General features: G+C 71.9%; 54 protein-coding genes and 1 riboswitch (2 of these 55 cut by a window edge). Of the genes, 27 read left to right on the forward strand and 27 right to left on the reverse strand.

What is annotated here, in order from left to right; all coding sequences use genetic code 11:
- On the forward strand, positions 1-1048 hold the 3' portion of the coding sequence (locus ABZ016_RS04735; RefSeq protein WP_356915104.1) for an N-acetylmuramoyl-L-alanine amidase. 155 nt of this gene lie to the left of the window's left edge; only the last 1048 of its 1203 coding nucleotides appear in the window; its start codon lies beyond the left edge, outside the window; it ends in the stop codon at positions 1046-1048.
- A gap of 2 nt (positions 1049-1050) precedes the next feature.
- On the opposite strand, the gene ABZ016_RS04740 is transcribed toward ABZ016_RS04735, so the two are convergent.
- The 4 genes from ABZ016_RS04740 to ABZ016_RS04755 all read right to left on the reverse strand — a co-directional run bounded on the left by ABZ016_RS04740 (position 1051) and on the right by ABZ016_RS04755 (position 4515).
- Complete coding sequence (locus tag ABZ016_RS04740; protein WP_356915105.1) at positions 1051-1446, reverse strand: hypothetical protein; 396 nt, start codon at positions 1444-1446, stop codon at positions 1051-1053.
- Positions 1447-1654: 208 nt separating this feature from the next.
- Positions 1655-2209: a hypothetical protein gene (locus tag ABZ016_RS04745; protein ID WP_356915106.1), complete on the reverse strand. Its 555-nt coding sequence runs from the start codon at positions 2207-2209 to the stop codon at positions 1655-1657.
- A 110-nt stretch (positions 2210-2319) separates the two neighbouring features.
- Positions 2320-2826, reverse strand: a complete 507-nt coding sequence (locus ABZ016_RS04750) for a hypothetical protein (RefSeq protein ID WP_356915107.1) — start codon at positions 2824-2826, stop codon at positions 2320-2322.
- A gap of 96 nt (positions 2827-2922) precedes the next feature.
- A complete protein-coding gene (locus ABZ016_RS04755; RefSeq protein WP_356915498.1) occupies positions 2923-4515 on the reverse strand; it encodes a glycoside hydrolase family 20 protein in 1593 nt (530 codons plus the stop codon).
- A 301-nt stretch (positions 4516-4816) separates the two neighbouring features.
- Here ABZ016_RS04755 and ABZ016_RS04760 point away from each other — a divergent pair, with 301 nt between their 5' ends.
- The 9 genes from ABZ016_RS04760 to ABZ016_RS04800 all read left to right on the forward strand — a co-directional run bounded on the left by ABZ016_RS04760 (position 4817) and on the right by ABZ016_RS04800 (position 11613).
- Complete coding sequence (locus ABZ016_RS04760) at positions 4817-5338, forward strand: 2-oxo-4-hydroxy-4-carboxy-5-ureidoimidazoline decarboxylase (RefSeq protein WP_356915108.1); 522 nt, start codon at positions 4817-4819, stop codon at positions 5336-5338.
- Between the two features lie 191 nt (positions 5339-5529).
- Entirely contained in the window at positions 5530-5910 is a 381-nt protein-coding gene (sdhC, locus tag ABZ016_RS04765) for a succinate dehydrogenase, cytochrome b556 subunit (protein WP_356915109.1), read from the forward strand.
- A 5-nt stretch (positions 5911-5915) separates the two neighbouring features.
- Positions 5916-6398: a succinate dehydrogenase hydrophobic membrane anchor subunit gene (locus tag ABZ016_RS04770; RefSeq protein ID WP_020273764.1), complete on the forward strand. Its 483-nt coding sequence runs from the start codon at positions 5916-5918 to the stop codon at positions 6396-6398.
- 19 nt (positions 6399-6417) lie between these two features.
- On the forward strand, positions 6418-8172 hold the full coding sequence (gene sdhA, locus ABZ016_RS04775; RefSeq protein WP_356915110.1) for a succinate dehydrogenase flavoprotein subunit: 1755 nt from the start codon (positions 6418-6420) through the stop codon (positions 8170-8172).
- Positions 8172-8951: a succinate dehydrogenase iron-sulfur subunit gene (locus tag ABZ016_RS04780; protein ID WP_356915111.1), complete on the forward strand. Its 780-nt coding sequence runs from the start codon at positions 8172-8174 to the stop codon at positions 8949-8951. Before sdhA ends, ABZ016_RS04780 begins: the two co-directional genes overlap by 1 nt.
- Positions 8952-9103: 152 nt before the next feature.
- Positions 9104-9721, forward strand: coding sequence for a Uma2 family endonuclease (locus ABZ016_RS04785; RefSeq protein WP_356915112.1), 618 nt, complete (start codon positions 9104-9106; stop codon positions 9719-9721).
- A 171-nt stretch (positions 9722-9892) separates the two neighbouring features.
- On the forward strand, positions 9893-10300 hold the full coding sequence (locus tag ABZ016_RS04790; protein ID WP_356915113.1) for a hypothetical protein: 408 nt from the start codon (positions 9893-9895) through the stop codon (positions 10298-10300).
- Between the two features lie 12 nt (positions 10301-10312).
- Positions 10313-10858, forward strand: a complete 546-nt coding sequence (locus ABZ016_RS04795) for a DCC1-like thiol-disulfide oxidoreductase family protein (protein ID WP_356915114.1) — start codon at positions 10313-10315, stop codon at positions 10856-10858.
- Positions 10859-10869: 11 nt separating this feature from the next.
- Positions 10870-11613 (forward strand): TetR family transcriptional regulator, encoded by a 744-nt coding sequence (locus ABZ016_RS04800; protein ID WP_356915115.1) that lies wholly within the window; start codon positions 10870-10872, stop codon positions 11611-11613.
- Positions 11614-11623: 10 nt separating this feature from the next.
- Here ABZ016_RS04800 and ABZ016_RS04805 read toward each other — a convergent pair whose 3' ends face one another.
- The 3 genes from ABZ016_RS04805 to ABZ016_RS04815 form a co-directional block, all read right to left on the reverse strand.
- Positions 11624-13180, reverse strand: coding sequence for an ABC transporter substrate-binding protein (locus tag ABZ016_RS04805; protein WP_356915116.1), 1557 nt, complete (start codon positions 13178-13180; stop codon positions 11624-11626).
- Positions 13181-13359: 179 nt separating this feature from the next.
- Complete coding sequence (locus ABZ016_RS04810) at positions 13360-14934, reverse strand: metallophosphoesterase (RefSeq protein ID WP_356915117.1); 1575 nt, start codon at positions 14932-14934, stop codon at positions 13360-13362.
- Positions 14935-14957: 23 nt separating this feature from the next.
- Complete coding sequence (locus ABZ016_RS04815) at positions 14958-15197, reverse strand: hypothetical protein (RefSeq protein ID WP_356915118.1); 240 nt, start codon at positions 15195-15197, stop codon at positions 14958-14960.
- 91 nt (positions 15198-15288) lie between these two features.
- On the opposite strand from ABZ016_RS04815, the gene ABZ016_RS04820 reads away from it, so the two are divergent.
- Positions 15289-16599 carry a D-alanyl-D-alanine carboxypeptidase gene (locus ABZ016_RS04820; protein WP_356915119.1) on the forward strand — a complete coding sequence of 437 codons (1311 nt, stop codon included), beginning with the start codon at positions 15289-15291 and terminating at the stop codon, positions 16597-16599.
- Here the strand turns inward: ABZ016_RS04820 and ABZ016_RS04825 are convergent.
- The 4 genes from ABZ016_RS04825 to ABZ016_RS04840 are packed head-to-tail and all read right to left on the reverse strand — an operon-like array spanning position 16547 to position 19365.
- Positions 16547-17467: a YihY/virulence factor BrkB family protein gene (locus tag ABZ016_RS04825; RefSeq protein ID WP_356915120.1), complete on the reverse strand. Its 921-nt coding sequence runs from the start codon at positions 17465-17467 to the stop codon at positions 16547-16549. The genes ABZ016_RS04820 and ABZ016_RS04825 overlap by 53 nt on opposite strands.
- Complete coding sequence (locus tag ABZ016_RS04830; RefSeq protein ID WP_356915121.1) at positions 17455-17910, reverse strand: GtrA family protein; 456 nt, start codon at positions 17908-17910, stop codon at positions 17455-17457. Before ABZ016_RS04830 ends, ABZ016_RS04825 begins: the two co-directional genes overlap by 13 nt.
- The gene (locus tag ABZ016_RS04835; protein ID WP_356915122.1) at positions 17907-18851 is read right to left on the reverse strand and encodes a decaprenyl-phosphate phosphoribosyltransferase; all 945 of its coding nucleotides are present in this window, start codon (positions 18849-18851) and stop codon (positions 17907-17909) included. The genes ABZ016_RS04830 and ABZ016_RS04835 overlap by 4 nt, the downstream gene beginning before the upstream one ends.
- Positions 18844-19365 carry a phosphatase PAP2 family protein gene (locus tag ABZ016_RS04840; protein WP_356915123.1) on the reverse strand — a complete coding sequence of 174 codons (522 nt, stop codon included), beginning with the start codon at positions 19363-19365 and terminating at the stop codon, positions 18844-18846. The genes ABZ016_RS04835 and ABZ016_RS04840 overlap by 8 nt, the downstream gene beginning before the upstream one ends.
- Positions 19366-19498: 133 nt before the next feature.
- Between ABZ016_RS04840 and ABZ016_RS04845 the strand changes: the two genes are divergently transcribed.
- Both ABZ016_RS04845 and ABZ016_RS04850 read left to right on the forward strand, forming a co-directional pair.
- Positions 19499-20881 carry an FAD-binding oxidoreductase gene (locus tag ABZ016_RS04845; protein ID WP_356915124.1) on the forward strand — a complete coding sequence of 461 codons (1383 nt, stop codon included), beginning with the start codon at positions 19499-19501 and terminating at the stop codon, positions 20879-20881.
- A 19-nt stretch (positions 20882-20900) separates the two neighbouring features.
- Positions 20901-21656 carry a decaprenylphospho-beta-D-erythro-pentofuranosid-2-ulose 2-reductase gene (locus ABZ016_RS04850; RefSeq protein ID WP_356915125.1) on the forward strand — a complete coding sequence of 252 codons (756 nt, stop codon included), beginning with the start codon at positions 20901-20903 and terminating at the stop codon, positions 21654-21656.
- Positions 21657-21975: 319 nt separating this feature from the next.
- Here ABZ016_RS04850 and ABZ016_RS04855 read toward each other — a convergent pair whose 3' ends face one another.
- The gene (locus ABZ016_RS04855; protein ID WP_356915126.1) at positions 21976-22554 is read right to left on the reverse strand and encodes a 2'-5' RNA ligase family protein; all 579 of its coding nucleotides are present in this window, start codon (positions 22552-22554) and stop codon (positions 21976-21978) included.
- A 142-nt stretch (positions 22555-22696) separates the two neighbouring features.
- Positions 22697-23710, reverse strand: coding sequence for a tryptophan--tRNA ligase (gene trpS / locus ABZ016_RS04860; protein ID WP_356915127.1), 1014 nt, complete (start codon positions 23708-23710; stop codon positions 22697-22699).
- 181 nt (positions 23711-23891) lie between these two features.
- On the opposite strand from trpS, the gene ABZ016_RS04865 reads away from it, so the two are divergent.
- Positions 23892-24593: a hypothetical protein gene (locus ABZ016_RS04865; protein WP_356915499.1), complete on the forward strand. Its 702-nt coding sequence runs from the start codon at positions 23892-23894 to the stop codon at positions 24591-24593.
- Positions 24594-24624: 31 nt separating this feature from the next.
- Here the strand turns inward: ABZ016_RS04865 and ABZ016_RS04870 are convergent, their stop codons facing one another.
- From ABZ016_RS04870 to ABZ016_RS04880, 3 genes are all read right to left on the reverse strand, one after another.
- On the reverse strand, positions 24625-26073 hold the full coding sequence (locus ABZ016_RS04870; protein ID WP_356915128.1) for a glycine hydroxymethyltransferase: 1449 nt from the start codon (positions 26071-26073) through the stop codon (positions 24625-24627).
- A 33-nt stretch (positions 26074-26106) separates the two neighbouring features.
- Positions 26107-26193: riboswitch (ZMP/ZTP riboswitch) on the reverse strand.
- Positions 26194-26278: 85 nt separating this feature from the next.
- The gene (locus tag ABZ016_RS04875) at positions 26279-27454 is read right to left on the reverse strand and encodes a glutathionylspermidine synthase family protein (RefSeq protein ID WP_356915129.1); all 1176 of its coding nucleotides are present in this window, start codon (positions 27452-27454) and stop codon (positions 26279-26281) included.
- A 15-nt stretch (positions 27455-27469) separates the two neighbouring features.
- The gene (locus ABZ016_RS04880) at positions 27470-27826 is read right to left on the reverse strand and encodes a hypothetical protein (RefSeq protein ID WP_356915130.1); all 357 of its coding nucleotides are present in this window, start codon (positions 27824-27826) and stop codon (positions 27470-27472) included.
- A gap of 371 nt (positions 27827-28197) precedes the next feature.
- Here ABZ016_RS04880 and ABZ016_RS04885 point away from each other — a divergent pair, with 371 nt between their 5' ends.
- From ABZ016_RS04885 to ABZ016_RS04910, 6 genes are read left to right on the forward strand one after another with little or no spacing between them, the layout of a single operon-like run.
- Entirely contained in the window at positions 28198-28776 is a 579-nt protein-coding gene (locus ABZ016_RS04885) for an antibiotic biosynthesis monooxygenase (protein WP_356915131.1), read from the forward strand.
- A 30-nt stretch (positions 28777-28806) separates the two neighbouring features.
- Positions 28807-31368 (forward strand): aminodeoxychorismate synthase component I, encoded by a 2562-nt coding sequence (gene pabB / locus ABZ016_RS04890; protein WP_356915132.1) that lies wholly within the window; start codon positions 28807-28809, stop codon positions 31366-31368.
- Positions 31365-32888: an AMP-binding protein gene (locus ABZ016_RS04895; RefSeq protein WP_356915133.1), complete on the forward strand. Its 1524-nt coding sequence runs from the start codon at positions 31365-31367 to the stop codon at positions 32886-32888. The genes pabB and ABZ016_RS04895 overlap by 4 nt, the downstream gene beginning before the upstream one ends.
- Positions 32889-32911: 23 nt before the next feature.
- Complete coding sequence (locus tag ABZ016_RS04900; RefSeq protein WP_356915134.1) at positions 32912-34477, forward strand: AMP-binding protein; 1566 nt, start codon at positions 32912-32914, stop codon at positions 34475-34477.
- The gene (locus ABZ016_RS04905) at positions 34474-35652 is read left to right on the forward strand and encodes an FAD-dependent monooxygenase (protein WP_356915135.1); all 1179 of its coding nucleotides are present in this window, start codon (positions 34474-34476) and stop codon (positions 35650-35652) included. Before ABZ016_RS04900 ends, ABZ016_RS04905 begins: the two co-directional genes overlap by 4 nt.
- An 11-nt stretch (positions 35653-35663) precedes the next feature.
- Entirely contained in the window at positions 35664-36464 is an 801-nt protein-coding gene (locus ABZ016_RS04910) for an aminotransferase class IV (protein ID WP_356915136.1), read from the forward strand.
- 75 nt (positions 36465-36539) lie between these two features.
- On the opposite strand, the gene ABZ016_RS04915 is transcribed toward ABZ016_RS04910, so the two are convergent.
- Both ABZ016_RS04915 and ABZ016_RS04920 read right to left on the reverse strand, forming a co-directional pair.
- Positions 36540-37007 carry a carboxymuconolactone decarboxylase family protein gene (locus tag ABZ016_RS04915; RefSeq protein WP_356915137.1) on the reverse strand — a complete coding sequence of 156 codons (468 nt, stop codon included), beginning with the start codon at positions 37005-37007 and terminating at the stop codon, positions 36540-36542.
- 49 nt (positions 37008-37056) lie between these two features.
- Positions 37057-38451 carry a PLP-dependent aminotransferase family protein gene (locus ABZ016_RS04920; RefSeq protein WP_356915138.1) on the reverse strand — a complete coding sequence of 465 codons (1395 nt, stop codon included), beginning with the start codon at positions 38449-38451 and terminating at the stop codon, positions 37057-37059.
- A 47-nt stretch (positions 38452-38498) separates the two neighbouring features.
- Between ABZ016_RS04920 and ABZ016_RS04925 the strand changes: the two genes are divergently transcribed.
- The 3 genes from ABZ016_RS04925 to ABZ016_RS04935 are packed head-to-tail and all read left to right on the forward strand — an operon-like array spanning position 38499 to position 40152.
- Positions 38499-38996: a carboxymuconolactone decarboxylase family protein gene (locus ABZ016_RS04925; RefSeq protein ID WP_356915139.1), complete on the forward strand. Its 498-nt coding sequence runs from the start codon at positions 38499-38501 to the stop codon at positions 38994-38996.
- Entirely contained in the window at positions 38993-39439 is a 447-nt protein-coding gene (locus tag ABZ016_RS04930) for a carboxymuconolactone decarboxylase family protein (RefSeq protein WP_356915140.1), read from the forward strand. Before ABZ016_RS04925 ends, ABZ016_RS04930 begins: the two co-directional genes overlap by 4 nt.
- The gene (locus ABZ016_RS04935; protein WP_356915141.1) at positions 39436-40152 is read left to right on the forward strand and encodes an isocitrate lyase/phosphoenolpyruvate mutase family protein; all 717 of its coding nucleotides are present in this window, start codon (positions 39436-39438) and stop codon (positions 40150-40152) included. Before ABZ016_RS04930 ends, ABZ016_RS04935 begins: the two co-directional genes overlap by 4 nt.
- Positions 40153-40158: 6 nt before the next feature.
- Here ABZ016_RS04935 and ABZ016_RS04940 read toward each other — a convergent pair whose 3' ends face one another.
- The 9 genes from ABZ016_RS04940 to ABZ016_RS04980 form a co-directional block, all read right to left on the reverse strand.
- Positions 40159-41124: an ABC transporter substrate-binding protein gene (locus ABZ016_RS04940; protein WP_356915142.1), complete on the reverse strand. Its 966-nt coding sequence runs from the start codon at positions 41122-41124 to the stop codon at positions 40159-40161.
- Position 41125: 1 nt separating this feature from the next.
- Positions 41126-43075, reverse strand: a complete 1950-nt coding sequence (locus tag ABZ016_RS04945) for an ABC transporter permease subunit (RefSeq protein WP_356915143.1) — start codon at positions 43073-43075, stop codon at positions 41126-41128.
- Positions 43075-44145, reverse strand: a complete 1071-nt coding sequence (locus ABZ016_RS04950; protein WP_356915144.1) for a glycine betaine/L-proline ABC transporter ATP-binding protein — start codon at positions 44143-44145, stop codon at positions 43075-43077. Before ABZ016_RS04950 ends, ABZ016_RS04945 begins: the two co-directional genes overlap by 1 nt.
- 32 nt (positions 44146-44177) lie before the next feature.
- Positions 44178-45710 (reverse strand): GMC oxidoreductase, encoded by a 1533-nt coding sequence (locus tag ABZ016_RS04955; protein ID WP_356915145.1) that lies wholly within the window; start codon positions 45708-45710, stop codon positions 44178-44180.
- A gap of 91 nt (positions 45711-45801) precedes the next feature.
- Positions 45802-47322, reverse strand: coding sequence for an aldehyde dehydrogenase family protein (locus ABZ016_RS04960; RefSeq protein ID WP_356915146.1), 1521 nt, complete (start codon positions 47320-47322; stop codon positions 45802-45804).
- Between the two features lie 243 nt (positions 47323-47565).
- Positions 47566-48555, reverse strand: coding sequence for a malate dehydrogenase (locus ABZ016_RS04965; protein ID WP_356915147.1), 990 nt, complete (start codon positions 48553-48555; stop codon positions 47566-47568).
- 821 nt (positions 48556-49376) lie between these two features.
- Positions 49377-50693 (reverse strand): DUF2690 domain-containing protein, encoded by a 1317-nt coding sequence (locus tag ABZ016_RS04970; RefSeq protein ID WP_356915148.1) that lies wholly within the window; start codon positions 50691-50693, stop codon positions 49377-49379.
- Positions 50694-51059: 366 nt separating this feature from the next.
- The gene (locus tag ABZ016_RS04975; RefSeq protein WP_356915149.1) at positions 51060-51596 is read right to left on the reverse strand and encodes a DUF3017 domain-containing protein; all 537 of its coding nucleotides are present in this window, start codon (positions 51594-51596) and stop codon (positions 51060-51062) included.
- Between the two features lie 178 nt (positions 51597-51774).
- Positions 51775-52629 (reverse strand): bifunctional methylenetetrahydrofolate dehydrogenase/methenyltetrahydrofolate cyclohydrolase, encoded by an 855-nt coding sequence (locus ABZ016_RS04980; protein WP_356915150.1) that lies wholly within the window; start codon positions 52627-52629, stop codon positions 51775-51777.
- A gap of 277 nt (positions 52630-52906) precedes the next feature.
- On the opposite strand from ABZ016_RS04980, the gene ABZ016_RS04985 reads away from it, so the two are divergent.
- The 4 genes from ABZ016_RS04985 to ABZ016_RS05000 all read left to right on the forward strand — a co-directional run.
- Positions 52907-53497 carry a hypothetical protein gene (locus ABZ016_RS04985; RefSeq protein WP_356915151.1) on the forward strand — a complete coding sequence of 197 codons (591 nt, stop codon included), beginning with the start codon at positions 52907-52909 and terminating at the stop codon, positions 53495-53497.
- A 132-nt stretch (positions 53498-53629) separates the two neighbouring features.
- Positions 53630-54376, forward strand: coding sequence for an FHA domain-containing protein (locus tag ABZ016_RS04990; protein WP_356915152.1), 747 nt, complete (start codon positions 53630-53632; stop codon positions 54374-54376).
- Complete coding sequence (locus tag ABZ016_RS04995; protein ID WP_356915153.1) at positions 54373-55935, forward strand: protein kinase; 1563 nt, start codon at positions 54373-54375, stop codon at positions 55933-55935. The genes ABZ016_RS04990 and ABZ016_RS04995 overlap by 4 nt, the downstream gene beginning before the upstream one ends.
- A 130-nt stretch (positions 55936-56065) precedes the next feature.
- Positions 56066-56241, forward strand: partial view of an ALF repeat-containing protein gene (locus ABZ016_RS05000; protein ID WP_356915154.1) — the 5' end (the start) only. 418 nt of this gene lie beyond the right edge of the window; only the first 176 of its 594 coding nucleotides appear in the window; its start codon is at positions 56066-56068; the stop codon falls past the right edge of the window.

Consider the following 56241-nt stretch of genomic DNA (forward strand, 5'->3'; position numbering starts at 1 on the left):
CACCACCGAGCCGTTCAGCATGGTCGGTGTCACCTGGGACGATCCGGACACCGCCCTGGACGGCACCGCGCATGTGCGCACCCGCTCCCGAGAGAGCGGCGAGTGGAGCGCGTGGCGCGCGCTGGACACCGACGTGCGGACGCCGGAGGCGGGTCCCGACCGCGACCGTGCCGGGGTGCGCGGCGGCACCCAGCCGTTGTGGACCGGGCCCGCGGACGGCATCCAGGTGCGCGTCTCGGGCTCCGGGCTGCCCGAGGGGCTGCGCGTCGAGCTGGTCGATCCCGACGGCGGGTCGGACGCCGTGCACACCACGGTCGTCGATCCGGACGTCCCCGGACCTGCCGCCGGAGCGCCGTCCGTCGCCCGCCCCGCCGTGACCTCGCGCTCCGCCTGGGGCGCCGACGAGTCCCTGGTGAAGGACCCGCCGACCTACACCACCGCCACCAAGGCGATGTTCGTCCACCACACGGCGGGCACCAACGACTACAGCTGCTCCGAGTCGGCGTCGGTCGTGCGCGGCGTGTTCCTGTACCACGTGCGCAGCAACGGCTGGAACGACATCGGCTACCACTTCCTCGTCGACAAGTGCGGCAAGATCTTCGAGGGTCGCGCGGGCGGTATCGACCGGCCCGTCCTCGGCGCGCACACCTACGGCTTCAACACCGCGACCAGCAGTGTCTCGGTGCTCGGTGACTACACCAAGGCGACGGTGAGCTCCGCCGTGCGCGCGGCGGTCGCCAAGGTCGCGGCCTGGAAGCTGGGCCTGTACGGCATCGACCCGACGGGGACGGTGGTGCTGACGGCCGGGGCCGACAACGGCAAGTACACGGCGGGCCAGAAGGTGACGCTGCACCGCATCTCGGGGCACCGCGACGGCTACCCGACCGACTGCCCCGGACAGAACCTCTACGACGGCCTGCCCGAGATCCGCACCCTCGCCGCGGGCGCCGGTACGCTCGCCGCCGCTGTCCCGCAGTCGGCCGGGCCCGGGTTCGAGGGACTGCCGGAATCGGCCGAGTCCGCCTTCGAGGGCCTGTTCGGGCGCTGACGCTACCGCCGGGGCGCGGTGCTCATCGCGTCCCGGCACAGCAGGCGCAGCGAGCCGTGCCCGGCGTAGCAGCGGCGGGCCTCGTCGATCGGGTCCCAGAGACGTCCGTCGGGGGTGCGGATCCAGTGGTCGCCGCCCGACGCCCACCACTCGGCCCCGGCCTGACGTGCCATCACCTCACCGGCGTAGGCACCGAAGCCACGCAGCGTCTCCTGCACCGCGGGGTACGGCGCCCCTTCCCGTCGTATCCCCTCGATCATCCGGTCGATGCTCCACAGGCTCTGGGCCGAGTAGTCGAGGTGCAGCCGTGCTCCCTCGCGCATCGTCGCCACCGTGTCCGCCGCCCATCGCAGCGGCTTCGTCGCGGCCGAGGGCCTGGTTTCCGCTTGAGTCGTCACACCCCGGAAAGCGCTGGCGAGAAGCGTTTCGTCACCCGGATTCGGCGGCTTTCCCGAAGCGACGCAGGACCGCCCCACGGCGGCCCCACGACAGTCACAGGACCCTCCCAGGAACGGGGGTTTAGGCCGGTCAGACGCCCGGCGGGCCTTCAACCTCGGAGGTCCGGCCCTCAGCCCTGCCAGTGGATCCCCAGCCCTGCGTCGCGCCTCACCCCTGCTGCCGGATTCGGCGGGAGACGACCGCGCGGAGGACGCGCCGTCCCTCGACCGACACCTCCAGTGCCCGCCGCAGTCCGGCCTGGCCGTGTCCGGCCAGGACCTCCAGGACGGTGATCTGGCGGCGCAGTTCGGCGGCGACTAGCGGTGACATGCCGTCCGTACGGCCCTCGCGGCGGGCGTTCACCGTGGAGGCGTCGTCCTGGAGGGTGTCGAGGAGGCGGTGGATCTGGAGGGAGGCGACGGAGCAGGCGTCGGCCCACACCCGCACCCCGGCGGCGGACCGGTCGGCGGGAGCGGCCTCGAGCATCCGGCGGGCGAGCACGGCCGCCTCGTCCTCACCACCCGCGGTGTCGAGCTTCCCGCGCGCCTGTTCCAGGCCGTCACCCCAGTCACGGGCTCCGGCGCCGTCGGTGAGGCTCGCCCACAGCGGCCGCAGGATCTCGTCGTCGCCGCCCAGCAGGGGCACACACCGATCCAAACAAGCCAGCCCGCTCGCGGCCAGCCCGCGTTCGTCGGCCTGTGCGATCAACTCCACCAGGCTCATCCACGTCTCCCTCCGCGGGCCTTTTGTTCAGGGCCCTACCAGGCCGCTTCCAGCCCTCACCCCTCACGGAACCCGCACTTCCCCTTACTGCGTGCGACGGCCCCGGAGTGTCACAGGGGCACCACGCCGAGTCTGTCGAGGAAGCGGAACAAGAGGTTTTCGGCCAGGGGATCGGGGTCTGAAGTGAGTACGTCCACCAGCGCGTCGGCGTTCACTTCGCGTCCGGCCTCAGCGGCCCAGCGGACGGCGTGCTCGGCGGCGTCGCGGGGCTCCAGGAAGTAGTCCTCCATCCTCAGCCCCTCCCGGCCGGCCCCCAGGTACCCGGCCATCGCGGTCCGCGCGAGGCACGTCGTCCACGCCCCGCTCTCCGGCGCCGCGGCCTCCAGCGCCACGCACTCGCTGTTCATGACGTACCCGAAGAGCGCCGGTGCTCCGGTCTCCCGGGCCAGGGCGTTCATGTTCCCGACGTCGCCGTCGCCGCTCGGGTACTCCCAGACCTGCCACCCGCCGGGCGCCGAGGCGCGGCACGTCATCCCGTCCGCCGCCCCGGCCAGCGCGTCCAGCTCCACCAGCGGCCGTTCCGCCCGGCCCACGACGAAATATCCCCAGTAGCCCATGTTCCGGTTCCCCCCGGCATATTCGATTCGGCTCGCGTCAGAAGACCACCACAGCCGTACGGGAGTTCGCAGCCTTACGGGCCGATTCGAGCGGAGTCAGCCGAGCCTGTCCGCCAGTGCCCGGAACTCCGCCCAGGACTGCTGGGGCCGGCCCGGGTCCCAGAGCTTCTGGACGGTCGCCCGCAGCGGCATCCGGATTCCGGCCGCGACCTGGTCCTGCGTCTGCGCGTTCGGCTGGTCGCACCAGACGGCGAAGGTCCCGCCGAGGATCTGGTCGTCGTAGCGCGCCGGCACCTGCGCGGTGTCGCGCAGCATCCGCGGTGTCCACTGCTCGTAGATCCGCTGCCCGGTCGGATAGACGAAGGTCTGCGGCTCGCCGAGCACGTAGTACAGGAACTCGTCGTTGTAGTTGATCACCTTGCGGCCCGTGCTCAGGTACTCCACCGGCGCCCGGGCGCCGATCTCCTTGCCGGTCCAGTAGGCGACCTGGATGTCCTTGTCGGCCGCGACGGACGTGTCGCGGAAGAAGCCGTCGTTCCACGCGCGCGGGATGCGCTGATTGTCGCGGACGGTGGCGGCCCTGTCGTTCAGCCAGCCGGTGGTGAGGTCGGCGACCGTGGCGCCGGAGCCGTACCTCTGCTGCGCGGCGGCGGCCAGCTGTGGGAAGGACGCCTCCGGGTCGGAGCGGACCAGCGCCTGGTACTCGTCGCCGCCGAGGTGCCAGGGCGTGCCGGGGAAGAGGTCCGCGTACTCGTTCAGCAGGTCGTCGACGATCTCGGCGCTCTCGGCCTTGGAGATGTCGATGGCGCCCTGCACCGCCGACCCCTGCGCGGTGCGCAGCTGGAGGTCGGGGTGGGCGTCGAGGACCGCGCCGAGGTGCCCGGGCGAGTCGATCTCGGGCACGACGGTGATGTGCCGGCTCTCCGCGAGGTCGACGATCTTCCGCACCTGGGCCTTGGTCAGGTGCTCCTGGGACACGATCTCCGGATGGGAGTCGGACTCGATCCGGAAGCCCTGGTCGTCGGAGAAGTGCAGGCCCAGCTCGTTGTACTTCAGGTCGCCGAGCTCCCGGATCCGGTCCTCGATCCAGCCGGCGGTGAAGTTCTTGCGCGCGATGTCCAGCATGAACCCGCGTTGGGGCTTGGCCGGCTCGTCCTTCACCACGCCCTCGGGCGCCGTGCCGCCGTCGTGCACCTCCTGCTTGAGCGTGCGGGTGCCGTAGAAGACGCCCGCCTCGGCGGGCCCGTTGATCTCCACCCGCCCGTCGCGCACGGTCATGACGTACGACTGAGGGTTCGCCGTCTTGTCGCCGTCCAGCGCCAGCCGTACGTCCCCGGCCTGCCGGTCGTTCTTCTCGCCCTGGTACGACAGCCCCAGCTCACCGGCGATGAGCCGCCCCTCGTCGGCCAGCGCCGGGTCGTCCACGACCACCCGGTCACCGCTCTCGGGACGCCAGCCCGGGCCGCGTGCGGCGGTGTGGTCGCGTACGGCGGGGATCGTCTGCGGGGCCTTGGACAGGGCGAACGAGCGGCTCGGGCTGGGGCTCTCCTCCGGCGAGGTGCCCCGCGGGGCGGCCGCGGTCCCGCCCGACGGTCTGGCCTCCGGTTCCGTGGACCCGCCGTCGCCGCCCGAGGCCGCCCAGATCCCGAGACCCACCCCGGCCACGACCACGACCAGGGCGACTGCCATGGCCACGACCAGCACCTGCCGCTGTTTCACCTGCTTCGCCGAAGTCCGGCGCCTGCGCTGACTCACACGGCCAACGTAAAACCCCGTGCCGCCCGGCGCGCGTTCGGCGCGCGTCCACCCCACATCCCGAAACTCTCTCTCCCGGGTGAAATTCGGGCATCCGTCGGACACGTCGTGGTCGTACTCGATAGCGTGACGTCACAACTCTCACAACATGCCCTGCCGACACACGTGACGCCCACGAGGATCCACGCTGCCCGCGCACCGTCTCCCAGACCTCCCCGGCCGACGCGCCATACCGGTGGAGCACCTCAACGCAGCCTCCGCGGAGGAACTGGAACAGGCCCTCCTCATCTGCCTGCGCAGCCCCCGCTGGTCCCGGCGCGTCGCGGAACACCGCCCCTACCCGGATCTCGCCTCCCTGCTCGCCGCGGCGGACGAGGCGGCCTACGACCTGAGCTGGGCCGACCTCACGGAAGCACTGGCGGCCGAGCCGCTGCCCGCCCTCCCGCCGGACACCTACGCGGCGGCCCACACGGCCCTGCGCGCGGCCCACGCCGCCTACGAGGCCCGATTCGGGCACGTGTTCGTCATCTGCCTGGACGGTGTGGCACCGGCCGAGGTCCTGGACCACCTCCTGGAAACCATCCGGTCACGATTGACGAACGATCCGGAGGAGGAGCGGGGGGTGGTGGCCGACGAGCTGCGGCGCCTGGCGAAGGAACGGCTGGTCCGCGCGCTGAGGGGCGCGGGGCCGCAGTCGACATGCGGCTGGCGCCGCGTGGGCGCGATCGACCACAGCGAGCCCGCACCCGGCCGATAACGGGACACCCCACCACAGAAGCCGATGAGCTAGCCCGTACGCATGCCAGTTTGATCACACAGCCGGACCCCGGCTCAGCCCAGCGGCAGCGCCTCGCTACGATGCTGGGGGCCGGTGGACCGTACCCGGCCGGGCCCGACCGACACACCAAGCCGGCGCGGCCCCAATCCCCGCTCCCGGAGGAAACTTCCGTGCCGGCTGGAACGCTGTACCGCGGCCGGGAAGGAATGTGGTCCTGGGTGGCTCATCGAGTCACCGGCGTCCTCATTTTCTTCTTCCTGTTCGTTCACGTGCTGGACACCGCTCTCGTCCGCGTGTCCCCTGAGGCCTACGACAACGTCGTGGCCACGTACAAGACGCCGATCGTCGCGCTGCTGGAGTACGGCCTCGTCGCCGCCATCCTCTTCCACGCGCTCAACGGTCTGCGCGTCATCGCCGTCGACTTCTGGATCAAGGGCGCGCGCTACCAGAAGCAGATGCTCTGGACCGTCGTCGCCGTGTGGGTCGTGCTGATGCTCGGGGCGGTCTACCCCGTCCTCGGCCACGCCGCTCGTGAACTGTTCGGGAGCTGACGCCAATGTCCACGTCTGAGAAGACCGCCGCCGGTGTCGGCCCCGTCGAGGGCGGCGCCGTCTACACCGTCGACAACCCCGCGCCCTTCATCGAGGCCCCGCGCAAGCGGACCAAGAAGACCCCGAAGAGCACCCGGGGCAACTTCGAGCTGGCCGCCTGGCTGTTCATGCGCCTGTCCGGCGTCGTGCTGGTCGTCCTGGTCCTCGGCCACCTGCTGATCCAGCTCGTCCTGGACGGCGGCGTGTCGAAGATCGGTTTCGCCTTCGTGGCGGGCCGCTGGGCCTCGCCGTTCTGGCAGGTCTGGGATCTGCTGATGCTGTGGCTCGCGATGCTGCACGGCGCCAACGGCCTGCGCACGGTCATCAACGACTACGCGGAGCGCGCGAACACCCGGCTGTGGCTCAAGGGCCTGCTCTACACCGCCACGGTGTTCACCATCCTGCTGGGCACGCTGGTGATCTTCACCTTCGACCCGAACATCCGCTAGGCACGGGGCTGCGAGAATCATGAAGATCCACAAGTACGACACCGTCATCGTCGGCGCCGGTGGCGCGGGCATGCGCGCGGCCATCGAGTCCACGAAGCGCAGCCGCACCGCCGTGCTGACCAAGCTGTACCCCACCCGCTCCCACACGGGCGCCGCGCAGGGCGGCATGGCCGCCGCGCTGGCGAACGTGGAGGAGGACAACTGGGAGTGGCACACCTTCGACACGGTCAAGGGCGGTGACTACCTGGTCGACCAGGACGCCGCCGAGATCCTGGCGAAGGAGGCCATCGACTCGGTCCTCGACCTGGAGAAGATGGGCCTGCCGTTCAACCGCACCCCGAACGGCACGATCGACCAGCGCCGCTTCGGCGGTCACAGCCGCAACCACGGCGAGGCCCCGGTCCGCCGCTCCTGCTACGCGGCCGACCGCACCGGCCACATGATCCTCCAGACGCTGTACCAGAACTGCGTCAAGGAGGGCGTGGAGTTCTTCAACGAGTTCTACGTCCTGGACCAGCTGATCACCGAGGTCGACGGCGTCAAGAAGTCGGCCGGTGTCGTCGCCTACGAGCTGGCGACCGGCGAGATCCACGTCTTCCAGGCGAAGTCCGTGATCTACGCGTCCGGCGGCTGCGGCAAGTTCTTCAAGGTGACGTCCAATGCGCACACGCTGACCGGTGACGGCCAGGCTGCGGTCTACCGCCGCGGTCTTCCGCTGGAGGACATGGAGTTCTTCCAGTTCCACCCGACCGGCATCTGGCGCATGGGCATCCTGCTGACGGAGGGCGCCCGTGGTGAGGGCGGCATCCTCCGCAACAAGGACGGCGAGCGCTTCATGGAGAAGTACGCGCCGGTCATGAAGGACCTCGCCTCCCGGGACGTGGTCTCGCGCTCCATCTACACGGAGATCCGCGAAGGCCGCGGCTGCGGCCCCGAGGGCGACCACGTGTACCTGGACCTCACGCACCTCCCGCCGGAGCAGCTCGACGCCAAGCTGCCCGACATCACCGAGTTCGCCCGCACCTACCTCGGCATCGAGCCCTACACGGACCCGATCCCGATCCAGCCCACCGCGCACTACGCGATGGGCGGCATCCCGACGAACGTCGAGGGTGAGGTCCTGGCGGACAACACCACGGTCGTCCCGGGCCTGTACGCGGCCGGCGAGGTCGCCTGCGTGTCCGTGCACGGCGCGAACCGTCTCGGCACGAACTCCCTGCTGGACATCAACGTCTTCGGCAAGCGCGCCGGCATCGCGGCCGCGGAGTACGCGCAGAAGGCGGAGTTCGTGGAGCTGCCGGAGAACCCGGCGGAGCTCGTGATCGCCCAGGTCGAGCAGCTGCGCGACGCCACCGGCACCGAGCGTGTGACGGTGCTGCGGCGCGAGCTGCAGGAGACCATGGACGCCAACGTCATGGTGTTCCGCACCGAGCAGACGATCAAGACGGCGGTCGAGAAGATCGCGGAGCTGCGCGAGCGCTACAAGAACGTCTCGATCCAGGACAAGGGCAAGCGGTTCAACACGGACCTGCTGGAAGCGATCGAGCTCGGCAACCTGCTGGACCTCGCCGAGGTCATGGCGGTCTCCGCACTCGCCCGCAAGGAGTCCCGCGGCGGTCACTACCGTGAGGACTACCCGAACCGCGACGACGTCAACTTCATGCGGCACACCATGGCGTACCGCGAGGTCGGCGCCGACGGCTCCGAAACCGTCCGTCTCGACTACAAGCCGGTCGTCCAGACCCGCTACCAGCCGATGGAGCGTAAGTACTGATGGCTACACCCGTTCTGGACAAGGAAGACGCGGCCGGCCGGCCCGAGCCCGGTTTCGCCGACTCCCCCTACATCACGGTCACCTTCCGCATCCGCCGCTTCAACCCCGAGGTCGCGGCGGAAGCGATGTGGGAAGACTTCCAGCTGGAGATCGACCCGAAGGAGCGCGTCCTCGACGCCCTCCACAAGATCAAGTGGGAGCTCGACGGCACGCTGACGTTCCGCCGTTCCTGCGCCCACGGCATCTGCGGCTCGGACGCGATGCGGATCAACGGCAAGAACCGTCTTGCCTGCAAGACCCTCATCAAGGACATCAACCCCGAGAAGCCGATCACGGTGGAGGCCATCAAGGGCCTCACGGTCCTGAAGGACCTCGTGGTCGACATGGAGCCGTTCTTCCAGGCGTACCGGGACGTCATGCCCTTCCTCATCACGAAGGACACGAACGAGCCCACGCGTGAGCGTCTGCAGTCCGCCGAGGACCGTGAGCGCTTCGACGACACGACGAAGTGCATCCTCTGCGCGGCCTGCACCACGTCGTGCCCGGTCTTCTGGAACGACGGCCAGTACTTCGGCCCGGCGGCCATCGTCAACGCGCACCGCTTCATCTTCGACTCGCGTGACGAGGCGGGCGAGCAGCGCCTGGAGGTCCTCAACGACCGCGACGGCGTGTGGCGCTGCCGCACGACCTTCAACTGCACGGACGCGTGCCCGCGTGGTATCGAGGTCACGAAGGCGATCGCCGAGGTGAAGAGGGCGCTGATCACGCGCCGGTACTGAGCCTCGCCGCTTCCGTATGAGGGCCCTGTTTCCAGCGGAAACAGGGCCCTCTGGCATATGCCACACCTTCGGGTGAAGGGGTCCGGGGACGGACCCGCGGTCGCCTTCCGGCCCACGACGATGCTCTCGACACCAGCCCCGGGAGACACCGCATGTCCACAGCTTCCGTCGAGCAGCCCTTCGGCCGCGGAGAGCCGCTCACCCTCACGACCATCGCCGACGAGATCATGGAGCGCCATCCGGGCTACCGTGTCGAGATCATCGAAGGCCATCTCCTCGTGACTCCGCCCCGGGATGCTCCCCACGCCCGCGCCCTGACCAAACTCATGCGTCCGTTCATCGCAGGACTGGACGACGGCGAATCCGAGGTCCTCCAGAACGTAGGACTCTGGCTCCCCACCGGCGCCGAGGACTACGCCATCCCCGACCTCGTGGTGGTGGACGCCGACATCGACGACCACTTCGTCGAGAACAACGCCTACGATCCGGCCTGCTTCCGTCTCGTCCTGGAAGTCACTTCCGGGAACTGGAAGGACGACCTCAAGACCAAGGTCGCCGCCTACGCCGAGGCCAAGGTGCCCGTCTACGTCGTCGTCGACCGCAAGCACCAGCGCCTCCACGTCCTGACGGACCCGGTCGGAAGCACCTACGAGAACCACCGCCCGCATGCCCCTGGTGAGCTCGTCACTCTCCCGGACTCCATCGGCGCCAAGGTGAGCCTCGACGTGGCGGAGATCCTCAAGGCCGGCCAGCCCAGAACTGGCAACTGAGCCTCACCCCATTGACGTGGTCGCGTTGCCGGTGTGCCGGTTGGTCGGCGAGCCGGGCGGCCGCCGACGGCGTGACCTACGCCCCACACCCCACGAGTTGAACGTGTTCAAAAGGAGGTCTACAGTCTTTCTCGACAGCGTTTTGAACGTGTTCAAGAAGGGGTGGGGGCTATGGACCGCACGGTCATCGCCTACGTCATCTACCTGCTGGTCAGCGTCGCGCTGACCATCTGGGTGGCTCGCACGCTGAGCCGTACCGGGAGGGTCTTCCTCGCCGACGTGCTGCACGGGAACGAGAAGCTCGCCGACGCCGTGAACCACCTGCTGGTGGTCGGCTTCTACCTCGTCAACCTCGGGTTCGTCGCGCTGTACCTGAGCAGCGACGAGACCATCACCGACACGCGCGGCGTCTTCGAGGCCCTGTCCACCAAGCTCGGTGTCGTCCTGCTGGTGCTCGGGGTGATGCACCTGGCCAACGTCTACGTGCTCAACCGCATCCGGCGGCGGGGCGTCATGGAGCGGGAGCAGGTGCCGCCCGTGCCGCCGCAGGGCTGGGTGGCGCCCACGGCCCAGGCCTGAGCGGAGAACTCCGTGAATGCCACGACCCCGGTCCGCAGGCTCACCGTCCTGTACGACGCCGAGTGCTCCCTGTGCGCGTTCCTGCGCGACTGGCTCCAGCGGCAGCCCCAGTTGGTGCCGCTGGAGCCGGTCCCGGCCGGCTCGGAGGAGGCCCGGCGGCGCTTCCCCGGACTCGACCACGGCGCGACCCTCGACGAGATCACGGTCGTCGCAGACGCCGGGCAGGTCTACCGGGGGCCCGCCGCCTGGGTCGTCACCCTGTGGGCGCTGCGCGAGCACCGGCCGCTCGCCCACCGGCTCAGCACCCCGTCCGGCGCCTGGCTCGCGAGGGGCGCGGTGCTCGCCGCCGCCAAGTGGCGCGGGGCGCAGTGGAACCGGGCGCACGGTGGCGGGGCGCAGTGGAACCGGGCGCAGGGTGGCGGAGCGCAGTGGGGCGGGCGGGTGTACCGGCGCGCGGACGGGTGGTCGTACGACCCGGACGGCGGCTGGATCCATACCGCGCCTGACTGCGCCGACGGCACCTGCGCCCCTCGGTGGCGGCACCGGTACCGGCGATAGGCTCTCTTCCCGTGTCCGCGAAGAACGACGGCCCCGGAGACGGCGCCACCCCCACCAAGTCCGAGCAGACCCGCGCCCTGATCCTGGAGACAGCCATGCGGCTGTTCCAGGAGCACGGCTACGACAAGACGACGATGCGGGCCATCGCCAAGGAGGCCGGGGTCTCCGTCGGCAACGCGTACTACTACTTCGCGGGCAAGGAGCACCTCATCCAGGGCTTCTACGACCGGATCGCCGCCGAGCACCAGGTGGCGGTCCGGGAGGTCCTGGACCGGGAGACCGACCTGGAGGCCCGGCTCGCGGGGGTGCTGCGGGCCTGGCTGGACATCGCCAGGCCGTACCACGAGTTCGCGGTGCAGTTCTTCAAGAACGCCGCCGACCCGGACAGCCCGCTCAGCCCCTTCTCCCCCGAGTCGGAGCACGCCCGCGAAGAGGCCATCAGCGTCCACCGGGAGGTGCTGGCCGGGGCGACGAAGACCAAGGTGCCCGAGGAACTGCGCGACATCCTGCCCGAGTTGATGTGGCTGTCCCAGATGGGGCTCGTCCTGTACTGGGTCTTCGACCGCACGGAGGGCCGGGAGCGGAGTTACCGGCTCGCCGAGCGCGGGGCCCGGCTCACCGCGCGCGGTGTCGCCCTGGCCCGTTTCCGGGTGCTGCGGCCGCTCGTGCGCGAGGTGCACGAGCTGTTCACGGACTTCCTGCCGGGGATGACGAACGCGATCCCGGACCCGGCCGCCCGCCGCACCAGCCCGTAGGTGCCGGACGTCAGATCTCCGTGAGGCTCCACAGGCGGAACACGCCCGTGCCGTCCGACAGGTACTGCCCGCCGCCGACGTCCTCGGTGGTGACGACGTACTCCTTCGCCTGCCACAGCGGCAGTACCGGCACGTCCTGGGCGACGGCCTGCTGCACCTGCCGGAAGTCCTGGTCGGCCTCGGTGCGGTCGGCGTAGCGCTGGCTGTCCTTGATGAGCCGGTCGACGTCCTTGCTGCTGTAGCCGGTGTTCATCGCGCTGCCGGTGCCGACGAGCGCGGCGCCGAAGGTGTCCGGGTCGGGGAAGTCGGCGACCCAGCCGACGGCGTACGCGTCGAGCTTGCCGCTCGCCCAGCGCTTCTGGAAGTCGGTCCACTCGTAACCCCGGACGGTGACCTTGAACAGGCCGCTCGCCTCCAGCTCCCGCTTGATCTCGGCGGCTTCCTGCGCACCGGCGCCACGGCCCTCGGCGTAGCCGTAGGTGAAGCGGACCGGCAGGGTCACGCCGGCCTTGGTGAGCAGTGCCCGTGCCTTCTTCGGGTCCGGCTCGGGATAGTCGTCGAAGAACGAGGTGGTGTGGCCGGTGATCCCCGCCGGGATCAGGGAGTACAGCGGGTCGACGGTGCCGTCGTACACGGTGGCGGCCAGCCGCTGGCGGTCGATCAGCCAGGCCATGGCCTGCCGGACCTTCGGGTTGTGCAGCGGCTTTCCCGCGCGGGTGTCGAAGTACAGGTTCCGGGTCTCCGAGCCGTCCGCCTCGAAGACGCGCTGCGAGGGGTCGCTGGGGTTGAGTCCGGCGAGGACCCGGGGCGGCAGCTGGCGGGTCGCGACCTCGACCCGCTTGTCCTTCCAGGCCGTGTCCAGGGCGCCGGGGCTGTCGTAGTAGCGCAGTTCGACGGGCCGGCCCGCGCCGTCCTTGACGGCACCCCGGTAGTGGGCGTTGGGCGCGAGGACCGCCTTGTCGTCCTTGGTGTACGAGGTGAGGGTGTAGGGGCCGGTGCCGTCGACAGCGTTGTCGGTGCGCAGATGGTCGGCCGGGTACGCCGTGTGGTCGACGATCGAGCCCGCGCCGGTGGCCACCTTGAACGGGAAGGTGGCGTCCGGCGAGGAGAGGTGGAAGGTGACGGTGGCCCGGTCGACGCTCACCGAACGGAGGGTGTCGAGCAGCGGGGCCGGGCCGACCGGGGACTTGATCCTCATGATCCGGTCGAAGGAGAACTTCACGTCCTCGGCGGTCATCTCGCGGCCGCTCGGGAAGGTGAGGCCGGGGCGCAGTACGCAGCGGTACGTGGCCAGGTCGCCGCCCGCGAACGCGCAGCTCTTCGCCGCGTCCGGCACGGGTGCGGTGCCGCCCGGGGCGAAGGTGAGCAGCGACTGGAAGACGTTGCTGAACAGCGCCCAGGAGCCCGCGTCGTAGGCGCCGGCCGGGTCGAGCGAGGTGACGGCGTCCGTCGTGCCGACCGTGATGGTCGCGCCGTCCTTCTTCGACGGCACGAGCTGCCAGGCGCCCACGCCCACGGCTGCCAGGACGAGCAGCCCCGCGAGTATCCGCATGCGAACCGACCGCATCGGCCCTGCCTTCCCCGGGCCCTCGGGGCCCCAGATGCGTACGCCACGCCCCTTCGTGGCGGCCTCACCCAATCACAGGCGTTTGACCCGGGGGAAGGAAGATCTTCCGAGTTGGGAAAGAACTTACCGATGGCTTACCGATGGGCGGTTAGGTCCGGTTTCACAGCGTTCTCACAGGGTCAGGCCTGCTTCGACGCCAGCTCGATCAGGGTGATGTCCGACGGGGCGCCCACCCGGGTGGGAGGGCCCCAGGCGCCCGCGCCGCGCGAGACGTAGAGCTGGGTGTTGCCGTAGCGGTCCAGGCCCGCGAGGGTGGGGTTGGCGCCGGAGGCGATGAGGTTGCCGGGCCAGAGCTGGCCGCCGTGGGTGTGGCCGGAGAGCTGGAGGTCGACGCCGTGCTCGACGGCCTCGTGGATCTGGACGGGCTGGTGGGCGAGCAGGACGCACGCGCGTGCGGTGTCCCGGTCGCCGAGGGCCCGGGTGAAGTCGGGGCCCTGGCCCTCCTCCTCGCCCGCCACGTCGTTGACTCCGGCCAGGTCGAAGTACGGCATCTCCCTGCGGGCGTTCTCCAGGGGGTTCAGGCCGAGCCGCCGGACCTCCTCGACCCACTGTTCGGCGCCGGAGAAGTACTCGTGGTTCCCGGTGACGAAGTAGGACCCGTGACGGGCCCTCAGCTGCGCCAGGGGGGCGGCGGCGGGGCCCAGGTCCTTCACGCTGCCGTCGACCAGGTCGCCGACGACCGCGATCAGGTCGGGCTGGGTCGAGTTGATCGTGTCGACGACCTTCTGCGCGAAGCCGCGACCGAGGACCGGGCCGAGGTGGATGTCGCTGACCACGGCGATGCGATACCCGTGCGCGGCGCGCGGCAGCTTGGCCAGCGGCACGGTCACCCGCTTCACCTTGGGCCCGCGCAGCACGCCGTAGGTGCCGTACCCGACGGTCCCGACAGCAGCGGCGGCGGCCGCCCCGGCGACGACCCGGGAGACGAAGAGGCGGCGGGAGGGGCCGGAGGCGGCACCGCCGGGGGCCGCGGTGGCGGGGTCCGTCGGCGTCGCCGTCGGCATCGGCGCCGCCGCAGCGAGCGCTCCTGACGCCACGGCACCGTCGTCCTCGTGCGGGTCGGGGGCGGTCACGGACGCGGTCGCCGCACCGGCGGTACCGGGCTGCGCCGCGGGCGTGGGGGCCGTACCGGGGGCCGGTGTCACGGACGCGGTTGCTGCACCGGCGGTACCGGGCTGCGCGGCGAGCGCGGTCACGCCGCCGTCCGCTGTCGCGGGCGTACCGGCTGCGCCGTTTGCCTGCGGACCGGCGGTGGTCGCCGAGGCGGTCGTCGCACCGGGCGTGCCGTTGCCCTTCGCCTCCGGATCAGGCGCTGTCCCGGACCCCGGGGCCGCACCGCCCCCATCCGTCTGCCGGCCGTCCCGTGTCCTCGCCCGCCGGTCCAGGTACCGCCGCAGCAGCGGACGTACGACCTCCCCCGCCACCACCGCCAGCAGCAGGTATATCGACAGGGCCAGCCACAGGAAGCCCGGCCAGGCCAGTACCTGCTGGAGCCAGAAGGGGGCGCCGGAGCGTTCGGCGACCAGGGCCGTGATCGCGAGGGTCCAGCCGCCGGCGATCAGGACCGCGCCCGCGCGGCGGGTGAGGCCCGGGCCGCGGGTCGTGTCGCGGAACAGGCGACGCCACACGTACCAGTTGGCCGTCACGACGACGGCCAGGACCAGCAGTGCCACGAGTACGAAGACGATGACCACGGTGTCGAGTCTCCCGATTGCCGTTATGACGTCCGGCGCAGTGCGCGCAGACCACGCAACCCGATGGCCCCGACGACCGTCCCCAATACGAAGGACACGACGGCGAGCAGCAGGTGCACCCAGAAGTAAGCCGTGGGATGACCGTCGTCGAAGGCGAGCCCGCTGCTGTCCTTGACAAGGTTCTTGACGAAAGTGATCCAGATGACCCAGCTCCACACCCCGAAGGCGAGCAGGAACCAGGAGACGGGGCGGCTGAGCTTCATGCACCCAGTATCGCCACCGCGTGTCCGGTTCCGTGCCCGGGGTGGGGGCGATGACGGGACTTCCCCCCGAACGGCATGTACGTTTCCGACCGTGCCCGCTCCGAAGAAGACCACCAGGCGATCCCTGCTGGTCACCTCCGCCGTCCTGTCGTCCCTCGCCCTGGCCTCGCCCGCCGCCGTCGCCGCCCCGAAGCCCTCGGGCAGCCCGTCGGCGAGTCCATCGGCGAGCCCGTCGGTCACTCCCCCGGCGTCGATGTCGACCGTGGGCGGCGCCAGGCTCGGGCGGCCGGGCACACAGGTGAACCTGGCGAGCGGCGTGCCGGTGCTGCCGAAGGACGTGAGCGCCCGCTCCTGGATCGTCGCCGACGCCGAGACCGGTGACGTGCTGGCCGCGCACAACGCGCACTGGCGGCTGGCCCCGGCGAGCACGCTGAAGATGCTGTTCGCGGACACGCTGCTGCCGAAGTTCCCCCGGAGCGAGAAGCACAAGGTCGTCCCCTCGGACCTGGCCGGTATCGGCGCGGGCTCCAGCCTGGTCGGGATAAAGGAGGAGGAGACGTACACCGTCCACGACCTGTGGCTCGGGGTCTTCCTGCGCTCCGGCAACGACGCCGTGCACGTGCTGTCCGCGATGAACCAGGGCGTCGAGAACACCGTCAAGGACATGAACGAGCACGCCGAGGAGCTCCAGGCCCTCGACACGCACGTCGTCAGCCCGGACGGCTACGACGCCGAGGGGCAGGTGTCGTCGGCGTACGACCTGACGCTGTTCGCCCGCTCGGGGCTGCAGAAGAAGGACTTCCGGGAGTACTGCTCGACGGTCAGCGCGAAGTTCCCGGGAGAGACGAAGAAGGGCAAGAAGGGCAAGCAGGTCCGCGAGACCTTCGAGATCCAGAACACGAACCGGCTGCTGGCCGGCGACTCCGACGTGCCGGTCTACCAGGGCATCGCGGGCGTCAAGAACGGCAACACCACCAACGCGGGCGCCACCTTCACCGGCGTCGCCGAGCGCGACGGCAAGGTGCTGCTGGTGACGGTGATGAACCCGGAGAAGCCCGAGCACAACGAGGTCTACAAGGAGACGGCCCGGCTGTTCGACTGGGGCTTCAAGGCGGCCGGGAAGGTGCAGCCGGTCGGCGAGCTGGTGCCGCCGAGGAGCGCCCGGGCGAGTGAGCCCGGCGCGAACCCGTCCGGCGAGGCGGGTGGCTCCGGGGACGGCGGCAAGGGCACGGCCGGGACCGGTTCGAAGCCGGTGGCCAGCGCCTCGTCCGGGGGCTCCAGCGGGGTCGGGACGGCGCTCGGCATCGCCGGCGGTGTGCTGGTGCTGCTGGCGGGCGGTGCGTTCCTGGTCAACCGCCGTTGGCCACTGCCGGATCTGGTGCGCCGCCGGACCCGCCCGTGACGGCCGGGATCTCGTCCTCCTCCTTGCTCTGCGTCGCCGTCCAGGCGGCGCAGAACAGCACCAGCTTCGAGGTGAAGTTGATCCACAGCAGCAGCGCGACGGGCACGCCGAACGCGCCGTACATGCTCTTCGCCGCGACGCCCTGGAGATAGCCGCTGAGCAGCAGTTTCAGCAGTTCGAAGCCGACCGCGCCGGTCAGCGCCGCCACGAACAGGCGGTGGCGGGTCGGCTCGACGCCCGGCAGCAGGGTCAGGACGTAGAGCAGCAGCAGGAAGTTCGCGAGGACGGCGATCAGGAACGCGACGATCCGGAGCAGGACCCCGCCCCAGCCGCCCTCGTCGATGCCGAGCTGCCGGATGATCCAGCCGATCATCGCGGAGGCGACGGCGGAGGCGGCGATGGTGACGAGGAGCGCGCCGCCGAGGCCGACCAGGACGCCCGCGTCCTTGGCGTAGCGCAGGGCCGGGTTCTCCTCCTCGTCGGGCAGCTCCCACACCGCCCGCAGGCACTCGCGCATCGAGCCGGCCCAGCTGACGCCGGTGAAGAACAGCAGCGCGCCCGCGATCAGGCCGACCGTGCCGGCGTTGTCCACCAGGCCCGCGATGTTCAGCTGGTCGGAGATGCCGGGCACCTGCTCGGCGAGCTTGTGCTGGAGCCTGTGCTGCTGCCCGGTGCTGAGCGTGGCGGCGGCGATGGTGGCGGACACCGTCAGCAGCGGGAACAGCGCGACGAAGCTGGTGAACGTCATCGCGGCGGCCAGCCGCGTCCACTTCACGCGGTCCAGCCGCTCGTACGACCGCCACGCGTGAGTGATCATCAACCGTGCCACCCACGGTCCGACGACCGGGAGCTTTTTCAGCCAGTCCATGATCCGACTCTGCCCTCCGCCCGGAACACCCATGTACGGGTACCCCAGAACCGCAGGACCGTGGCCAGCGTCATTCCGACAACAGCGCCGGAGACGGTGTCCGCACGCTGCGAGGTGAGTCCGAGGCCGTAGTGGCTGACGGTGAGGCAGAGCAGTTGGACGGCGGCCCCGGCGAGGTTCACCGCGAAGAACACGGCGTACGGGCGCAGGCCCCGGGCCGCTGTACCGCGGTACGTGCCGAGGGCGTTGCCCGCGTAGGCGACCGAGCAGGCGGCCAGGAAGGACAGGGTCTTGGCGGTGAGGGGGCCGAGTCCGGCGGGGCCGCGCAGGCAGGTGAACATGGCCAGGTCGACGGCGTAGGCGAGGAGGCCGACGAGGGCGAATCCGGTGAGTTCCCGGCGCCCGGGGAGCGCCGGCCGGCCTTCCCGGGCGCGCGGGTTCACCAATTGGCCACCGCCAGGCCGTACATCGCCACCCACACCAGGCCGATGAGGGCGAGTGCCCGGTCGTGCAGGACGACGTCCTCGGGTTCGCCGGCCGTGCCGCGGTCGGCGAAGACGGCGTACCGCAGGACGGCGAGGATGAAGGCGACCATGGACAGCTGCCGCCAGGGCAGCACGCTGGTGTGCGGGACTCCGCCCTCCTCCATGGCCCACAGGCAGTAGCCGAGGACGGCGACGCCTGCCGCGAGCTGCCAGACGAAGCGGAGGTAGCCGGTGGTGTACTCGGTGAGCAACGCGCGCGTGGTGCCCGCTTCCCCGGCCATCTGCACGGCTTCGGAGTAGCGCTTGGCGGAGACCATGAACAGCGCGCCGAAGCCGGTCGTGATCAGGAACCAGCGCGACGGCGCGATGCCGAGGGCGAGCCCGCCGACCATGGCCCGCATCAGGAAGCCGGTCGTGACGACGGCGAGGTCGACGACGAGGACGTGCTTGAGGCTGACGCAGTAGGCCAGTTGCATCCCCACGTACGCCGTCAGCAGCGCGGCGACGGCCGGGGAGCACAGCCAGGCCGCGGCGGCGGGCGTGAGCACGGCGAGGACGCCGCCGACCGCGTAGGCGACGGGCACGGGGACCTGTCCGGCGGCGACCGGGCGGTGCCGCTTGGTGGGGTGTGCGCGGTCGGCGTCGGCGTCGCGGGCGTCGTTGACGAGGTAGACGGCGGCGGCGCAGGCGGTGAAGAGGACGAAGACGAGCGCGAGTTGGAGGAGGGCGTGCCGAGTGAACAGCTCACCGGCGGCGGCCGGGGCGGCGACCACGAGGACGTTCTTGATCCACTGCTTGGGGCGGGCGGTCCTGAGGAGACCGGCCGGGAGACCGCCCCTGCGGGGTGGCGCGGGCCGCTCCTCGGGGGTGCGCTGCCGCAGGACGGCCGTCTCAGTCATGGTGGGCGTCCCCCCTCATCCAGCGGGCGCCGAGCCGGGCGGTGAGCGCGCCGAGGGCCGCACCGGCCGCGACGTCCGAGGGGTAGTGGACGCCGGCCACCAGCCGGGACACGCACACCGCGGCGGCGAGCGGCGGGACGGCGCGGGCCCCGAGGGCGCCGAAGGCGACGGCGGCGGCCGCGGCGGAACTGGCGTGCGAGCTGGGGAAGGAGTGCCGTCCGGCGGTGCGCACCAGGGGCTCGACGTGCGCGGGGCGCGGCCGGCGCACGATCCGTTTGACGCCCATGCTGACGAGGTGCGCCCCGGCGGTGAGCGCGGTGCCGCGCAGCCAGGCGCCGCGTCTCCCGCGGTCGAGGGCGGCTCCCGCGAGTCCGGCCGCGAGCCAGAGCGCCGCGTGCTCCCCCGCCCAGGACAGGGCACGCGCGGCTCCGGCCACGCGGGGGTCGGTGGCGCGCGCCCTGAGCGCGGAAACGATCCGGTGGTCCATGTCGTGCAGGTCGTCGAGGTCGTCCATGTGGACTCACTGTTCACGCCCAACCAGCCTGAACTGCGGCAATATTGGGCGACATCCCATTAATCACCCATTTCGGGGAGGGATGCCATGTTCTCTAACTTGTCGGTCACATTTGGGCGATACGGTCACGGACATGTCTGCCGACACCGACTCCGTCCCGCAGGTACCGGGCCTGGACCACACCACCGTGACCGGCTGGGGCCGCACCGCTCCGACCGCGGCCCGGCTGATCCGCCCGCGTACGTACGAGGAGGCCGCGGCGGCCGTCCGGGAGTGCGGGGCCCGCGGCGGGATCCCCCGGGGCCTGGGCCGGGCGTACGGGGACGCGGCGCAGAACGCGGGCGGATCCGTGCTCGACATGACGGGCCTGGACCGCGTCCACGCCATCGACGCCGGCGGCGGCATCGTGCTGTGCGACGCGGGCGTCTCCCTGCACCGGCTGATGGAGGTGCTGCTGCCGCTCGGCTGGTTCGTGCCGGTCACCCCCGGCACGCGCTACGTCACCGTCGGCGGGGCGATCGGCGCCGACATCCACGGCAAGAACCACCACGTCTCGGGCTCGTTCTCGCGGCACGTGCTGTCCTTCGAACTGCTCACCGCCGACGGCGAGATCCGCACGGTGGTGCCGGACACGCCCCTGTTCCAGGCCACCGCGGGCGGCATGGGCCTCACCGGCGTGATCCTCACCGCGACGATCCGGCTCCAGCCGGTCGAGACCTCGCTGATGTCGGTCGACACCGAACGGACGGCGGACCTCGACGACCTGATGGCCCGGCTGGCGGCCACCGACCACCGCTACCGCTACTCGGTCGCCTGGATCGACCTGCTGGCCCGCGGCGCCGCCACCGGCCGCGCGGTCCTCACCCGCGGCGACCACGCGCCCCTGGACGCACTGCCCGCCCGGGCCCGTGGCAACCCGCTCTCCTTCCGCCCCTCCCGCCTCCCGGCCGCCCCCGCCCTCCTTCCCGAGGGCCTGCTCAGCCGGACCACCGTGAGCCTCTTCAACGAACTCTGGTACCGCAAGGCACCCCGCGCGCGGTCCGGCCAACTCCAGCGGATCTCCGCCTTCTTCCACCCCCTGGACGGCGTGCCGCACTGGAACCGCGTCTACGGCCGGGGCGGCTTCGTGCAGTACCAGTTCGTCGTCGGCCACGGCCGGGAGGACGCCCTGCGCCGTATCGTGCGCCGCATCTCCGAACGCCGCTGCCCGTCCTTCCTGGCCGTCCTCAAGCGCTTCGGGGAGTCCGACCCGGGCTGGCTGTCCTTCCCCGTGCCGGGCTGGACGCTGGCCCTGGACATCCCGGCGGGTCTGCCCGGCCTCGGGGCGTTCCTCGACGAACTCGACGGGGAGGTCGCCGAGGCGGGCGGACGTGTCTACCTCGCCAAGGACGCGCGGCTCCGCCCGGAACTGCTCGCGGCGATGTACCCGCGGCTCGACGACTTCCGCGCCCTGCGCGCCGAACTGGACCCGCACGGGGTGTTCGTGTCCGACCTGGCCCGTCGCCTCCACCTCTAGGCAATCCATAGGAGCTGTCATGAAGGACGCCTTCGGCCTCCCCCAGTCCCTGCTCGTCCTCGGCGGTACGTCGGAGATCGCGCTGGCCACCGCCCGCCGGCTGATCGCCCGGCGCACCCGCACGGTCTGGCTGGCGGGCCGTCCGTCGCCCGCGCTGGAGGAGGCCGCGGGGCAGCTGCGCGGGCTCGGCTCCGAGGTGCACACCGTCGCCTTCGACGCGCTCGATCCCGCCTCCCACGAGGCCGTGCTCGGCAAGGTGTTCGCCGAGGGCGACGTCGACATGGTGCTGCTCGCTTTCGGGCTCCTCGGCGACCAGGCGCACGACGAACGGGAGCCGGAGGCGGCGGTGCGGGTCGCGCAGACCAACTACACCGGCGCGGTCTCGGCAGGCCTGGTGTGCGCCCGCGCGCTGCAGTCCCAGGGGCACGGCTCCCTGGTCGTCATGTCCTCCGTCGCGGGCGAGCGGGCCCGCCGGGCCAACTTCATCTACGGCTCCAGCAAGGCCGGCCTCGACGCCTTCGCGCAGGGCCTGGGCGACGCGCTGCACGGCACGGGCGTGCACGTGATGGTCGTACGCCCCGGCTTCGTCCGTACGAGGATGACCGCCGGCCTGCCCGAGGCGCCGCTGGCGACCACGCCCGAGGCGGTCGCGACGGCCGTGGAGCTGGGGCTGCGGCGCCGCTCGGAGACGGTGTGGGTGCCGGGGGTACTGCGCGTGGTGATGGCAGCACTGCGGCACCTGCCGCGGGGGGTGTTCCGGCGACTGCCGGTGTGAACCCGGGCGGGAGCGGGTGTGGCAGGTACGGCCGGACACGGGCGGGCGGGCGCGGCCGCCTGGCGCGTGCGGGCGGGCGCGGCCTACCGAATGCGGGCGGGCGGGCGCCATCTGGCTCAGGCCGGCGGGCGCGTGGGCTGGCGCAACGGGCTCGCGCGGGCTGGCTCAGACCGGCGGGCAGGGGCTGGCGCAACGGGCTCGCGCGGGCTGGCGGATGCGGGCGGGCGGTGTGCGGTCTGGCGTGTAGCGCTTGGCGCGGGCGGACTGGCCGCCTCGGTGCCCGGGAGCGTCGGCGGTACTGAGCCGGGCGCCGCGAGCGTCAGCGCATGGGGACCGAGCCGCGTTCCACGCAGCCTGCCTGGGGCGGGACGACCGAGCCGCCGAAGGGGTAGTCGCGGAGCTTGCGCCACACGCCGTCGGCGCCCTGTTCGTAGAGGGCGAAGCCGGTGCAGGGCCACTCGGCCTCGTAGCCGGCGAGTTCCTCGAAGGCGCGGTCCATCGACGCCTCGTCGATGCCGTGCGCGACGGTGACGTGCGGGTGGTAGGGGAACGCCAGTTCGCGTGCGACCGGCCCGGCGGGATCGCGGACCTGCTCCTGGAGCACGGTGCAGGCCTCCGCGCCGGCGACGACCCGGACGAAGACGACCGGCGACAGGGGCCGGAAGGTGCCGGTTCCGGACAGCCGCATCGGGAAGGGCCGGCCCGCCGCGGCGACCTCGGCCAGATGCGCCTCGACCGCGGGCAGGGCCGACTCGTCGACCTCCGTCGGCGGCAGCAGGGTGACATGCGTGGGGATACCGTGAGCAGCGGCGTCGCCGAAGCCCGCGCGCAGCTGCTGGAGCTGGCTGCCGTGAGGCTCCGGGACCGCGATCGAGACACCGATCGTTACGGTCCCCACGTCGTCTCCTGTCGTTTCAGTTAGTGGGCCGCTGATACGACCACCCGGATATCGACTGTACGACCACGACCCGGTTACGGGCAGGCGCAACCGAAGTGATGTACAGCGCTGTCCGGTGGTACGGCTGTGCGCGGGAGCGGGTTCAGTGCTTGGCGGGCAGGAAGCCCACCCTGTCGTACGCCTGGGAGAGGGTCTCCGCGGCGACGGCGCGTGCCTTCTCGGCGCCCTTGGCCAGGATCGAGTCGAGCGTCTCCGGGTCGTCCAGGTACTGCTGGGTGCGCTCCCGGAACGGCGTCACGAAGTCGACCATGATCTCGGCGAGGTCCGTCTTGAGCGCGCCGTAGCCCTTGCCGGCGTACTTCTCCTCAAGCTCGGCGATGGTCGCCCCGGTGAGGGTCGAGTAGATGCCGAGGAGGTTGCTGATGCCCGGCTTCTCCGCCGCGTCGTAGCGGATCACGGTGTCGGTGTCCGTGACGGCGCTCTTGACCTTCTTGGCCGTGGCCTTCGGCTCGTCGAGGAGGTTGATGAGGCCCTTCGGCGTGGAGGCCGACTTGCTCATCTTGATCGACGGGTCCTGGAGGTCGTAGATCTTCGCCGTCTCCTTGAGGATGTACGGCTTCGGGACGGTGAAGGTCGGGCCGAAACGGCCGTTGAAGCGCTCGGCGAGGTCGCGGGTGAGCTCGACGTGCTGGCGCTGGTCCTCGCCGACCGGGACCTCGTGGGCCTGGTAGAGCAGGATGTCCGCGACCTGGAGGATCGGGTAGGTGAAGAGGCCGACGGAGGCGCGCTCGGCGCCCTGCTTGGCGGCCTTGTCCTTGAACTGGGTCATACGGCTCGCCTCGCCGAAGCCGGTGAGACAGTTCATGACCCAGGCGAGCTGGGCGTGCTCGGGGACATGGCTCTGGACGAAGAGCGTGCAGCGGTCCGGGTCCAGGCCCGCGGCGAGCAGCTGCGCGGCGGCCAGGCGCGTGTTCGCGCGCAGCTCCTTCGGGTCCTGCGGGATGGTGATCGCGTGCAGGTCGACGACCATGTAGAACGCGTCGTGGGTCTCCTGCAGCGCCACCCACTGGCGGACGGCGCCGAGGTAGTTGCCGAGGTGGAACGAGCCGGCGGTGGGCTGGATGCCGGAGAGCACGCGGGGTCGGTCAGAGGCCATGTTCACCATTCTCTCAGGTCCCGGGGAGCGATCCGGAACCGGTCGGAAACAGGTGGGGTCCCGTTTCTCCCCGGCGGTGTAACAAGGGGTGAGTGCGCGGGAGGGGGCCGGGGTGGGCCGTGGAGGGGGAGCGATGCGGGCACGGAGCGGGGCGGGGAGAGGGCGGGGCAGGGGCGTGACGGTGTGGCGTGCGCTGCTCGTCGCGGGGGCCGCCGTGTGCGCCGTGGTTGCGACGGCGGCCACCGGCGCGGCGGCGGCTGAGGCGCGGGGGCGGGACGTCCCCGACGTGGCGATGGTCGTCGCGGGCGGCACGGGCCGCGCGGCGGCCGTGCGCTCGGGCGAGCCGGCCTTCGCCCGCCTGTGGCAGCTGCTGCAGCCCGAGCGCACGGAGACGGAGCGGGTGCCGGAGGCCTGGACACAGGGACGGTTCCCGCCGGTCCGGCTCACGGTGGTGTGGGGGCTCTCGGGCGTCGGCGGCTGGCCGAGCACGAACCGGCCGCCCGGTGGTGACGTGGCCGTCGAGCGTCAGGATCAGCTGTTCGTGGCCGAGGACGGCACGCCCTGGGTGCGTTCGGATCCCGCGCCGACCGTGGAGGACGACGACATCCGCTGGCATCGGGCACCGCGCTCCGTCTTCGAGCGGCTGGACCTGGCACGGCTGCTCGGCGGCAGCGCCATGGAGGGCGGGTCCGGCGGGAGCACCGCCTCGGGCGACCTGTCCGGCCCGGTGCGGGGCGATGTCCGGTGGGCGGCGGCGGGGCTGGCGGCCGGACTCGCGGCCGGCGTCGGCGGCACACTGCTGACACGCCGCGCGGCGGCCCGGCGGGAAGCCGGACCGCCGCGGGAGGAGCCGCGTCAGGAGCTGATCGACCTGGACCGGTGAGGCCCGTGCCGATGCCCCGCCGGTGCGGGCGTCAGCCCAGGTCGATCTCCGGGTACAGCGGGAAACCGGCCACGAGGTCGGTGGCGCGGCGGGAGATCTCGTCGGCGATCTTCGCGTCGAGGACGTGGGCCGCCTTGGAGGGGGCGCCCGACTTGGTCGTGCCCGGCTCCGTGGTGGTGAGGACGCGGTCGATCAGACCGGCCACCTCGTCCATCTCCGCCGTGCCGAGACCGCGGGTGGTCAGGGCGGGGGTGCCGATGCGGATGCCGGAGGTGTACCAGGCGCCGTTCGGGTCGGCGGGGATCGCGTTGCGGTTGGTGACGATGCCCGAGTCGAGCAGGGCGGCCTCGGCCTGGCGGCCGGTGAGGCCGTAGGAGGAGGCGACGTCGATCAGGTTCAGGTGGTTGTCCGTGCCGCCCGTCACCAGCGTCGCGCCGCGGCGCATCAGGCCCTCGGCGAGCGCGCGGGAGTTGTCGACGATGCGCTGGGCGTAGTCGCGGAAGGACTCCTGGCGGGCCTCGGCGAGGGCGACCGCCTTGGCGGCCATGACGTGCGGGAGCGGGCCGCCGAGGACCATCGGGCAGCCGCGGTCGACCTGGTCCTTCAGCGAGTCGTCGCACAGGACCATGCCGCCGCGGGGGCCGCGCAGCGACTTGTGGGTGGTCGTCGTCACGATCTGCGCGTGCGGGACCGGGTCGAAGTCGCCGGTGAGGACCTTGCCCGCGACCAGGCCGGCGAAGTGGGCCATGTCGACCATGAGCGTCGCGCCGACCTCGTCGGCGATCTCGCGCATGATCCGGAAGTTCACCAGGCGGGGGTAGGCCGAGTAGCCCGCGACGATGATCAGCGGCTTGAACTCGCGGGCCTGGGCGCGCAGGGCCTCGTAGTCGATGAGGCCGGTGGCCGGGTCCGTGCCGTAGGAGCGCTGGTCGAACATCTTGCCGGAGATGTTCGGGCGGAAGCCGTGGGTGAGGTGGCCGCCCGCGTCCAGGGACATGCCGAGCATGCGCTGGTTGCCGAAGGCCTGGCGCAGCTCGGCCCAGTCGGCCTCGGTCAGGTCGTTGATCTGGCGGACGCCGGTCTTCTCCAGGAAGGGCACCTCGACGCGGGCACCGAGGACGGCCCAGAAGGCGACGAGGTTGGCGTCGATGCCGGAGTGCGGCTGGACGTAGGCGTGGCGGGCGCCGAAGAGCTCCTTGGCGTGCTCGGCGGCCAGGGACTCGACGGTGTCGACGTTGCGGCAGCCGGCGTAGAAGCGGCGGCCGACGGTGCCCTCGGCGTACTTGTCGCTGAACCAGTTGCCCATCGTCAGGAGCGTGGCCGGGGAGGCGTAGTTCTCGGAGGCGATCAGCTTGAGCATCTCGCGCTGGTCGGCGACCTCCTGGCCGATGGCGTCCGCTACGCGGGGTTCGACGGCGCGGATGACGTCGAGGGCGGCGCGGTAGGCGGTGGAAGCGGTGGAGAGGGGCTCGGCTGACATGTGTGGACCTCCGGACGTTGCGTTCAGCGTTCACGGTACGGCCCAGGCGCACGGCTCTGTCTGCTCGGGCCGCTCCCCGATGGTTGGTCCCATCCCAGCGCGCCAGTCACGGCCCAGGGTCAGCCTACCGGGTTGCCCTTCGTTGCCGAGTGCGGGTGGTATGTGGCTTGTCGCGCAGTTCCCCGCGCCCCTGAAAAGCAGGGCGCTAGAGGATCACGTGGGGGAGGAAGCGGGCGTACTCGTCCGTGATCAGGCCCGAGGACTCTCGGATGCCCAGGCCCGCCGACTCGTTCTCCACCACCCAGGCGCCGAGGACCACCCTGTTGCCGTCGAAGTCGGGCAGGGGGGCCAGCTGCTGGTAGCAGCAGGGCTCGTCGCGGACGGTGGGGGCGGATCCCGGCTCGTGGATCGTGACGCCCGCGCCCTCGCGGCCGAGGAGGGGTTTGGCGACCCAGCCCGGCAGGTCCCTCGGACCGTCCAGGTGGGCGGGGAGGAGGTTCGGGTGGTCCGGATACAGCTCCCAGAGGATCGCGAGCAGCGCCTTGTTGCTGAGGAGCATCTTCCAGGCCGGTTCTATCCACAGGGTGGAGCCCGTGCCGCCGCCGTTGTCGAGGGTGTCGAGGACGTGGTCCGCGAAGCGGTCGGTGGTGAGCCACTCCCAGGGGTAGAGCTTGAAGATGCTACGGATGAAGCGGAGGCGGTTGTCGACGAAGCGGCCGGAGAGGCGGTCCCAGCCGATCTCCTCCATGGCGATCCAGTCGGTCTCCATGCCCGCCTGCTCGGCCGTCTCCTTGAGGTAGGCGACCGTCATCATGTCCTCGCCGAGTTCGTCGGCGGAGGAGTACGCGAAGTACAGGGGGCTGCCGGGCGGGAGGAGGGCGGCCTGTTTCCGCCAGGCGGCTATGAGGCGCTCGTGGAGGGAGTTCCACTGGTCGGCGCCGGGGAACCGGTCCTCCATCCAGAACCACTGGGGGGACGCGGCCTCCACCAGCGAGGTGGGGGTGTCGGCGTTGTACTCCAGGAGCTTGGCCGGGCCGGTGCCGTCGTAGCGGAGGTCGAAGCGGCCGTAGACGGAGGGGAGTTCGGCGCGGCGGCGCCAGGCCTCGGCGACCGCCCGGGCCACCCGGGGGTCGGTGATGCCGAGGTCCGCGAAACGGTCCTCGGTGACGATGTGCTCGGCAGCCGCCAGGCACATGCGGTGGAGTTCCTCGACCACCTCCTCCAGGGCCTCGATCTCCGGGAGGGTGAAGACGTAGTAGGCGCTCTCGTCCCAGTAGGGGCGCAGGGAGTCGTCGGGGTAGCGGGTGAGGGGGTAGATCAGGCCCTGTTCCTCGACGGTCGGCTGCCAGTCGGGGCGGGGGTCGATGGTGCGGCGTTCCATGTGCGTGCGTCCCGGTCAGCCGCCGCCGCTGCCGCCCGAGCAGCCGAAGCCGCCCCGGTCGACGGCCTCGCTGCGGCTGAAGGTGCCGTTGTCGGCGTAGCCGCCGCTGACGTCGGCGTCGTAGTACCAGTCGGCGTCCGTGCCCTTGGTCTTGCCGGTCTTCTTGCGGCTCTTGCCGGAGGAGGAGCCCGAGGACGAGGACGAGCAGTTCTTGTCGGCAACGATCTTGTAGCCGTTGATGTAGTCGTAGCTGTCCCGGTCCACGCAGCGGCGGTCCGGGTCGGAGCCGCAGGCGGACAGGGCCGCCGCGAGGACCCCCATGCCGCCCAGCACCACGGTGCTCGAGCGCAGTCGCCGCCGTGTTTCCGCCATGTCGGTGTCTCCCCCGTGTACTTCCTGTCGTGTGCTGCCGAGCGGTCAGCCTAGAGAGCGGTGTGAGCGGTCGTACATGGCCCCCCGTCAGCGACCGCTCCCCTACTGTCGTTTTGTGATCTTTGGAATGGTGTGCGCCCTTGGTGCCGCGGCTCCTTCGGTACGGCGACGGTGTTGCAGGCGATCGCTGTGGCGGGTGCGCTGGCGTTGTCGCGGTTCGGGGAGGCGCCGGTGGGGGCGGTGGACGGCGCGGTCGCGCCGTAGTCATGGGACGTGCTTTCCCATCTGCTGAATCTCTCCGTCTTGCGGACAGCCGGAAAATTGTTTGTTGAATCCTGAACGCACAGGGAGCGCTTTCCGTAAGGGACGGCGTGGCCAGTAATCCCGTCACGGTCACCGTGGCCTATCGCGTGATGCCGGGCCGTGCGGCCGACTTCCACTCCTGGGGGTGGGCCATGCTGGGCGCGACCGCGCGGCAGCCGGGGTTTCTGGGGGGTGGGGTACTTGTCGACGGAGGGGCGGAGTGGCATGTCGTCTATCGCTTCGCCAGCGAGGGTTCTGCTCTGGCCTGGGAGAATTCGACCTCCCGGGCACAGTGGGACGCCCGGCTGGACGGCGTCGCCCTGGAGGCGGAGCGCCGGAGGGTGCCGGGCGCCCGGGCCTGGTTCGACGCGCAGACGCTGACCCCGAAGCCACCGGCTCCGCCGTCGAAATGGAAACTGTGGTTCGTGAATATGAGCGCGGTCTTTCCGCCGGTGCTCCTGTTCAATCTGACGGTGCTTCCCTATCTGGGTGACCTCAACGCCCTGATTCGCACGCTGCTGTTGTGTCTGTGTGTGACAGCCCTTGTCACCTGGATTCTCATGCCTCGGCTCCAGCGTTTCTTCCGGAAATGGCTGTACCCGTCGCTCCAGGCGCTGCGCGGGCGGCACAAACGCCGGGCCACCTAGGCCCGCGAACGAACAGAGGGAGGTGGGCGGGTGAAGACCCTGCTCATCGACAATTACGACTCGTACACGTACAACCTGTTCCAGCTGATCGCCGAGGTGAACGGCGAGGAGCCGGTGGTGGTGCGCAACGACACCCCCGCCGGGGAACTGCCGGACCTCCGGCGTTTCGACAACCTCGTGGTGTCCCCCGGCCCCGGACACCCGGCCGACGCCCGTGACTTCGGGATCGGGACCAGGCTGCTGGCGTCGTCCCCGGTGCCCGTGCTCGGCGTGTGCCTCGGCCATCAGGGCATCGCGCTCGGGGAACGTGGGTTGGTGGAGGCCGCTCCGGAGCCGCGTCACGGGCATCTGTCCACGATCCGGCACGACGGACAGGACCTGTTCCAGGGGCTGCCGCAGCACTTCACCGCCGTCCGCTACCACTCGCTGTCCGTGCGCGAGCCGCTGCCGGAGACGCTGGAGGCGACCGCCTGGGCCGAGGACGGTGTCCTGATGGGACTGCGGCACCGCAGCAGGCCGCTGTGGGGCGTGCAGTTCCACCCGGAGTCCGTCCTCACGGAGTACGGCCACCGGATGCTGGTGAACTTCCGGAACCTGACGGCCGAGCGGGCCGGCAAGCTGCGGACGAAGAACACGGCGGTGCCCTCCCACGAGGCGCCCGCCCGGCGTCGGCCCGTAGCCCCGGAGTGCGATGCGGGGGTCCGGCGTCCGACGGCACGAACGGCCGCCGCCGGATCCGGGCCCGTGACCGCCGCGGAATCCCGGCCCGTGGCCGCGGCCGTCTTCCAGATGACCACCCTCTCCCAGGCCGCCGCGGGGCCGCCCGCCGGGTCCGTCACCTCCGGTGGGTCCGTCGCCTCCGGCAGGGACATCGCCTCCAGCCGACCCATGGCATCCGGGGCGGACGTCGCCTCGGGCGGGTCCGTCGCCTCCGGCCGGTCCGTCCTATCCGGCAGGAACACAGCCTCCAGCCGGCCCATCGCGTCCGGCGGGGCCGCCGAGCCAGCCACCTCGGCCGCCACCACGACACCGGCGACACAGACGACACCCGCGACACCCGCCGCCACCATCCCCCGCCCCCGCCGCCCCGAACGCGTCGGCTACCGCCTGCACACCCGCCGGATCACCGGTGCCGTCGACACCGAAGCCGCCTTCACCCGGATGTACGCGGGCTCCTCGCGCGCCTTCTGGCTGGACAGTTCGCTCGTCGAGCCGGGACGGTCGCGGTTCTCGTTCTTCGGGGACGACAGCGGGCCCCTCGCGGAACTCGTGCGGTACGACGTCACGACCGGGCGCTGTGAGATCGAGCGGGCGGGACGGCCCGTGCGGAAGGTCGCGGCGAGCGTCTTCGACTACCTGAAGCGGCAGTTGACCAGCCGCCGGGTGGACGGCACCGGGCTGCCGTTCGACTTCACGGGGGGTTACGTCGGCTACCTCGGCTACGAGGTGAAGGCCGACTGCGGGTCGCCGAACCGCCACCGCTCAACTGCCCCGGACGCCGCCTGGCTGTTCGCCGACCGGGTGATCGCGGTGGACCACCAGGAGGGCTTCACCTATGCCGTGTGCCTGGCGGAGGACACCCCGCAGGCCGCCCGGGAGGCCGCCGACTGGCTGGAGGGCGCGCTGGCCGACCTCTCCTGCGTGGCGACGGAGCGGCCGCCCCTGTCCGGGCCGCCGGCCGCGGCGGATCCCGGCGCCGCCGAGCCGTGGCTGGTGCGCGACCGGGCGCGGTACCTCGCGGACATCGAGGCGTGCAAGCAGGAGCTGCGGGCGGGCACCAGCTACGAGATCTGTCTGACGAACGCCGCCCGTTTACCCGCTCCGCCCGACGCGTTCGCGTTCTACCGGACGCTGCGCCGCGACAACCCGGCCCCGTACGCGGCGTTCCTGAGGTTCGGGGAGCTGGAGGTGGCGGGCTCCTCGCCCGAGCGGTTCCTGCGGATCGGCCGGGACGGCACCGCCGAGGCCCGGCCCATCAAGGGCACCGCGCCCCGGGGCGACGGGCCGGAGGAGGACGCCCGGCTGCGGGACGCGCTCGCGTCGGACGCCAAGACGCGGGCCGAGAACCTGATGATCGTCGACCTGCTCCGCAACGACCTGGGACAGGTGTGCCGGACGGGCACGGTCCGGGTCTCCAAGCTCATGGCCACGGAGACGTACGCCACGGTGCACCAGCTCGTCTCGACCGTGGAGGGACGGCTGCGCCCGGGCACCGACGCGGTGGACTGCGTCCGGGCCTGCTTCCCCGGCGGGTCGATGACCGGCGCGCCGAAACTGCGCACGCTGGAGATCATCGACTCGCTGGAGACCGAGGCCCGTGGCATCTACTCGGGCGCGATCGGCTACTTCGGGTGCGGCGGCGGCGCGGATCTCAGCATCGTCATCCGGACCGCCGTGTTCGCCGGTGGTGAGATGCACCTGGGGGCGGGCGGTGCGATCGTCCTCGGCTCCGATCCGGACGCGGAGTACGAGGAGATGCTGTTGAAGACCGCGGCCCCCATGCGCGCTCTCCACCAGCACACGGCCGACCGGATCCGGCGGCAGGGCCCGCCGGGGGACCGGGCCGGGGCGCCCGAGGAGGCCCGGCGATGACCAGTCCGCAGGTCGCCCCGCATCCGGCCGAGACCGAGGCGCCCGGGAATCTCGCGGCCCAGCTGGCCGCGCTCGCCGAGCGGCGTGGGTGGGGCGGGCGTACCGCCTTCCACCAGGGGCACCGGGCCTGGACCCACGGCGAGGTGCACGACCTCGCGGCCCGGGCGGCCACCGTGCTCGCAGGGTACGGGGTGCGTCCCGGTGACCGGGTGCTGCTGGCGCTGCCCGACTCCGTCGCCTGGGTGACGGCCTTCCTCGCCACCGCCCGGCTCGGTGCCGTCGCGGTCCTGGCCAACCCCGAACTCCCCGCGGCCGACCACGCGTTCCTGGCCGAGGACACCGCCGCGGCGCTGTGCGTGACGGGGCCGGGCCTGGAGGAGCGGTTCACCGGCCGGGCGGGCCTCGGCGCCGACCAGCTGATGGCGCTCGCCCCCGCCGCCGAACCCGCCCCCGCCCACCAGGTCGACGCGCACAGCCCGCTCTACGTGCAGTACACCTCCGGCACCACGGGCCGCCCCAAGGGCGTGGTGCACACGCACGGCGATCCACGGACGTACCACGACCTGATCGGCCGGCGGGTGCTGCGGATCACCGCCGACGACGTGACCCTGTCGGTGTCGAAGCTGTTCTTCGCCTACGGCTTCGGCAACGCCTTCGTCTTCCCGCTGTTCTCCGGCTCGTCCGCGGTGCTGGCCGACCGGCGTCCCACTCCGACCGCCATCGACGAACTCGTCGCCCGGCACCGGGTGACGCTGCTCTACTCGGTGCCGTCCGCGTACGCGGCGCTGGTCGCCGAGCGGGGCCACGGGCACGAGGGCTGCTTCGCCTCGGTGCGGGCCGCCGTGTCGGCCGGTGAGGGGCTGCCGGAGGGGCTCGCGCGGCAGGTGGGCGCGTTGCTCGGCGCTCCGGTGCTGGAGCAGATCGGCTCCACCGAGGCCGGTCACGCGTTCTGCGCCAACGGCTTCGCCCACAACCACCCGGGCACCGTCGGCCGGCCCGTCCCCGGCTTCGAGGTGGAGCTGCGGGACCGGGACGGGCTGCCGGTGCCGGACGGTGAGGAGGGCGAGATGTGGGTGCGCGGGCCGACGGTGACGCCCGGCTACCTCAACCGGCCCGAGGAGACCGCCCGCACCCTCGTCGGCGGCTGGCTGGCCACCCGCGACCGGGCCTGCCGCGAACCGGACGGCACCTACCGGCATCTGGGCCGCGCCGACGACATGGAGATGGTCGGCGGCATCACCGTCTCCCCGCTGGAGGTGGAGGCCGTGCTGCGCGGCCATCCGGCGGTGCGGGAGGTGGCGGTCGCTGCCGTCCCCGACGGGCGGGGCGCGAGCCGGCTGCGGGCCTTCGTGGTCCCGGCGCAACCGGTGCGGGACGGCCTGGCGGACGAGCTCATCGGCCTGGCGCGGGAGAGCCTCGCCGCGTTCAAGGTCCCCCGCAGCGTCAGCTTCGTCCCGTCGCTGCCCCGCACCCCGACCGGGAAGCTCCGCCGCCATCTGGTCCGCCGGGGCGCCTGGTGAACACCACGGAAAGGAACGGCCACATGCGACAGCGGCACCTTCTGCCCGCCGAGCGCGGCTTCTACCTGGGGCCGGTCTTCCGGCGGGCGGCCGACCGGCACGGGGCCGTCTTCGTCACCCTGGACCGGCCGCTGGACGTCGCCCCCGCCCTCGGGGTCGACCTGAGCTACACCGTGCTGGCCGACCTGGTCGACGAACTGTCCGGGCGGCTGTGGGAAGCCGGGGTGCGGCCCTCCGAGCAGGTGGTGGTGCACAAGGCGGACAACGTCGACATCATGCTGCTGACCTGCGCCGTCTCCCGGATCGGGGCCGTGCCGGTGCTGCTGTCGCCCACGTTGGACCCGGCCGTGGCCGGGCAGCTCCTCGAACGGCTGCGCAGGCCCTGGCTGATCACCGACAGCGCCACCCTGGACGGGCTGCGGGAGGTCCCCCTGTCCGGGCTGGTGCGGCGCACGCTGACCGTGGACGACTCGCCCCGGGCGGAGGCCCTGGCGAAGTACGCCGGCGCCGAGCCGCCCCCGCCCGTCCGGCTCCACCCCCGCGAACCCGCGCTGATCACCCACAGTTCGGGCACCACCGGTGTCCCGAAGTTGGCCGTGCACTGCGCGCAGACCATGTGGAACCGGCTCGTCCCGCAGCAGGCGATGGGCTGGCCCACCCGCGGCGAGCCCGCGGCGCTGCACATGTCCTTCGTGCACTCGCGCTTCTACCATCTGCTCGGCGTCCTGCTGCACTTCGGCAGCCCGCTGGTGCTGATCACCGACCCGGACCCGGCCACGGTGGGCCCGCTGCTGGTCCGGCACCGGCCCGGCATCGTGGAGACGCACCCCAACACGTTCGTGCTGTGGGAGGAACTGGTCGACGCGCCCGGGGCACCGCTGTCCCGGGTCCGTGCCTACGGCTCCACGTTCGACGCGATCCATCCGCGCACCGTACGGCGGCTGCTGGGCGCGTCCCGGCGCCGTACGCCCTGGCTGGTCCAGCTGTACGGGCAGAGCGAGACCGGCCCGGTGGCGTTCCAGGTGGTGACGCGGCGCAGTGCGGCCCGGGCCGACGGCCGCCGGGTCGGGTTCGGGATACCCGGCTTCACCCGGGTCCGGGTCACCGACGCCGAGGGCCGTCGGGTCCCGCCCGGCATCCCCGGCCGGATCGAGGCCCGGACCCGGGGCCGGATCCTCACCTACCTCGGCATGCCGGAGCGTTACGACCGTCAGCTCACCGACGGCTGGTGGGAGATGGGGGACATGGGCTACCGGAGCCGGCTGGGCGCGCTGCACCTCATCGACCGGGAGATCGACACGATCGACGCGGTGCACAGCAACCTGGAGGTCGAGGACGAGCTGATGTCCCGGCTGGAGGAGCTGCGCGAGGTCGTCATCGTGCCGGGCGCGGACCGCGAGCCGGTGCCGGTGGTGTGCGTGCGCGGCGAGCGGCCCCTGGACCCGGAGCGCTGGCGGTGGGCCACGGCCGGGCTGCCCGCGATGGCCGAGCCGCGGCAGTGGCGGTTCGAGGACCTGCCGATGACCGCCACCTGGAAGGTGAAGCGCGTGGAGATCGCCCGGATGCTCACCGAGGGTGTGCGGGCATGACCCCGGTCCTGGTCGTGGGCGCCGGTCCGGTGGGCCTGTCGGCGGCCCTCGCGCTGCGAGCCCACGGGCTGCCGGCCGTCCTGCTGGAGGCCGAACCGGAGGACCGGGAACGGCCGGGCAGCCGCGCCCTGTTCGTGCACCGGGAGACCCTCGGCCTGCTCGACGCCATGCGCCCCGGCCTCGCCGCCGAGATCATTTCGTACGGGCGGACCTGGCACACCCGGCGCACCCTCTACCGGGGGCGCGAGGTCTACGCCCGCACCTTCCCGCCGCCGTCCGGGCCGCCGCCCTTCACCAGCCTGCGCCAGACGGACACGGAACGGTTCCTGCGCACGGCCTGTGAGCGGGCCGGGGTGGAGTTCGTGTGGGGCGCGCGGGTGACGGGCGTCCGCACGACGGAGACGGAGGTCCGGCTCACGGGCGAGGACGGGCGGGTGTGGACCGGCGCGTACGCCGTCGCCGCCGACGGGGCCCGCTCGGCGGTCCGGCGGGAGCTGGGCATCGAGCTGGAGGGGACGCGCGGCGAGGGCTTCCACGTCGTCGTGGACGTCGCCGACGTGCCGGGCGCCGAGCTGCCGCTGGAGCGGGTCTTCCACTACGAGCATCCCGGGGTCGGCGGGCGCAGTGTGATGCGGGTGCCGTTCACCGGGGGCTTCCAGGTCGACCTGCAGTGCCGTGACGACGACCGGCCGGAGGAGTACGGCACCGAGGAGGCCGTACGCCGCTGGCTGCCCGGAGTTGTCGGGGACGGCTACGGCGAGCGGATTCTGTGGGTGTCGACGTACCGCTTCCTGCGCAAGGTGGCCGCCTCGTTCACCGACCCGCACCGGCGGGTGCTGCTGGCCGGCGAGGCGGCGCACCTCTTCCCGCCGTTCGGGGCGCGGGGGATGAACAGCGGGATCGCGGACGCGGCGAGCGCGGCCGAGGCGATCGCCGCGGGGACCGGCGAGGCGGTCGCGCGGTTCGCCGAGGTGCGGCGCGCGGCGGCCCTGTTCAACAGCGCCGCCGCCGGCACCGCCCTGGACCATCTGCGGCCGCGCCGCCGGACCGTCCGGGTCAGACAGCGGGCGGCGGCGGCACTGGCACCGGTGCTGCCGTGGTGCGGGTCATGGCTGGAGCACGCGCCGTACGGTCCCCGGCACGGGGCACCGGCCGTCGCGGGACGCAAGTACTGAGGAGGCTGTCGATGACCGGAACGGCGGTGGCGGAAGGCCTGTGGACGTGGACGCCCGGCGGTGGCCTGGCCCCGGCACCGGACCGGACGGCCGGGGGGCGGCTGCTCGTGGCGGACTCGTGGCTGCTGCGCGAGGGCCGGGTGCGGGCCTATGCCCGGCACCGGGAGCGGTTCTCGCGGTCCTGCGCCGAGTGCGGCGGGCCCGGGCCGCGCCGGCTTGCCGAGTTCTGGCGGGAGGTGACCGCCGTACTGCCGCGCACGGGTGCGTGGTTCCCGCGGGTGGAACTCGCGGCCGGGTCCCTGGAGTTGCGTCTGCTGCTGCGGCCCGCGCCGCCGCTCGGCACCGGGATCCGGGTGTGGGCGGCGGGCCAGTCCGATCCACGGACCGTGCCCCGCCGCAAGGGCCCCGACCTGGACACCCTGGCCCGGGTGCGCCGCCGGGCCGCCGGCGAGGGCGCCGAGGAGGCGCTGCTGATCGCGCCCTCGGGCACGGTGCTGGAGTCGGCCACGGCCAGCGTGCTGTGGTGGGAGGACGACACCCTCTGTCTGCCGCCGCCCGTGATGCCCGTCCTGCCGGGCGTGACGGCCGGGCTGATCCAGGAGCGGGCACTGCGGTCCGGGATCCGGATCGCCCACCGTGAGCGGACGGTGGCCGAGCTGGACGGCCGGGAAGTGTGGCTCGTCAACGCGTTGCACGGGATCCGGCCCGTGACGGGCTGGACGGGACGGCCGATGGGGGTGCCTCCGGCGGAAAAGGCCGGGGAATGGCGTGAGTGGCTGGACGGAAGCACGGAGCCGCTACCTGCCGACTGAATTCGGGCACGAACACAACGCGCGAACACAACGCCGGGTCGAAGGGAATCGACCCGGCGCACTTTCCGTTTTCCCTCAGTTTTTCGGCGCCATGCGCGTCGCTATCGCGATGCGGTTGTACGCGTTGATGACGGTGGCCGACCAGATGAGGGCCGCGATCTGGTTCTCGTCGAAGACCTCGGCCGCCTCCGCGTAGACCGCGTCCGGGACGCGCCCGTCGTGGACCAGCGTCACCGCCTCGGTCAAGGCCAGTGCGGCCCGCTCCCGTTCGGTGAAGAAGGGCGTCTCCCGCCAGGCGGCCAGGGTGTGGAGGCGCTGCTCGGTCTCGCCCTGGGCGCGGGCGTCCTTGGTGTGCATGTCCAGGCAGAAGGCGCAGCCGTTGATCTGCGAGGCGCGGATCCTGACCAGTTCCAGCAGTTCCGGTTCGAGCTTGGCGTCCTGCGCCGCGGAAACGGCTGCGGCATGCAGGGAACCCATTGCCGCGGAGACGTCGGGGGTGATTTTCTTCAGGGCCACACGGGATATGGAAGGGCTTTCGCTCATGAGGTGACCATATCCTTCGCGCGCCATTGCGGAGGGGGAATTCGCGTGATTATCCCGGCAGTACGGCGCACAGGGCGTCCAACGCCCCCGACCACGCGTGGTCCGGCGGTGTCCCGTAGCCGACGACCAGGGCGTCGGCCGGCTCGGTCCGTGCGGCGGGGTTGCTGTAGCGGGTGAGTCCGTGCAGCGCGAGCCCTCGCCAGTGGCCCGCCTCGACCACCGACTGCTCGGTGCCGGGCGGCAGCCGCAGCAGGACGTGCAGCCCGGCCGCGATGCCGGTGATGCGGGCCTCCGGGGCCCGGGCGGCGACGGCGGCGACCAGGGCGTCCCGGCGGCGCCGGTAGCGCAGCCGGGTCGCGCGGACATGGCGGTCGTAGGCCCCGGAGGTGAGGAACTCGGTCAGGGTCAGCTGGTCCAGCACCCCGCAGGTGTCGACACCGCCCTTGGCCGTGACGACTTCCTTCGCGAGGTCCGTCGGCAGCACCATCCAGGCCAGCCGCAGCCCGGGCGCGAGGGACTTGCTCGCGGTGCCCAGGTAGACCACCCGGTCGGGGTCCAGGCCCTGGAGGGCCCCCACGGGCTGACGGTCGTAGCGGAACTCGCCGTCGTAGTCGTCCTCCAGGACCAGCCCGCCCGTACGGCGCGCCCAGTCCACGACGGACGCACGGCGGTCGCGGTGCAGGGGCACGCCCATCGGGAACTGGTGGGCGGGGGTGAGGAGAACCGCGTCGGCGTCCTGCAACTCCCCCGGATCGGTGCCCAGTCGGTCGAAGGGCAGCGGGGTGGTGCGCAGGCCGGAGGCCTCCAGGATCCTCCGGTGCACGTCGAGGCCGTACGACTCGACGGCGACCGTCCGGGCCCCGCGCGCCCGCAGGACCGTTCCGAGCAGCTTCAGACCGTGTGCGAACCCGCCGCACATCACGATCCGTTCGGGATCGGCGCGTACGCCCCGGGCCCGGGAGAGGTAGCCGGCGAGCGCGGCCCGGAGCTCGGGGCGGCCGCTGGGGCCGCCGTAGTCCAGCGCGTCGGACGGGGCGGCGGTGAGGGCGCGACGGGCGGCCTTGAGCCACTGGGCTCGCGGGAAGGACGCGAGGTCGGGGCTGCCGGGGCGCAGGTCGTAGGCGGGGCGGGTGGGTGTGCGGGGGTGGGGGTCGGATGCCGTGCCGGCCGAGGGGACGACCGTGCGCTCGGCGACCCGGGTCCCCGAGCCCTGGCGGGCGGTGAGCCAGCCCTCGGCGACCAGGTCGGCGTAGGCGTCGGCGACCGTGTTGCGGGCGATGCCCAGGTCGGCGGCGAGCGCCCGGGAGGAGGGCAGCCGGGTGCAGGGCGCCAGCCGGCCGGAGCGGACCGCCTCACGCAGGGCGTCGGTGAGGCCCCGGCGCAGCCCCGGCCCGGTCGGCTCCAGATGCAGGTCGACGCCGGAAGTGGCCCAGTGATCCGCCATGGAAATGGACCATACTCCTGGGCTGCTTCGCTCCTAGGGTCGAGGGCATGACGACCACGACCACCACGGGGTACGCCCCCGAGCGGCCCGCCCGCCTGGAGTGGGCCAAGCACGCGCCCGACGTCTACAAGGCGATGGTCCGGCTGGAGGCCGCCGCCCGGCAGGGCCTCGACCACACGCTGTACGAGCTGGTGAAGATCCGCGCCTCCCAGATCAACCACTGCGCCTTCTGCCTCGACATGCACACCAAGGACGCCCTCGCGGCGGGCGAGAGCGTCGAACGGATCGTGCAGCTCGGCGCGTGGGACGAGTCGCGGCACTTCTACACCGAGAAGGAGCTCGCGGCGCTGGAGCTGACGGAGGCGGTGACGGTCCTCACGGACGGGTTCGTGCCGGACGCGGTGTACGCGAAGGCCGCCGAGCACTTCGAGGAGGCCGAACTGGCCCAGCTGATCGCCGCGATCACGGTGATCAACGCCTGGAACCGGTTCGGGGTGACCTGCCGTATGGCGCCGGGGCACTACCAGCCGGGCCAGTACAAGTGACGGCCCGGACGCGGCTGCTGGATCCGGCGGTCGCCCGGGCCATGTCCGCCCTCAGCGCGGCAGCGAAGAAGGGTCTCGGCGACCCGGTCCTCGCCGAACTCGTCGTGATTCGCGCCTCGCAGCTCAACCAGTGCGCGTTCTGCCTCGACATGCATCTCGCGATCGCCCGGAAGCACGGGGTGAGTGAGCGGCAGCTCGACCTGCTGGCGGCGTGGGAGGAGGCCGAGGACCTCTTCGACGAGCGGGAGCGGGCGGCACTGGCGCTGACCGAGGCCGTGACCGTGCTGACGGACGGTTTCGTCCCGGACGAGGTGTACGAGCGGGCCGCCGAGCACTTCGGCGAAGCAGCGCTGGCTCATCTGATCGGGCTGGTCGTCGCCATCAACAACTGGAACCGTGTGATGGTCAGCCGCCGGATTCCGCCAGGGGGGTACACGCCATGAGCAAGGCCGGCACGTTCCGCGCCCTGCACCACCACCGCGCGCCGGAGGATCCCCTGGTGCTGCCCGGGCCGTGGGACGCGGTCAGCGCCCGGGTGTTCGCCGAGGCCGGGTTCCCGGGGCTCGCGGTGCCCAGCGCCGGCGTCGCCGCCTCCCTCGGGTACGAGGACGGGCAGGTCCCGGCCGACGAGATGTTCGCCGCGGTCGCCCGGATCGTCCGGGCCGTCGACGTGCCCGTGTCGGCGGACGTCGAGGGCGGGTACGGGCTCGCGCCGAAGGAGCTGGTGGAGCGGCTGCTGGAGACGGGGGCGGTGGGCTGCAACCTGGAGGACTCCGAGGGCGGGGAGCTCAAGGACCCGCACGAGCACGCCGCGTGGCTCGCCGAGGTGCGGGCGGCGGCCGGTGACCGGCTCTTCGTGAACGCGCGCGTGGACACCTACGCGTACGGGGTGCCCGACCCCGAACGGACCATCGAGCGGGCGGCGTTGTACGTCGCGGCGGGCGCCGACTGCGTCTACCCGATCGAGGCCCCGCCGGAGGTCCTGCCGCTGCTGCGGTCCGGGATCCGGGGGCCGGTGAATGTGGGGGTCTTCACCGAGGAAGGCCCCTCGCCCGCCGAACTCGGCGTGCGAGGGGCCACCCGGATCACCTTCGGGCCGGGGCTCCAGCGGCGGGCCACCCGCGCACTGCGGGAGATCGCCGCTCAGCTGGTCTAGGGCCGGTCAGGACAGCCACTTCTTCCACGTGGACTCGTGGCTGTCCACCCACTTCTTCGCCGCGTCCTCCGGCGTCATCTTCTTGTCGGCGATCATCAGGGAGACCTCGTTCTGGTCCTCGGTCGTCCACTTGAACTTCTTCAGGAAGGCCGCCGCCTTGCCGCCGTTCTTCGCGAAGTCCGTGTTGAGGTACTTCTCCAGCGGCGTGTGCGGGTAGGCGCAGGCGACCTTGTCCGGGTCGGCGTCGCAGCCCTCCTTGTACGGCGGCAGCTTCACCTCGGTCATCGGGACCTTCTTGAACAGCCACTGCGGCTGGTACCAGTAGGTGAGGAAGGGCTTCTTCTCCTTGGCGAACTGCCTCATCTGCGTGATCTGCGCGGCCTCGGAGCCGGCGAACACCACCTGGTAGTCCAGCTTCAGGTTCTTCACCAGCGCCTTGTCGTTGGTGACGTAGGACGGCGAACCGTCCATCAGCTGGCCCTTGCTGCCGCTCTCCGGGGTGCGGAAGAGGTCGGCGTACTTGTTGAGGTTCTTCCAGTTGGTGATGTCCGGGTGCTGCTTGGCGAGGTACGTCGGGACGAACCAGCCGATGTGCCCGGTGACGCCGAGGCCGCCGCCGCGCTGAATCGTCTTCTTGTCGTCGACGTACCGCTTCTCCTGCTCCGGGTGGCCCCAGTCCTCCAGGAGCGCGTCGACGCGGCCCTGGCTGAGCGCGTCCCAGGCGGGCACCTCGTCGACCTGGACGGTGTCGACCCGGTAGCCGAGCTCGTGCTCCAGGATGTACTGGGCGACGGCCACGTTGGCCTGCGCGCCCACCCAGGACTGCACGGACAGGGTCACGGTCTTGGAGCCCTGCGCGTTGGCGAAGGGCGAGGCCTGCTTGGTCATGTCGGCGGCACCGCAGCCGGTGAGCAGCGCCAGGGAGCTCGCCGCGGCGATCACGGCAGTCTTACGGACCTTGCGGACGCGCATGTCACGCTCCCTTCTTCGCGCGGCGTTCGGTGGGCTGGGTCACCCGGTCGAGCATCAGGCCGAGGCAGACGATCGCGGCGCCGGCCACCAGACCGGTCGCCAGGTCGCCCTGGGCGAGGCCGAAGACCACGTCGTAGCCGAGGGCGCCACCGCCGACCAGGCCGCCGATGACGACGACGGCGAGGACCAGCACGAGGCCCTGGTTGACGGCGAGCAGCAGCGCGCGGCGGGCCAGCGGGAGCTGCACCTGCCGCAGTTGCTGCCAGCTGGTCGCGCCGAGGGAGCTCGAGGACTCCAGCGCGGCCGGGTCGACCTGGCGCAGGCCCTGGGTGGTGATGCGGACGACCGCGGGGAGGGCGTAGACGATCGCGGCCGCGACGGCCGGGGCGCGGCCGACGCCGAACAGGGCGACGACCGGGATCAGGTAGACGAACTGCGGCATCGTCTGGAACACGTCGAGGACCGGGCGCAGCGCCCGCTCCAGGCGGTCGCTGCGGGCCGCGGCGATACCGACGGCGAACCCGACGACCAGGGTGACGGCGACGGCCGCGAGGACCTGCGACAGCGTGTCCAGGGACGGCTTCCAGACGCCGAGCACACCGATCGCGGCCATGGCGAGGACGGCGGTGAGGGCGGTGCGCCAGGTGCCGATGACCCAGGCCAGGGCGGCGACGATCAGCAGCACCGACCACCAGGGCAGCCACTGCAGGCCGTCGCGCATCGGGTCGAGCACCCAGGTGGTGAAGTGGCCGGCCCAGTCGGCGGTGCCGCCGATGTAAGGGACGCCCGAGTAGAGGTGCGCGGTCATCCAGTCGACGGCCCGGTTGACCGGTTCGGCGATGCCGACGGTCCAGGTCTCGGGCCAGTCGAGCCGGCCCGCGAGTCGCCCGGCGACGGCCACGGCGACGACGCCGACGAGGGCGAACAGCCAGCCGAGTCCGCTGCGGGGCTCCGGTTCGGCGCCGAGCCGCTCCCCCGCCGCGCCCGTGACGCGGTCCAGGACGACGGCCAGCAGCACGATCGGGATGCCGGCGGCGAGCGCGGCACCGACATCGACGGAGGCCAGGGCCTGGTAGACGCGGTCACCGAGACCGCCCGCGCCGATGACGGCCGCGATGACGGCCATGGACAGCGCCATCATGATCGTCTGGTTGACGCCGAGCAGGAGTTCCTTGCGGGCCAGCGGGATCCGGGCGGTCAGCAGCCGCTGGCGTGCGGTGGAGCCGAGCGACTCGACGGCCTCCAGCACCGACTTGTCGGCGCCGCGCAGACCGAGCGAGGTCAGGCGTGCCATGGGCGGGGCGGCGTAGATGACGGTGGCCAGGACGGCCGCCGGGACACCGATGCCGAAGACCAGGACGACGGGCAGCAGATAGGCGAAGGCGGGCAGCACCTGCATGGTGTCCAGGACGGGACGCAGGGCCCGGTCCATCCGGTCGGACAGCCCGGACGCGAGTCCGAGCAGCACACCCACGACGACCGACGCGAGGACCGCGACGACCATCAGGGCGAGGGTCTGCATGGTCGGCACCCACATGCCGAGCAGGCCGCAGGCGAGGAACGCGGCGGCGGTGCCGAGGGCCAGCTTCACGCCCGCCACCCGCCAGGCGACCAGCGCGCCCAGGGCCGTCACGCCCGCCCAGCCGACGGCCAGGAGGGTGAGGTAGACGGCGCGTACGGCGATGACGACGACGTTGCTGACGTGGCCGAAGAAGTAGAGGAACAGCGGGTGGCTGTCGCGGTTGTCGATGATCCAGTCGCTGGCCTTGGCGAGCGGCTCGGAGAAGTCGACGGTCAGCGCGCTCGGCCAGGTGCCGCTCGCCCAGCGGGCGTTCGCCAGCGGCACGAGGACCGCCGCGGCGAGGGCCAGCAGGAAGAGCTTCTGGACGGCACGCTTCTTCAGCAGTCCGGGCAGGCCGAGGCGGGGCGGGTTCGCGGTGATGGTCGCCATCACACCGCCTCCTTGGGCTGTTCGGTGCCCGGCGGCTCGGGCTGCTCCGTACCGGCGACGACCCCGAGGAGCGTGTCGGAGTCGACCACGCCCACGCAGCGGCCCTTGTCCACGACACGGGCCGGTGCGCCGGCGCGGGCGACCGCCTCGATCGCCTCGGAGACCGTGGCGTCGGGCCGGACCGCGGGTCCGCTGCCGTCCTGATCCGCCGTGGGGCGGCGCATGGCGGTGCGGACGGTCATGACCTGCTCGCGCGGGACGTCCCGGACGAACTCGCGGACGTAGTCGTCGGCGGGCGAGCCCACGATCTCCTCGGGCGTGCCGAGCTGCACGATCCGGCCGCCCCGCATCAGGGCGATGCGGTCGCCCAGCTTGAGGGCCTCCTGGAGGTCGTGGGTGATGAAGACCATCGTCCGGCCCTCCTCGTGGTGGAGCCGGACCACCTCCTCCTGCATCTCGCGCCGGATCAGCGGGTCGAGCGCGCTGAACGGCTCGTCGAAGAGCAGCACTTCGGGGTCTACGGCGAGCGCGCGGGCCAGGCCGACGCGCTGCTGCTGGCCGCCGGAGAGCTGGCCGGGGCGGCGGTGCTCCATGCCCTCCAGGCCGACCTTGGCGACGACCTCGGCCGCCCGCTCACGCCGCTCGGCCTTGCCCATGCCCTGGATCTCCAGGCCGTAGGCGACGTTGTCGAGGACCGTGCGGTGCGGCAGCAGGCCGAAGTGCTGGAAGACCATGGCGGCGCGGTGCCGGCGCAGTTCGCGCAGCCGGGAGCGGTCCATGGCGCGGACGTCCTCGCCGTCGATGACGATGGTGCCCGCCGTCGGTTCGATCAGCCGGGTCAGACAGCGCACCAGCGTGGACTTGCCGGAGCCGGACAGGCCCATGACGACGAAGACCTCGCCCTTGCGCACGTCGAAGCTGACGTCGCGGACGGCGGCCGTGCAGCCGGTGCGGGAGCGCAGTTCGGCCGGGTCGAGGGCGGTGAGCTCGGGGTCGCCCGGGACGCGGTCGGCCTTCGGGCCGAACACCTTCCACAGGCCCTCCACCGAGAAGACGGGGGTCGTGTCCATGGTCTGCTCCGTGGGGGGCTCGAGGGTCGCGGTCACTTGGAACCACCTCCGATCAGTTCGGCGGCCTTCTCCCCGACCATGAGCACTCCGATCATCGGGTTCACGGTGGTCATGGTGGGGAACACGGAGGCGTCGGCGATGCGGATGCCTTCCAGGCCGCGGATGCGCAGCTCGGGGTCGACGACGGCGAGCCGGTCGTCGTCGGCGCCCATCTTGCAGGTGCCGGCGGGGTGGTAGACGGTGTGGGCGACCTTGCGGGCGTACTCGCTGAGCTCCTCGTCACCGGTGACGTCCGGGCCGGGGGCCACCTCGCGCTTGAGCCAGCCGGCCAGCGGCTCGGTCTTGGCGATCTCACGGGCGATCTTGATGCCGTCGACGAGGGTCTTGCCGTCGTAGTCGTCCTCGTCGGTGAAGTAGCGGAAGTCCAGGGCGGGCTTGACCTCGGGGTCGGCGCTGGTCAGGTACAGCCGGCCGCGGCTCTTCGGCTTGGGGATGTTCGGGGTCATCGAGACGCCGAACTCGGGCCGCTGGTAGCCCAGTCGTTCCGGGTTGTCCGTGAAGGGGATCTGGTAGAAGTGGAACATCAGGTCGGGGTGGGGCAGTTCGGGGTCGCGCCGCACGAACAGGCCGGCGTCGGAGTCCATCGCGGAGTTCTCCGGGATGGGCCCGTTGGTCTCCCACACGATGACCGACTCGGGGTGGTCGAGCAGGTTCTCGCCGACGCCCGGCAGGTCGTGCGCGACGGGGATGCCGAGCTTCTCCAGGTCGGCCTTGGGGCCGATGCCGGAGTGCATCAGCAGCCGGGGGGAGTCGACGGCGCCGGCGCACAGCAGCACCTCGCCGCGGGCCTTGACCAGGATCTCCTCGCCGTCCTTGGTGCGCACGTGCACGCCCTCGGCGCGGTTGCCGTCCAGCTCCAGCTTGTACGCCCAGGTCTCCAGCAGGATCGTCAGGTTGGGCCGCTCGTCCATCACCGGGTGCAGGTACGCCACCGACGCCGAGGAGCGCTTGTTGTTCTCGGGGTGGTAGGCGAGGTCGAAGAAGCCGACGCCCTCGGTGAAGGGCTTCTTGTTGAAGCCCTCCACGCGGGGCACGTTCAGCGCCGCCTGCGCCGCGTCGACGAAGTCCCGGGCGATGGCGTTGCGGTCCTGCTCGTCGACCGGGACGACGTTGTTGAGCAGACGCGCGAAGTACGCCTCCATCTGCACCGCGCCCCAGCCCTTGGCGCCGGCGTCCTCCCACTCGTCCCAGTCGGCCGGCAGCGGCTTGAAGGCGATCAGGGTGTTGTGCGAGGAACAGCCGCCCAGGACCCGGGCCCGGCTGTGCCGGATATGCGAGTTTCCGCGTGGCTGCTCGGTGGTGGGGTAGTCGTAGTCGAGTTCGCCGCCCAGCAGGCCCATCCAACGGCGCAGGGTCAGCACGTCGTCACGGCCGACGTCGCTGGGGCCGCCCTCGATGACGGCGACGGTGACGTCGGGGTTCTCGGTCAGGCGGGAGGCAATGACGGAACCTGCGGTTCCGCCGCCTATCACGACATAGTCGTACTCATGGACGGTGTGGGACATGGCTTGCTTGCTCCAGTGGGGATGAAGTGGACGGGCTCGAAGGGTGGGGAGGTCGGCCCGGGCCGGGGGGAGGTCGGCCCGGGCCGGGGGCTCAGCCCGCGAACCAGCGCACCGGCTGGGGAGCGAGGTTCTGGTAGACGTGCTTGGTCTCCCGGTACTCGGCGAGGCCGGCCGGGCCGAGCTCCCGGCCCACTCCGCTCTTGCCGAAACCGCCCCATTCCGCCTGCGGCAGGTAGGGGTGGAAGTCGTTGATCCAGATCGTGCCGTGGCGCAGCCGGCCGGCCACGCGCCGGGCGCGGCCCGCGTCGGCGGTCCAGACACCGCCCGCGAGCCCGTACTCGGTGTCGTTGGCGAGGGCGACGGCCTCGTCCTCGGTGCGGAAGGTCTCGACGGTGACGACCGGCCCGAAGACCTCCTCCCGCACGACGCGCATCTCACGGTGGCAGTGGTCGAGGACGGTCGGCTCGTAGAAGTAGCCGTTCTCGGGGCGCTGCGGGGAGGGTGCGGGGCGCTTGCCGCCGGAGCGCAGCACCGCGCCCTCCTGGAGGGCGGACTCGACGTAGGCCTCCACCTTGGCGCGCTGCTGCTCGGAGACGAGCGGGCCGCACTCGACGCCGTCCTCGGTGCCGCGCCCCAGGCGGATCTTCTCGGCACGCCGGGCGAGTTCGGTGACGAACCGGTCCCGGACCGACTCCTCGATGATGAGGCGGGCGCCGGCCGAGCAGACCTGGCCGCTGTGGATGAAGGCGGCGTTGAGGGCCTGGTCGACGGCGGTGTCGAAGCCCTCGTCGGTGGCGCAGGCGTCGGCGAAGACCACGTTGGGGTTCTTGCCGCCGAGTTCGAGGGCGACCTTCTTGACGCCGGGCGCGGCGGCCTGGGCCACCTTGGTGCCGCTGACCAGACCGCCGGTGAAGGAGACCAGGTCGACGTCGGGGTGCTCGGAGAGCCGTGCGCCCACCGAATGGCCCGGGCCGGTGACGATGTTGGCGACGCCCTCGGGCAGCCCGGCCTCGACGAGCAGCTCGATCAGCGCGATGGTCGTCATCGGGGTGATCTCGCTCGGCTTGATGACGAAGGTGTTGCCGGCGGCGAGGGCCGGGGCGACCTTCCAGCTGGCCTGGAGCAGCGGGTAGTTCCAGGGCGTGATCATCGTGCAGACGCCTATGGGCTCGTGCACGACGACGCTGTGGATGTCGGGCGAGCCCGCGTCCACGACCCGGCCCGGCGCCTCACCCGCGACCAGGTCGGCGAAGTAGCGGAAGGCGTCGGCGACACAGTCGATGTCGACACGGCCCTCCTCGACGGTCTTGCCGGCGTCCTGGGCCTCCAGCCGTCCGAGCTGCTCACGGTCGCGCACCAGCAGGTCGGCGACGCGGCGCAGCAGTGCGGCCCGTTCGGTGACGGGCGTGCGCGGCCACTCCCCCTCGTCGAAGGCGCGCCGGGCGGCGGCGATCGCCAGGTCGGTGTCCTTCTCGTCCCCCTCCGCGACGAGGGCGAAGGGCAGGGCGTCCGCGGGGTCGAGGATCTCGCGGGTGGCACCGGAGACGGCGGCACGCCATTCTCCTCCCGCATGGATGGTTTTACGTGCCTGAAGTTCGGTACTTTCCGCCATGATCCGTAACTGCCCTTCCGTTCCTGTTCAGCGCCCTTGTCTCACACATGTGTGACACAGGAGACCGAGTTCGCCTGCCCGGGGCTCCCGGTTGCATGCGCAATCCATGGCTGAAAGTGCGCGGCATCACTGAACATGCGGGCAAACATGGACAAATAGCCCATGAAATGCTCCTGGAACGCCCGCAGGCCCCGCACCGGAAGCAACCGGTGGGGGCCTGCGGGAAACGCTGAGAGGCGTCGGTCAGATGAGGCCGAGGCCGCGGACCGCCTCGCGCTCCTCCTCGAGCTCCTTGACGGAGGCGTCGATCCGGGCGCGGGAGAACTCGTTGATCTCCAGGCCCTGGACGATCTCGTACGTGCCGTCCTTGGTGGTGACGGGGAAGGAGGAGATGAGCCCCTCCGGCACGCCGTACGAACCGTCGGACGGGATGCCCATGGAGACCCAGTCGCCCTCGGCGGTGCCATTGACCCAGCTGTGGACGTGGTCGATGGCGGCGTTGGCGGCGGAGGCGGCCGACGAGGCGCCGCGGGCCTCGATGATGGCGGCGCCGCGCTTGGCGACGGTCGGGATGAAGTCCTCGGCCAGCCACTTCTCGTCGTTCACGACCTCGGCGGCGTTCTTGCCGGCGATGGTGGCGTGGAAGATGTCCGGGTACTGGGTGGCGGAGTGGTTGCCCCAGATGGTGAGCCGCTTGATGTCGGCGACCGTCGAGCCCGTCTTCTTCGCGAGCTGGGTCAGCGCGCGGTTGTGGTCGAGGCGGGTCATCGCGGTGAAGCGCTCCGCCGGGACGTCCGGCGCGGCGGCCTGTGCGATGAGGGCGTTGGTGTTGGCCGGGTTGCCGACGACGAGGATCTTGACGTCGTCCGCGGCGTGGTCGTTGATGGCCTTGCCCTGCGGCTTGAAGATGCCGCCGTTGGCCTCCAGCAGGTCGCCGCGCTCCATGCCCTTGGTGCGGGGGCGGGCGCCGACGAGCAGGCCCACGTTCGTGCCGTCGAAGGCGACGTTCGGGTCGTCCGTGATGTCGATGCCCTGGAGCAGCGGGAACGCGCAGTCGTCCAGCTCCATGGCCGTGCCCTCGGCGGCCTTCAGGGCCGGCGTGATCTCCAGGAGGCGCAGCTTCACCGGCACGTCCGCGCCGAGCAGCTGACCGGAGGCGATGCGGAAGAGCAGGGCGTAACCGATCTGGCCGGCCGCGCCGGTGACGGTGACGTTCACGGGAGTGCGGGTCATGGCGTTCTCCGTATGACAGCTGGCGGTGGGGCGGGGTCCCTGCCCCGGACGTTTGATCGATCTCTTGGCGTCAAGAGATCCATCCAGCGGTCAGGCTATCGCGCATCCGGGATCCCGGACGGCCGGGTCGGTGTGGCCCACCCCACAACCCATCGCATGCCCGTACAAGAGGCGGCCGCCCGTCCGGGAGAGGAGGACGAAGGCGGCCGCCTGGGGGGAACCGACCGTGCCGGACTCCCGTGGGGGTATGGCTCGCGTGCCCCCGATTCGGCCGCGCATTCCTCCGTCTCCGAAATTTGTTCCCACCGGGCGGACGGCCGGGGCACGCGGCGGCGAGGGGGACGCCGTGACCGGTGCGAGGGGGACCACCGGGCGCCAGGTCTACCGACCGCAGGACGCTGAGCGACCCACCGGGCGTGACACCGCACACCGGGATACACGGGCGGCGGCGAGGACGCGGGCATCGGCGCCGGCCGTCCTGGCCCCGCCGCCACCGGTACGAAGGGGACCACCGGGCACGGGGCCTACCGGCCGCAGGACGCCGAGCGACCCACCGGGACAGGACACCGCACACCGGTACACACGGCGGCGAGGGCCGGTGCGAAGGGGATTACCGGGCACAGACCCCACCGACCGCAGGATGCCGAGCGACCCGCCGGGCGGGCACCGTGCCGGTGCCGGACACCGCGCCGGGCGTCCCGCCGCCCCGCGCACGGGTGTCCCGCCGCCCAGCGCGGGCCCCGCGCCGTGTGCTGGACGGACCGGCCTGCGTGTGACGGTCCGCATGCGGGTGGCGGAGCAGCCCCCCGACGCAGCCCCTGCTACTCGGTGCAGCCCTGTACGCCGGACGCGAGCGTTGCGCAGGCCTTGGCGTCGGCGGCGCTCTTCACGGCCACCATCGGCGTGTACGCGATCGCGTCCCCGGCCTCGGTGATGTTGCCGGTCTCCTTCGTCTTGCCCACGCTGACCTGGACCTCGTCGCCCTGGGTCGCCTGGGTGATACGTGCCCAGGCCGCCTTGCAGGTCTCGCTGTAGCGGACCTCCACCGTGGTCGTGCCGACGGTCGCCGTCCGGGCCGTGGTCACCAGGTCACCGCTGCACCCCATGGCCTCCGCGTCCTTGCCGGTGCAGCTGTCACCGCTGCACTTCACGCCGGGCGGCAGGTTCGGGTCCGTGCTGGCGGACGGCGAGGGGGACTTGGTGGCGCCCTTGGCCTCGTCGTCACCACCGCCGCCGGTGAGGTAGAACGCACCGGCTATCACCACGAGCACGCCCACCACACCCGCGAGGAATGTCGCGGTCCGCTTCTTGCCGCCGAGGCCGCCGGCACCACCGGCGCGGGCCGGGGCAGCGCCCCGCGGGGGTGTGTCGTTCGCGCCCGCCCCCGCGCCTCGGGCCGAGGCAGGGCCGCCGGACGCCCCGACGGAGCCGCCGGGCCCCGAACCGGGCCGGGAGCCGCTATCCGTACCGGAGCCGCTACCGGCTCCGGAGCCGCCTGATCCGGAGCCGCTGCCGCGCGCCCCGGTCGGCGACGGGCCCTTGTACCCGGCCAGCCCCCAGGAGTTGCCCTCGGTCGCACCACCCCGGCCGCCGTCCTCCCGCACACCGCCGCCGGTGGAGTCCTGCACCTCGGGGGCCGTCGGCTGCGCCGGGACCGTCGGGGAGACCCCGGCCGGGCCCGCGATGCCGGGCGTGACCGTGGTGTTGCCGCTCCTGCGGGGCGTGTCGCCGCCGCCCGCCGAGGCCGTCCGGCCGTCGCCCTTGGAGGCGGTCGAAGGGCCGCCGAAGTCCTGCCCGCCGAACTCCCCGAGCGCGGCCCGCGCCTGGGATATCCGGATGGCCTCCATCGTCATGTCGTGCCGCATCTCCGAGCGGCTCCAGGCGCGCTCGGCGAGCTCCCACATGGTGGTCAGGTGCACCGGGTTCGTCCCGGTGACCTCGGCCAGGGCCACGATCGCGCCCTTGGGCGCGAGCAGCCGGCCGTTCAGATAACGCTCCCAGGACGTCTTGCTGTATCCCGTGCGGTCCGCCAACGACGCGATGCTCAGACCACTGCGGTCCACGAGCCTGCGCAACTGGCTGGTGAACTCCCTGATCTGCGGATCGAGTTCATCCGGCAAGGCCTTCCAACGAGGCATTGCTTCCCCCCTCTTCCCCCCGGTTCGTGCTGTTGCTTCCCGCGCTGTTCGCCCCGCGCGCCGGCGGCCTTGGCCGAGTCCCCGTTCTGGCTACCCACAGGGATGCGCACACTCAGGATCTCAGTTCCCTGACGGGGGGCGCACAGAAGCATGGGACCGCGCGCGGTACACCCCGGACCGTCCTGATTGTCCATGCCACCGGGGTGTCGCACCACTTCGTGCGAAATCAGGCAAGCGACGTACCGGAACCGTCACTTCCGTGCCACAGCGTACTGACAGCCGTTGAACAGGCCGTTCGCGGTGCACGAGGGTGGGGCGTGGCGGCGGCCCGTCCTTCCTCGGGGGAGAGGACGGGCCGTCGTTCGCTCATTCGTTCGTGACGGTGAAGTGCAGCGTGTCCTTCAGGAACGGGAGCTGCACCCACGGTTCCGGCTGCGCCATCAGGGCCAGCATGACGATCACGACGCCCATCACGCCGTAAGTGACGATGTCCGTGAAGCGGGACCGGACGGCGAGCATGCCGACATCCGGTAGCAGCCAGCGCATCGCGCCGCCGCCCAGCAGCGCGGTGCCGATCATCAGGATTCCGAGCCGGAACTGACCGAACGCGGTCACGATCAGGCCGAGTCCGGCCAGTCCCAGTACGGCGAGCACGGGCCACTGCCGGGCCGGCGCGGGCGCGTCACCGGGCGCCGCCCGGCCACCGCCCTCGGGCCGTGCGGTGTCCTTGGTGAACAGCGGAAACCGCCGAGTGACCCGCCGCGGCCGCCCCTCGGCATCGGGAGCGCTGACGGGATCCCGGACGGTGAGTTCCTCGGCCGCCTCCTGCCCGCCCGAGCCGGCCTGCCCGTCCCCACCGGTCGCGTCACTCCGCCCGACGGCGACGTCCTGCGAGCTCCGCACAGCACCCGCGCTCCGGGTGCCCTCCTCGGACCCAGCGCTCCGGGTGCCCTGAGGGACCCCGTCGCTCTCGGCGCCCCCCGCGGCCCTCGCGCTCTCGGTGTCCTGGGCGGCCCCGGCGTCCTTCCCGCTCTGCCCGGACCCAGCGATCGGCGTGCTGCCGGCGCCCGCGGCGCCCCGCTCAGCCGGCACTGCGCTCCGCCGCCTCGACCACGTTGACGAGCAGCTGGGCGCGGGTCATCGGACCGACCCCGCCGGGGTTCGGGGAGATCCAGCCGGCGACCTCGGCCACGTCGGGGTGGACGTCGCCCACGATCTTGCCCTCGGCGCTGCGGGAGACGCCGACGTCGAGGACGGCCGCGCCCGGCTTGACGTCCTCCGCGCGGATCAGATGGGCGGAACCGGCCGCGGCGACGATGATGTCCGCGCGCTTGAGGTGCGCCGACAGGTCACGCGTGCCGGTGTGGCACTGGGTCACGGTCGCGTTCTCGCTGCGCCGCGTCAGCAGCAGCGGCATCGGCCGGCCGATGGTCACACCGCGGCCGACCACCACGACCTCCGCGCCCTTGATCTCCACGCCGTAGCGGCGGAGCAGGGTCAGGACACCGTTGGGGGTGCAGGGCAGCGGGGCCGGCTCGTTCAGGACCAGGCGGCCGAGGTTCATCGGGTGGAGCCCGTCCGCGTCCTTGTCCGGGTCCATCAGTTCCAGGATGCGGTTCTCGTCGATGCCCTTGGGCAGCGGCAGTTGCACGATGTAACCCGTGCAGGCCGGGTCCTCGTTCAGCTCGCGCACGGCCGCCTCGATCTCCTCCTGCGTGGCGGTGCCGGGCAGCTCGCGCTGGATGGAGGCGATACCGACCTGCGCGCAGTCGCGGTGCTTGCCGGCGACGTACTTCTGGCTGCCGGGGTCGTCCCCGACGAGGATCGTGCCGAGGCCGGGCGTGACGCCCTTCTCCTTCAGCGCCGCCACGCGGGCGGTCAGATCGGACTTGATCGCGGCTGCGGTGGCCTTGCCATCGAGAATCTGGGCGGTCATGGCCCCATCCTCGCGGATGACCCCGCCACGGTTCCAATCCGGCCGCAATCCGGGCACCAGGGGGCCCGTCCCCCCGTATCCGCCCAAGATCAGTGATGTTGCACTTGCACAACACATCGGGAATGCGGCTGGACAAGCCCGTCAGTGGTGAAGAACGATGACCTGACAAGTGCCGCGGGCGGTTCAACGGGGGGACGGTCGCAATCTGAAGAAGTCTCCTCCGTGCGGATGCCACGCGTTGTCCCCGCACTCGGAAACACAACGGAGGAACTTCGCCATGAGCTACGGCGACCCGAACAACCCCTACGGCGCGCCCCAGGGGCAGCAGCCGCAGCAGCAGCAGCAGCCGGGCTACGGCTACCCGCAGCAGCAGGGACAGGCGCCCGGTTACGGCTACCCGCAGGCCCCGCCGGTCTCCCCCTACGGTGCCGGCCCCGCCGCCCCGACCACGATGCCCAGCTCGGTGAGCGCGGCCCGCGTGATGGTGTGGGTGATCGTCGGTCTGCAGGTCGTCGGCGTGGCGCTGCTCGCCTTCGCCGCCGCGGCCCTCAACGCCGCGAAGGACGACGAGTCCCTCCAGGACAACACCGCCTTCCAGGACCTGGTCGGTCAGTCGACCGGCGTGATCTGGGGCTACGTGGTGTTCGGCATCGCCTGGCTGGTGTTCGCGGCCGTCCTGGCGACGAAGTTCAAGAACGGCGGCAACGGCGCCCGGGTCACGATCCTGGTCTTCGCCATCATCACGGCCGTCCTGGGTCTCTACCCGTTCGTCATCATCGGCCTGGTCCACACCATCCTGGGCATTCTGGTCGCGGTGTTCGTCGGCAACGCGAACGGCAAGGCCTGGTTCAACCGCCCCAAGTACTGAACGGACCGCGGCGAGCGGACCAGTTCACGCCAATCACATCCAAGGGCCGTGTCTCACCCGTACGAGGGGGGCACGGCCCTGGTGCGTCGCCCTAGTCTGACGGTGGTAGCTGTCAGGCACGGGGAGAGCACCTTGTACAGCATCATCGTGGTACCTCCGCCGACCACGGAGGACGAGCGAAACCGCAGCCAGATCAGACTCGCGCCCGGCGAACGCCTCACCTTCGGCCGGTCCGCGCACGACAACGACCTCCACATCGCCCACGACGGAGTCTCCCGGCGGGCCGGAGAGATCACCGCGCACGGCGCCTTCTGGATCCTCAGCAATCTCAGCCGGGAACAGACCTACGTGGTGGAGAACCCGGAGGGCGCGGGCGAGCACGTCAAGGTGGCGCCCGGCCGGCTGGACGCGCCGATCCCCTTCGAGTTCTCACGGATCGTGCTGCCCGCCGCCGGCGACCTGCTGACGCTCCAGGTGTGGGCACCGCGCCACGACTACCTCAGCGGCACGGGCGGCCTCGACGGCACCACCACCGCACCGGCCTTCTCCCTCGACCGCAGCAAGCGCTACTTCGCGGTCCTGGCCGCCCTGTGCGAACCCCGCCTGCGCGGTACCCCGCACGCCCCGGTGCCGACCGTCGACCAGGTCGCCGACCGGCTGCGCCCCGCCTGGCCGGCCGCGTCCCGCACGTCGGTGCAGTGGAACATCGACTACCTGGCCGTGAAGCTGCGCCTCAAACCGGGCCCGGAAAGCGCGGACCCGGGCCCGCGGCTGAACGGGAAGAAGGAGTCCCTGGTCTCCCTGGCGCTCCGCTTCGACCTGGTCCGCGAGGACGACCTGGCCGTGCTGGCCGCCCCGCCGGGCCGGGTGACCCGGTGACCGAGCCCTACGCCGTGCCCGTGCCGAAGGGCTACCGGGTCGGCGTCTGGGAGGTGCGCGAGCCGATCGCGACCGGCGCTTTCGGCAGTGTGTACGCGGCCCGGCGCGTCGGGGAGAGCACCGAGCTGCCCCGGACGGCCGCCCTGAAGTTCCTGCCCACCGGCACGGCCACGCCCCGCCGGCTCAGCCATCTGCGGGAGCTGATCGAGCGGGAGGTCGAGCTGTACCGGCGGCTGAGACATCCGCGGCTGGTGCGGATGTACGAGACGCTGACGGTCGACGACCCGGGCCACCCCGAGCTGGACGGCGCCACCGTCCTCGTCCTGGAGCGGGCCGAGGGCTCGCTGTCCGCCCTGCTCACCGCGACGCCCCGGCCAGGGACGGGCCCCACGCTGCTCGCGCAGATCTGCGAGGGCCTGGCCCAGCTGCACGACGCCGGCTGGGTGCACGGCGACCTGAAGCCGGCCAACGTGCTGCTGATGGCCGACGGTTCGGTCCGCCTCGCCGACTTCAACATGGCGGCCGAACTGGAGGGCACCCACGCCTACACACCGGCCTTCTCCACCCCCGACTACACCCCGCCCGAGCTCCTGTGGACCGAGATCGGCGAACGGGGCCGCCGCATCCGGCCGTCCGCCGACGTGTGGGCCTTCGGTGTCCTGGCTCACCTGGTCCTCACCGACTCCTTCCCGCTGCCCGGCGCCACCCCGACGGCCCGCCGCGACGCGGCCGCCGCCTACGCCCGCGGCGCCGACGAACTGCGCCTGTCGCCCGAACTCCCCGACGTCTGGCGGGACATCATCACCGCCTGTCTGACCCGCACGCACCAGGACCGCATCACCGGCGAGATCCTCCTGCGCCGGACCAGGGCGGCCGCCGCCGGCCTCGCGCACCGCCCGTTCCGGCTCCCTCGCCCCCGTCCGGCCCGCCGCCTGCGCCGTACGTTCGTGGCGGCGGCCGGAGCCTGTGCCGTCGCAGCCCTCTCCGCCCTCGCCTACGGCATCAGCGTCTGGGCCGACAGCGCCCCCGGCGGCAGCGGCTCGGGCGCGACCGCGAACGTCTCCGCCGCCGCCTACGGGGCCTCCGAGCTGCGCACCGACCGGGGCATCCCGCCCGCCTACCGTCTGCTGATCGTGGAGACGGCGCACGACTGCGACCGGCGTGAGGTCACTCCTGTCCTGATCGCCGCCATGCTGAAGGTCGAGAGCGACTTCGACCCGGACCTCTCCGACCCCGCCAACGACGAGTTCGGCATCGCCCGCTGGACCCCGCGCGTCCTGCGCTGGTGGATGAACGAGGACGGCACACCGGGCGAGGCCGTCCCCCAGCCCCCTTTCCCACCCGCCGAGTCCATTCCGGCGATGGGCCGCTACCTGTGCTGGATCGCCCCGCGCCTGGAGGCCGGGGCGCGGGGCGACCGCCGTGTGCTGGTCGCCGCCGCGTACCGGACGTCGTACGGGACGGTGAACAAGGCGGGCGGCGTTCCCCCGAACCACCGCGACTACGCCGCCCGCATCGCCCACTACCTCAAGGAGTACACCCCGCCCCAGGAGAAGTGACCCTGAGACGTGTGAGGTACCTCCTCGGTGGAAAAGGGCATCGGTTGAAAAGGGCACTGCTTCACGCGGCGGGGGATGTGAGGATGATCCCGGATCATCCAACTCGACCGACCTGAAGGCAGGTTCACGCATGAGACGCACTCGCGGTGCCCTGATAGCCGCCGCCGCCCTGACGCCGGCCCTCCTCCTCGCCACCCCGGCCCTCGCCGCCGGCCCGGCCTCCTCGGCCCCCGCCGTGTCGGCCACGGCGGTGACGGACGGCACGCCGGTGGACGAGATGTCGGAGGACGATCTCCGTATCGCGAT

This window comes from Streptomyces sp. NPDC006372, assembly GCF_040612515.1.
Lineage (GTDB): Bacteria > Actinomycetota > Actinomycetes > Streptomycetales > Streptomycetaceae > Streptomyces.

Coding starts and splice junctions, on each gene's coding strand:
- ABZ016_RS04955 (WP_356915145.1), bottom strand. CDS start 45,710: ATGTCCCACACCGTCCATGAGTACGACTATGTCGTGATAGGCGGCGGA.
- ABZ016_RS04985 (WP_356915151.1), top strand. CDS start 52,907: ATGAGCTACGGCGACCCGAACAACCCCTACGGCGCGCCCCAGGGGCAG.
- ABZ016_RS04895 (WP_356915133.1), top strand. CDS start 31,365: ATGACCAGTCCGCAGGTCGCCCCGCATCCGGCCGAGACCGAGGCGCCC.
- ABZ016_RS04900 (WP_356915134.1), top strand. CDS start 32,912: ATGCGACAGCGGCACCTTCTGCCCGCCGAGCGCGGCTTCTACCTGGGG.
- ABZ016_RS04780 (WP_356915111.1), top strand. CDS start 8,172: ATGGCTACACCCGTTCTGGACAAGGAAGACGCGGCCGGCCGGCCCGAG.
- sdhA (WP_356915110.1), top strand. CDS start 6,418: ATGAAGATCCACAAGTACGACACCGTCATCGTCGGCGCCGGTGGCGCG.
- ABZ016_RS04970 (WP_356915148.1), bottom strand. CDS start 50,693: ATGCCTCGTTGGAAGGCCTTGCCGGATGAACTCGATCCGCAGATCAGG.
- ABZ016_RS04910 (WP_356915136.1), top strand. CDS start 35,664: ATGACCGGAACGGCGGTGGCGGAAGGCCTGTGGACGTGGACGCCCGGC.
- ABZ016_RS04790 (WP_356915113.1), top strand. CDS start 9,893: ATGGACCGCACGGTCATCGCCTACGTCATCTACCTGCTGGTCAGCGTC.
- ABZ016_RS04965 (WP_356915147.1), bottom strand. CDS start 48,555: ATGACCCGCACTCCCGTGAACGTCACCGTCACCGGCGCGGCCGGCCAG.
- ABZ016_RS04770 (WP_020273764.1), top strand. CDS start 5,916: ATGTCCACGTCTGAGAAGACCGCCGCCGGTGTCGGCCCCGTCGAGGGC.
- ABZ016_RS04815 (WP_356915118.1), bottom strand. CDS start 15,197: ATGAAGCTCAGCCGCCCCGTCTCCTGGTTCCTGCTCGCCTTCGGGGTG.
- ABZ016_RS04935 (WP_356915141.1), top strand. CDS start 39,436: ATGAGCAAGGCCGGCACGTTCCGCGCCCTGCACCACCACCGCGCGCCG.
- ABZ016_RS04905 (WP_356915135.1), top strand. CDS start 34,474: ATGACCCCGGTCCTGGTCGTGGGCGCCGGTCCGGTGGGCCTGTCGGCG.
- ABZ016_RS04840 (WP_356915123.1), bottom strand. CDS start 19,365: ATGGACGACCTCGACGACCTGCACGACATGGACCACCGGATCGTTTCC.
- ABZ016_RS04925 (WP_356915139.1), top strand. CDS start 38,499: ATGACGACCACGACCACCACGGGGTACGCCCCCGAGCGGCCCGCCCGC.
- ABZ016_RS04870 (WP_356915128.1), bottom strand. CDS start 26,073: ATGTCAGCCGAGCCCCTCTCCACCGCTTCCACCGCCTACCGCGCCGCC.
- ABZ016_RS04745 (WP_356915106.1), bottom strand. CDS start 2,209: ATGAGCCTGGTGGAGTTGATCGCACAGGCCGACGAACGCGGGCTGGCC.
- ABZ016_RS04850 (WP_356915125.1), top strand. CDS start 20,901: ATGAAGGACGCCTTCGGCCTCCCCCAGTCCCTGCTCGTCCTCGGCGGT.
- ABZ016_RS04980 (WP_356915150.1), bottom strand. CDS start 52,629: ATGACCGCCCAGATTCTCGATGGCAAGGCCACCGCAGCCGCGATCAAG.
- ABZ016_RS04805 (WP_356915116.1), bottom strand. CDS start 13,180: ATGCGGTCGGTTCGCATGCGGATACTCGCGGGGCTGCTCGTCCTGGCA.
- ABZ016_RS04785 (WP_356915112.1), top strand. CDS start 9,104: ATGTCCACAGCTTCCGTCGAGCAGCCCTTCGGCCGCGGAGAGCCGCTC.
- ABZ016_RS04825 (WP_356915120.1), bottom strand. CDS start 17,467: ATGGACTGGCTGAAAAAGCTCCCGGTCGTCGGACCGTGGGTGGCACGG.
- ABZ016_RS04880 (WP_356915130.1), bottom strand. CDS start 27,826: ATGGCGGAAACACGGCGGCGACTGCGCTCGAGCACCGTGGTGCTGGGC.
- ABZ016_RS04875 (WP_356915129.1), bottom strand. CDS start 27,454: ATGGAACGCCGCACCATCGACCCCCGCCCCGACTGGCAGCCGACCGTC.
- ABZ016_RS04750 (WP_356915107.1), bottom strand. CDS start 2,826: ATGGGCTACTGGGGATATTTCGTCGTGGGCCGGGCGGAACGGCCGCTG.
- ABZ016_RS04945 (WP_356915143.1), bottom strand. CDS start 43,075: ATGGCGACCATCACCGCGAACCCGCCCCGCCTCGGCCTGCCCGGACTG.
- ABZ016_RS04845 (WP_356915124.1), top strand. CDS start 19,499: ATGTCTGCCGACACCGACTCCGTCCCGCAGGTACCGGGCCTGGACCAC.
- ABZ016_RS04920 (WP_356915138.1), bottom strand. CDS start 38,451: ATGGCGGATCACTGGGCCACTTCCGGCGTCGACCTGCATCTGGAGCCG.
- ABZ016_RS04940 (WP_356915142.1), bottom strand. CDS start 41,124: ATGCGCGTCCGCAAGGTCCGTAAGACTGCCGTGATCGCCGCGGCGAGC.
- ABZ016_RS04915 (WP_356915137.1), bottom strand. CDS start 37,007: ATGAGCGAAAGCCCTTCCATATCCCGTGTGGCCCTGAAGAAAATCACC.
- ABZ016_RS04960 (WP_356915146.1), bottom strand. CDS start 47,322: ATGGCGGAAAGTACCGAACTTCAGGCACGTAAAACCATCCATGCGGGA.
- trpS (WP_356915127.1), bottom strand. CDS start 23,710: ATGGCCTCTGACCGACCCCGCGTGCTCTCCGGCATCCAGCCCACCGCC.
- ABZ016_RS04835 (WP_356915122.1), bottom strand. CDS start 18,851: ATGACTGAGACGGCCGTCCTGCGGCAGCGCACCCCCGAGGAGCGGCCC.
- ABZ016_RS04950 (WP_356915144.1), bottom strand. CDS start 44,145: ATGGACACGACCCCCGTCTTCTCGGTGGAGGGCCTGTGGAAGGTGTTC.
- ABZ016_RS04755 (WP_356915498.1), bottom strand. CDS start 4,515: ATGGCAGTCGCCCTGGTCGTGGTCGTGGCCGGGGTGGGTCTCGGGATC.